Here is a 52879-nt window from a genome sequence, read left to right as displayed (position 1 = left end):
GGCGAGGCACCTGCGTAACGAAAACAGTGAAATCCGGCAAATCTGCGTAACTGCGTGAGGGTCAGCCGCACATCGACGGTCAAAGCCTGCGCAAGCCACTGCCAGCAGAGGTCTTCTGATGCAGACTGCACCGCTGAAATCCCGCGCGTTTTCCGCGAATTCCAAGCAACGAACTATTGATAAAATACTGCAAAAATGGTAAAATATCTTATTAACGACTAATGATCAAAAGGAAAGAAGAATTAATCATGAATAATGTAAAATATGACGGTGTGTATTATCCGGTGAGGGACGTTTCAGATCTCAAGGATATGATTGCGAAAAGCGCAGAACTGTTTAAAGACCGCCCTGCTTATCTGCAGAAAGATAAACCGGGCGGAACTTTTCAGCCGCTTACCTATGGGGAGTTTAAGGAGAAGTTAGACGCTCTGGGAACCAGGCTCATGGATTTGGGACTGGCTGGAAAAAAGATTGCAGTGATTGGCGAAAGCTGTTACCAATGGCTTTTGACCTATTTTGCAACAGTATGCGGTGTCGGCGTTATTGTACCGCTAGACAAGAACCTTCCGCCAGAAGAACTGAAAAACTTAGTAAAGCGATCCGGTGCCAGTGCGCTGGTTTACACAAAACGCTCGGAAAAGAGCATCAAAGGACTCTTCGAGGAGCGTTTTGATTTAGAGTATTTTATTTCTATGGGGGAAGACGAGCATACAGACGAATATCTATCCATGGATAAGTTGATAGAAGAAGGCCAGAAACTTTTGAAGGAAGGCATCCGCGATTTTGTAGATGCAGAAATAGACCCTGAACAGATGGCGACTTTGATGTACACTTCTGGTACGACCGGTCTGTCTAAAGGTGTCATGCTGTCCCACAAAAACATCGTAGCCAACGTCTACAACATGTCGAAGCTGGTTCATATCCCAGAGGGCGGCATCGTTTTGTCCATACTGCCAATCCATCACGCGTACGAGTTTACCTGCAGCATTTGCACTACTTTCTATCAGGGGCAGACTGTGGCAATCTGCGAGGGCATCAAATATATTCAGAAGAATATGATTGAATCAAAGGCCAATATCGTGTTGGGCGTGCCTCTCGTATTTGAAAAAATGTACAAGGGCATGTGGAAGCAGGCGGAGAGCAGAGGCGAGGCCGAGAAGCTGAGAAAGGCGATCGATCTCTCTAGAAAACTGAAGCTGTATAATAATCAAAAACTGATGAAGAAGCTTTTCAAAGCGATTCATCAGAACTTTGGCAACAACATCACGCTCTTCATCGCTGGCGGTGCGGCCATAGACCCGAAGGTCATCGAGGATTTCGAGGCTATGGGTCTGCCGATGATGCAAGGCTATGGAATGAGCGAGAATGCGCCGATTATTGCAGTCAATCAGGACAGGTATAGCAAAGCGGCTTCCGTCGGAAAACCGATGCCGCAGACAGAAGTGAAAATTGTCAATCCTGACGAAGACGGAATTGGAGAAGTGGCCTGCAAGGGACCATCCGTGATGATGGGCTATTACGACAATCCAGAGGCCACAGCAGAAGTGCTCAGAGATGGCTGGCTCTATACCGGCGACTTGGGTTATTTTGACGAGGATGGATTTCTCTATCTGACAGGAAGGAAGAAGACCGTCATCGTGACCAAAGGCGGCAAGAATATCTTCCCAGAAGAAGTGGAAGCTGTTTTGATGGAAAACGAGCTGATTCAGGAAGTCGTCGTCTATGGTGTTGCAGATGAGAAGGTCGGCAACGTGATGGTTACTGCGGACATTTATCCCAACTATCCGCTTCTGCAGGAACAGCAGGGCGACATGAACAGCAGTGATGTTTATCATTTTTATAAGAAAATCGTGGACGAAGCCAACGAGACGATGCCCGCATATAAGAATGTAAAGCGAATCAATATCAGAGCGACGGAATTTGACAAGACAACCACCGGCAAAATCAAGCGCTACGGAAACAAGACCGAGAATAACGCCGGGAAAGAGGAGACAATGAATTATCAGGAAATAAAAACAATGGAAATGAAACGTGCTAAGGCGTTTGCTAAAGCATTAGAAGATAGTAAAGATCCTTATGTAAGATACAAAACCAGCAGACCGATAACGGATATCAAGCATATGTTTGAGACCAGCGTAGAAGCCTATGGAGATAACGTAGCTTTCATGCAGAAGTTTGAAAAAGATCAGCCATACAGGTCGATCACGTACAGACAGGCCCTGGCCGATGTCAACGGATTGGGCACTGCGCTGATCAACAGGGGACTGAAGAACAAACGAATCGGGATCATCGGGGAGACTTGCTACCAGTGGGAATCCAGCTATCTGGCAACCCTCAACGGAACCGGAATCGTCGTGCCTTTGGACAAAGAGCTGAGCGCTAAGGAACTGGAGCACCTGATTATCGAAGCAGAGGTATCTTGCGTCATCTTCGGCAAGAAGTTCGAAAAAATATTCAAAGAGATGAAGGACAGCGAAAACACGCCGCTGAAGCTTCTCGTAAATTTTGATACAAAGGAACATCAAGATGATATTCTTTCCTGGAGTGCCTTAGTAGAAGAAGGAAAGAACCAGGTAGCGCAGGGTGACAGACAATTTCTCGATGCAGAGATCATCGCAGATGATATGAGTGTTTTGCTGTTCACTTCCGGAACGACAGGCATGGCCAAGGCTGTCATGTTATCCCACAGAAATCTGGCGGAGGATTTGATGGCCGCACCGACCATCCTCAACGTGAATACTTGGGATATCTTCTTCTCAGTGCTGCCAGTGCATCACACCTATGAGTGCACTTGTGCATTTTTGATGCCGCTGTACAAAGGCGCTGCGATCGCATATTGCCAGGGACTTAAATATATCACCAAGAACTTGGAGGAAGTACAGCCTACTATGATTCTGGGTGTGCCGGTTCTGATCGAGACGCTTTATAAGAAGATCTGGAAAAATGTCAGGGCACAGGGCAAGGAGAAACTCCTTACCAGGCTTCTGGCCATGAATAGAAAGACCAAGAAAATTGGACTGGATATCAGCAAGCCGTTTACAAAAGAGATTCTGGCAGTGTTCGGCGGCAGAATGAGAGTCATCATCTCCGGCGGCGCAGCCATTGATCCTGCAATCCTGCAGTTCTTCAACGATATTGGCATCATTGCCGTGCAGGGTTATGGTTTGACAGAGTGCTCGCCGATGGCGGCTTTGAATCCAGATGTGCCGAAGGACATGCGAAATACTTCCGTAGGACATCTGCTGCCTGGCATGGAAGTAAAAGTCATCGATAAAGATGAAAACGGCATCGGCGAAATCTGCTTTAAAGGCGGCAACGTCATGATGGGTTATTACAAGAATCCAGAGGCGACAGCAGAGGTACTGAAGGACGGCTGGTTCTATACTGGTGATCTGGGTTATGTAGATAACGAAAACTTCATATATATTACAGGAAGAAAGAAAAATGTCATTATCACCAAGAACGGCAAGAACGTATTCCCAGAGGAGCTGGAATACCTTCTGGGCAAAATCCCATACATCGCAGAGAGCATGGTATGGGGAGCAGATGGGGAAGACGGTTCTAACGATACGTCCATTGTGGCTACTGTAACCTTAGATGCAGAAGAAGTTGTAGAAACCCTTGGTGAGGATTATACGGAGGAACAGGCGAGAGACTTGATCTGGGAAGAAGTAGATAAGATCAACGAAGACCTCGCATACTATAAAAAAATCAAGAAGGTAAAGATCAGAAAAGAGGACTTCGAGAAAACCACAGGAAAGAAGATTAAACGATTTGTAGATTCCAACAAGGAGGAAAGCAAGTGATGAAGAAGCAGGGTTATCCGAGAGTTGAAATTAATTTGGAATATCTGAAACACAATGTAGAGTACGTTGTGGGCAAGTGTGCAGAAAAGGGTATCCAGGTTGCTGGCGTCATCAAAGGTACCACAGGGATACCGCAGTGTGTCAAACAGTTTGCAGACGGCGGTGTCAAATACATTGCTTCATCCCGATTGGAGCAGTTGCAGGATGCGAAGGATTTTGGCATCGAGAAACCGCTGATGCTGATCAGAATACCGATGCTCAGTGAAATAGAAGATGTCATCAGACTGACTGATCTTTCGCTGAATAGTGAATTGGAGGTGTTAGAAGCCCTAAATGCCGAGGCCGGCAAGCAGGGAAAAAAACACAAGGTTATCTTGATGGCTGACCTTGGAGACCTGCGAGAGGGCTTTTGGGATAAAGAAGAGATGGCAGCTGTAGCAGTGAGGGTTGAAAAAGAGATGGATAACCTGGAACTTGCCGGTGTTGGAACCAATGTAGGCTGCTATGGCTCCATTCTGGCGACAGAAGAAAAGCTTGATGAACTAGTTGCTATTGCCGAAAAGATTGAAGAATGTATTGGCAGACGATTGGAATTCATCTCTGGCGGCGCGACATCCAGCTTTATGAGAGTGATCGATGGTGATATCCCAGAAAGGGTCAATTTCCTTCGAATTGGCGAAGGCATTCTCCTGGCGAGAGACCTGGAACTCTTCTACGGATATGATATGAGTGAAATGCACCAGGATGTTTATACCTTGAAGGCGGAAGTCATAGAGGTTAAAGATAAGCCGTCTCATCCAGTAGGGGAGATTGCGGTGGATGCCTTTGGCCATACGCCGGAATATGTGGACAGGGGAATTCGCCGAAGGGCACTTCTGGCCATCGGTAAAGTTGACTACGGCAGCATCGACGAGATTTTCCCGCAGGATGAAGGCGTGGAAATCCTCGGCGCATCCAGCGATCATACCATATTAGATATTGAAGATGCAAAGAGAGATTTCAAAGTTGGGGATATTGTATCCTTTGGAATCAATTACGCGTCAGTGGTATATGTTACCAACTGCCGCAATGTGCAGATAGTATATAACACTCTGCCCAACAAGCAGGAGGCGAGTTGTTAGGCAGAGCTTATGCTGAAAATCCCCGAATCTGCGATTCGGCTGGATTTTGTCGTACGTGTGAACATTGACAAATGCCCATTTGTAGAGTATAATACGCGGGACGAAGGGCATTACCTGAAAGGAGATTAAGATATGTCAGAAGAAATACTTCTAACCCAGGAGGGTTACGATAAGCTGGAAGCGGAGAGAGACGAACTCGTTTCCGTCAGACGAAAGGAAGTTTCCGAAAGATTAAAGGAAGCGATTTCCTATGGAGACCTTTCTGAGAATGCGGAGTATGATGCAGCGAAAAACGAGCAGGCGGAACTGGAAGAGAGAATTCATAAACTGGAAACCATGATGAGGAATGCGAAGATCATCAACGAAGACGAAGTCTCAGGCGACCAGGTAAACGTCGGTCTTAAAGTGAGAGTAAAAGATACAGGCAGCGGTGAAGAGCAGGAGTTCGTCATCGTCGGTTCCACAGAAGCAGATCCTTTTGCAGAGCCAGCAAAGATTTCCAACGAGTCACTGGTTGGACAGAATCTTTTAGGAAAACGAATCGGAGAAGTGGTCGAGATATTAGTTCCAGACGGAGCATTACAATATAGAATAGAAGAAATCAGCAAGTAAGACAAAGGTGGTAGAGATGAGTACACAAGATAATAACGTGAATGTGAACCCGGAAGTTGAAGAACTTACGGAAGAGAAGCTAAATGAACAGAGACAGATTAGAAGAGATAAACTGAAGAAGCTGCAGGAAGCTGGCAGAAATCCTTTCCTTCAGGAAACATGGGATGTGACGGCCCACAGCATGGATATCAAAGAGAACTTTGATGCTATGGAAGATCAGGAAGTCTCTTGTGCAGGCAGAATCATGGCATTCAGAAGAATGGGAAAGATGGCCTTTATTGACATTCAGGATAAGCAGGGCAGAATTCAGGGCGTTGTTAAGAAAGATGACATCGGCACAGAAGAATACGATTGGTTCAAGACTTATGATATCGGAGATATCGTCGGTGTTGAAGGAACTGTATTTAAAACAAAGGCTGGCGAAATTTCTATTCAGGTAAAGAGACTGGTTCTTTTATCAAAGTCATTACAGGTGCTGCCTAACAAATGGCATGGGCTGAAGGACCAGGATATGAGATACAGACAGAGATATACCGACTTGATCATGAATCAGGACGTAAAGGATATGTTTGTCAAAAGATCTGTGATTATACATGAAATCAAGAGAGTTTTGGAAGAGGACTATGGGTTCCTCGAAGTCGATACTCCGATTCTGACCACCATCGCAGGCGGTGCAAACGCAAGACCATTCAACACCCACCACAACACTCTGGACATCGATATGAAGCTGCGTATTTCCAATGAGCTCTATCTGAAGAGATTGATTGTCGGCGGGCTGGATAGGGTTTATGAGATGGGAAAGATGTTCAGAAACGAAGGCATGGACAGAAATCACAACCCGGAATTTACTTCCATGGAGTGCTATATGGCATATGGAAACATGGAAAGCGTCATGGATGTAACAGAGCAGGTGGTCTACAAGTCAGCCATGGCTGTCAACGGTTCCCCGATCATCAAATACCAGGGTAAGGAGTTTGACGTGACGCCGCCTTGGAGAAGGCTGAACATGGCGGATGCCGTAAAGGAAATCACCGGTGTTGACTTCAGCAAGATTGATACCGATGAGGAAGCGAGAGCAGCGGCCATCAAATACGGCATGGATCCAGAGGATGCCAACAAGTGGACTCGCGGAAAGATTATCGCTGAGATGTTTGAAGATTACTGCGAAGACGTTCCAGGCTACTTGGATGGTCCAGTATTTATCGTAGGACATCCGGTTGAAATTTCACCGCTCTCGAAGAGAGATCCGGAAGATCCGAGAATCACCAGAAGATTCGAGGCGTATATCAACGGATGGGAAATCGCTAATGCCTTTTCCGAGCTTAACGACCCGATTGACCAGTTCGAAAGATTCACTGAGCAGCAGGCACAGCTGGATTCTGGTGAGGACGATGAAGCACATCCGATGGATATGGACTTCGTCAATGCTCTGGAAGTTGGACTTCCGCCGACAGGTGGTCTGGGCGTAGGTATCGACAGAGTCATCATGCTCATCACCGATGCGCCATCAATCAGAGACATCATTCTTTTCCCAACCATGAAGCCGTTAGAAGGTGAGGGTCCAAAGAAAGCCGCACCGCAGGCTCCACTAAAGAGAGAAGAAATCGACTTCTCAAAGGTAAAAGTCGAACCTTTATTTGAAGAGGATGTTGATTTTGATACATTCAGCAAGTCTGACTTCAGAGCCGTGAAGATCAAAGACTGTGAAGCCGTGCCAAAGAGCAAGAAGCTTTTGAAGTTTGTCCTGGACGACGGAACTGATACAGACCGCATCATCTTAAGTGGAATCCACGAGTATTACGAACCGGAAGAACTGATTGGAAGGACGGCAATCGCAATCACCAATCTACCGCCTAGAAAGATGATGGGCATCGATTCCTGTGGCATGCTGATTTCCGCAGTCCATGAGGAAGACGGAGAAGAAGGTCTGAACCTTCTGATCGTAGACGACCGCATTCCAGCAGGCGCAAAGCTGTACTAAAAGAAAAAAGTTTAGGATCCATTCCGGATGATAGTCTGGAATGGATCTTGTTTTTTTATTATGTGGGAAATATCGCCCGAAGGACGTATTTCCTATGTTTCATCTTTTGGCGTAAAGTGCAGAAGGATAAGAAAGCAAATAAGGGTCAGCTAGAACGCCTCCCTAAGATTTAATTGAATTTTCACTATCGTTTGAATTCCTTGTGATTCTAAGATATAATGTAAACGGTTGTAACTAACAAAAACTGATGAATCGATGTTATCGAACAAAGATTACAAAATGAGGGGCAATTTAATATCTGTTAAGACTTTAAATTTAGATTACGATTTCCCCATGACTAGGAAACAATTAGATAAAATAGCGATTAAAGATTAAAAAGAAGTGAGGTAACCTTATGGAAAACAGGAATAAATTGGATAACAACAAAAGTAATGAGATATTAGAACTTATGAACAATCCACCATTATGTCCTGCTCTGGAGGAATCAAAAATAGGTGTTTCAAATTACACGCAGTTGCCGTTAGGCAGATTAGCAGCTTTGGGGACGGCTTTTCATCCCCTCGCAGCAGCGGTACAGACCGCAGTTTCAGGAGCGGGTGAAAGTGGTTTGTACTATGTCAATACTGGCGGAAAGACAATGTTTCAGATGAAAGGAACCTCGAGTTACATCGGATCTTTGCAAACACCTGACGGTCTGGTCGGCGGAGGACAGGCATTACACACACCCCTTGTTTGTGATCCAACAATGCTTTTTGTAGCGGCTGCGTTAGCAAACGTTGACAAGAAACTTGACGCTATAAAAGAGATGCAGCAAGAGATGATGGATTTTCTTGTGCAGAAAGAAAAAGCGGAGCTAAAAGGAAACCTTACATTTCTGTATGACGTTTTCAATAATTATAAGTACAACTGGAATAATGAAATGTATAAGAATAGCAATCATACGATGGTTCTTGAAATAAAAAAAGAAGCTGAAGCGAAGATTGCATTTTACCGTGAACAAATAATTGGAAAAGTTAATAAAAGACACTTTGTCCACAGCGATCAGTCAGTGAATAAGCAATTACTGCGGGTTCAGGATGTGTTCAAGGATTATCAGCTTGCCTTATACATACTTGCTTTTTCGTCATTTTTGGATGTAATATTATTAGAAAACTATGATGAAGAGTATTTGTTAGGTGTATCCGCAAAGTTGGAAGATTATTCTCTACAATATCGCGAACTCTACTCCCAGTGTTACGAAGAATTGGCCGGTTATTTATCTACATCAATTCAATCGTCAGTGACAAAAGGATTGTCTAAAACGACTACCGCTGTCGGCAAACTTGTTGAAAAGATACCAGTTGTTGGAGATACGCAGACAGACGAAACCTTAATCGCAGTAGGAGATAGACTTAATAATTTTAGCGATGAAAAAGTTCACAAGCAAATGAAAGTGCTCATCGAGAGGCAGAGTAATTCTGTAAGAACGTTTATAGAAAACATAAATACGATTAATGCGTTGCACAATAAACCGGTGCAGTTGCTGGTTGATCAAAATAATCTTTACTTTGCAACGATATCATAAAAATGATCAAGAGAGGCGGCGAATATGGAAAAAGCCCCATTTAAGGATATTTGAAAGAGTCTGAGCCTGACGAGGTCAGCAAAGGCTATGCTAGAGTACGGCAATTGGGCTTCAGACAGTAGACGGACTCCAACCATGTAAATGTTTGATAGATACCGCCATTCGGAACAGCTACTTCAAGGCATATATAAACACGCTGGAGAAATCAGAAACTTTAATATTACAAAAAAGTGGGTTTTAGATGGAGCATCCGTTATTTACGGAAATGCATCAGAACTTGATGCTACCCTTGAATATGAATTTTTGCAGATAATGCATGGTATTTCAGAAATGCCCTTGTCCGCGCAAATTATACAAACTTGGAGAATGGGGTCTATGAAACAAAGGAGTATCTTGAGACGTTTCTTAGAAATCTGCTTATGAACGAAAAAAGTGCACTTCATAATCGAGATCTCCATGTAAGTAGACTTTTGACTAATACAAAAGTGGACATTGGGGAAGAAAAAGTGGATATTCGACATCGAAAAGTGGACATTGAAAGTGTACTTGTCGAAAAAGGGAAAGGTTTTTCTGCTAAAACAAACATTCATATCTGTCGACTTTTTGAGAAGTTCGGCTATGATGAAGTCTTTGGCAGAAGTGCTGTTATGGAACTTCTTGAATTGAAAAGCTCAGGTGCTTCAAAATTGCTTTTTGACCTGGTACGGGCGGAGATTATCGAAGCGATATCCGCTCACGGAAAAGGCAGGTATCGATTCAAAGAAAATTGAGGATTTGTGCTGCTAGCGACGGGTAAATTACCCAATGTCGGGCAAAATACCTTTTGTAGCCAAATTCCCCACTTGAACAATTCTAACGGGCATGGTATGATAAATTTATTAATGATTTTTCGGAATCTTCGGGCTGGTGCAGACTGGCCAAAAAAGCTATTACGAAAGAAGGTAGAAAGAATGAAAGACATACAGCTTAGAGAGCTTCACAGAAACACTACACAGTACGCTGACAAAGAAATCGTGGTCAGAGGATGGGTCAGAACCAATAGAAGCTCTAATAAGTTTGGATTTATAGAGATCAATGACGGGACCTTTTTCAAATCTGTCCAGATCGTGTACGAAGCGGACAAAATAGACAATTTTGATCAGATTGCCAAAGCGCCGATTTCATCAGCTTTGATGGTTCGTGGAACAGTCACTCTGACGCCAGAGGCAAAGCAGCCTTTCGAAATCAAAGCTGCAGAAGTCGTCGTAGAAGCCGATTCAGCCGCCGATTATCCACTGCAGAAGAAAAGACATTCCATGGAGTTTATGAGAGAGATTGCGCACTTGAGACCGAGGAGCAATACCTTCTCCGCCGTCTTCAGAGTCAGATCCCTGGTGTCTTATGCCATTCATAAGTTCTTTCAGGACAACGACTTTGTCTATGTACACACACCAGTTGTAACTGGCAGTGACTGTGAAGGCGCTGGCGAAATGTTCAGAGTGACGACCTTGGATCTGGATAACCCGCCGAGAACAGAGGACGGCAAGATCGATTACAGCGAAGACTTCTTCGGCAAGGAGACGAGCCTGACTGTAAGCGGACAGTTGGAGGCAGAGACTTTTGCTCTGGCATTTAGAAACGTCTACACCTTTGGACCGACTTTCAGAGCAGAGAACTCCTATACGGGCAGACATGCATCTGAGTTTTGGATGATTGAACCAGAAATCGCTTTTGCTGACTTGGAAGACAACATGGAACTGGCTGAGGCGATGGTGAAATATATCATCAATTATGTGATGGAACATGCACCTGAAGAGATGGAGTTTTTCAATAAGTTCATCGACAAAGGTCTCCTTGACCGGCTGAACAACATTGTAAATTCAGAATTTGGCAGAGTTACTTACACGGAAGCTGTGGAACTGCTGCAAAAGTCCGGTAAGGAATTTCAGTATCCCGTTGAGTGGGGCATCGACTTGCAGACGGAACATGAGAGATATTTGACAGAAGAAATTTTCAAGAAGCCGCTCTTTGTAACGGATTATCCAAAAGAGATCAAAGCTTTCTATATGAGACTTAACGATGACAACAAGACAGTAGCAGCCTGCGACCTGCTGGTGCCAGGCGTTGGTGAGATCATCGGCGGAAGCCAAAGAGAAGAGAGACTGGATGTTCTGACACAGAGGATGGCGGAACTTGATCTCGATGAGAAGGATTACTGGTGGTATCTGGATCTTCGCAAATACGGTGGCGTGAAACATGCTGGATATGGCTTGGGTCTGGAGAGAATCATTCTCTACATCACCGGAATGGGTAATATCAGAGACGTACTGCCGTTCCCTAGAACACCAAAGACGGCGGAGTTCTAACAAGATTAAGCATTGCAGCGAAGCATTTTGTTTCGCTGTTTTTATTTATGCCGTTGGAAGAGGGGGCCTGTTAATCGCTTTTTAACCCCTATTGACACGAAAAAAGCAGATAACGCCTAAAAAATCTGCACACTGCAAAGGGAGTGCCTGTGCTACGCCTGCTGGAACCGTTGAATCTTCGTCGCGTCTCTGTTGAAGAATACTGCTATAGCAACTTAGAAGCCGGAATCTTTAGGCGTTTTTGATCTTCTTTCGTAAAATGACGGGTAAAACATATTGCGGGGCGGAATTTGATCATTTCTAAACCAAAAGTGCCGATCCCTGGTACTCAGCCGAAAATGGGAGCAAAAAAAGTTAGAGGAGTTAGTACAGTGATTATCTCATAGTGCTGGCTTCTCTTTTGTATATTGAAAGGAGAGGCAGGCCGTAATGCACCAGAAGTTAAAGTTTTATACGCTGAATAAAAGGTAATATCATTATCTTGCACAGTTTGACAAGCGGATTATGTCAATAGATGATTCAAAATCTCACAGACCTTTTGTGAGGGTGTTACTTTCAATTAATTGAGCTGATTATTATGCACCATTGACAAGTCCAAAGCTGAAACATAAAAAAATGAGATATCAAATCGTGACTTCTTCTGCTGTAAGACTTCTGCGATTTGACATGCAGCCATGCACAACAGTGAAAGAAAGACAATATAAGGAACTGCTTGTCAATCAATATCGATGGTGTCAGAGCAACAGTGAAAGTATCATTAAGAAGGCAACGCGACTTTATGATTAATGGAGAAATCCCCAGCAAAATTACTGAAGGAACGCTGTTGTGATTTTAAATTATTAGAAGAGAAATGCAAACTTTATATTGAAATGACAGTATGAACCAGATACTTGTTTTATTACCCGTGCAAAGAATTGTACGGGCTTTTTATTAAAGCTGCTATTGACAAATTAGGGCGACTGGGCTATACTCAATATAACAATTAGGGCGATTGGGCTAATATGGAGGCGCAGATATGTCTGAGAAAGAAATAATTCAGGAAAATCCACTGGGAACGCAGCCGATTAAGAGTATGATTTGGAAATTTGCTATCCCGGGAATAATCAGTTCTCTGGTAAATGCCGCCCACAATATTGTGGACCAGATTTTCATTGGATGGGGAATTGGTGATTTGGGAATTGCGGCAACCAATATCACCTTCCCATTGATGACTATGATTACGGCGCTTTCCGCACTGCTGGGCATGGGCGGAGCCGCTAAATTCAACCTTGCCTTGGGAGGCGGCAAAAGCAAAGAAGCGCAGAGAACCTTGGGGAACAGCTTGTTTTTAATGGTTATAACGGGTTTGGTCATTGGCATCGGGGCGATTATATTTTTGGAACCGATGCTGAAGGGATTTGGCGCGACGGATTTAATCATGCCTTATGCAAAAGACTACGCCCTCATCATCAGCATGGGTCTGCCCTTTGGCATCTTTGCCACAGGAGCCTCCTATTTTATCCGCGCTGACGGTAATCCCAACTTTTCCAGTGCAGTATTGTTATCAGGAGCTGTCTTCAATATGATCTTTGACCCGATATTTCTTTTTGTCTTTGATATGGGAATCCGGGGAGTAGCCTTGGCTACACTGCTGGGTCAGGTTTTATCCAGTGCCCTAGCCCTTTACTACCTGAAGTTCAGACTGAAGAGCGTCGTTTTGACAAAAGGGGATTTTCTGCCTCAGAGTGATATCATCAAGGCGCTCTGTGCCCTGGGTGCTGCGCCATGCTTTACCCATGTCGCGGCGACGGCGGTGCAGATTGTGCAGAGTAATACACTTAGATATTACGGCGCACTGTCCAGCTACGGGAGCGAGGTTCCCTTGGCGGCAGCAGGCGCAGTGAGCAAGGTGATGATCGTTCTTATGTCTTGTGTCATCGGAATATCCCTTGGCTGTCAGCCTCTTTATGGGTATAATTATGGGCGTAAGAATTACGGCAGGGTAAAAGAAACTTATAAGCTGGCGCTGCGCTATGGAACGACTGTGGCAGTGATTGCCTTTGTGTGCATTGAACTATTCCCCAAACAGATACTGACCATTTTTGGCCTGGATAATCCAGTCTTTTATGACTTCGCCATAAAGTATATGCGCATTTACTTATTTATGACTTTTGCCAACGCACTGCAGCCCATTACGTCCACCTTTTTTACTGCGATTGGCAAAGCTAACTTGGGCTTTTGGATGGCTTTGGTCAGACAGGTGATCCTGCTGATCCCATTGCTGCTCATTCTGCCTATGGTATGGGGGATTGACGGCGTATTTTGGGCAGGACCGTTGTCCGATGGGGTTGCAGTAATCATTGTCGTTATCTTTGCGACCAGAGAAATGCGCAAGCTAACGGAGCTTGAGAAACAACAGCCAAAGAGGAATTGATATGAAGAGAAATACCAGACTAGAAATTTTGCAGACCGCAAAAGCGTTATTCAATGAAAGAGGCTTTAATGATGTATCGACAAGAGATATTTCAAACGCCTTGGGAATCAGCAAAGGAAATTTATCATATTATTTTAAACGGAAAGAAGACATTGTAGAAGCAATTTTGCAGGAGTTCCCCGGAAACCCGCCAGATACGCCAAAGACCATGGCTGATTTGAATGACTTCCTCCTCGATATGCAGGATACAGTACAGGAAAACGCCTTTTATTTCTGGCATCATGCACAGCTTTCCCAGTTGTCTCCCAAAATCAAAGAATTGCAGAGAGAAATGTATCGGTGCAATGTACAGAAACTAAGAAATGCATTTAAGCGATTTCAAGAAGAAGGGTATTTTCTGTTGGAACAAGTAGAAGGGCAATATAATCGAACGATTGACGCATTATTGCTCTCAAGCATCTACTGGCTGCCTTTCTGCACGTTAAAGCAGGAAAAACCTGTAGAAAACGACTTCCAAAAGCAGGCTTGGTCCATTCTATTTCCACTGCTGACGGAGAAGGGGCGCAAACAGTTAGACGAAATCGTAGGCTTAAGGAAGCAGTGAGTGGAGAGATGAACTAAGCCTCTGATTTGTTATACTGTGAGTGGAAGAATCTTCGTTCAGGCTTGAAGGAGGGAAAGGGAGAAAGCTGTAGCTTTAGCAAAATACCTGTGGTAGAATAAACGCAAGTGAGACTGAAAGAAAACGGAGGTATCTGATGCTGGCGACTGTCATGCCCTTTGTCTGTATGGGAATCGGACTTCTGATTGGGTTCCAAAAGCTGCCGCAGGCGGTATACAAAGCAGTGGACTGGATTACGACTATTTCCCTTATAATATTGATGATTACTATCGGCGGCAACGTAGGAACCAATGACGAGGTAATCGCTGAAATCGGTACGGTGGGACTGAACTGCCTGACCACCTGCCTCTGCGCTATCGCGGGCAGCGTTTTGTTGTGCCTGCTCATCGAGAAGACCATTCTTCCTTTAGAAAAATATAGTCAAATGCAATTAGATGATGCGGAGGGAGATGCAAGACTTTCCGCCGATGCGGAAGTGAAAAAGAAAATAGATCCGATCTTGATTCTGATCCCTGTCAGCGTCTTGGCAGGCGCCTTTGGCTGCTATTTCTTCATGCCTAAGACAGAGGTTTTTCTTCTCGATTATGCCCTTTGGACGTCACTGGTGGTTCTTTATACCAGCGTCGGTATCGGAATGGGACAGAACAAGAGTGTATTTCGGTACATCAAAATGGTAGGTTTTAAGATCATCTATCTGGTGATAGGAGTCTGGGCAGGCAGCATGGCCGGCGGTGCCGTTGCAGCGCTCCTAACCGGCATGCCGCTGAAATACGCTGTGATTTCGGCAAGCGGCGTTGGCTACTACAGTATGACGGGGGCGACGATGCTGTCTAGTTTCGGGCCTGAAGCAGGCGTCTATGGGTTTATGATTAACGTGTTCCGGGATTTTTTCACAGTGCTGCTGCTGCCAATCTTGGGGCGGGTGAGCAAAAGTGCGCCGATTGCTTCTGGAGCCGCAGGGAATATGGATTCTATGCTGGTGCCTGTGACAAAAGTGGTCGGCAGAGAGTTAGGACTGGTGGCGTTGATTGTCGGTATCGTTCTGACCTTTGGTGTGCCAGTGATTTTACCCATATTGTGCAACGTCCTAGCATAGCCTATTTATATAGAAGGAGATATTTTGAATGAAAGTATTGCTGATCAATGGACAGAACCATAAAGGTTCTACGTATCACATCGGGAGGATTTTGGCGGAGAAGCTGACACAGCCAGAGGATATTGACGAGATATTTCTGCCTAGGGACATGCCGCATTTTTGCTGCGGCTGCACCAAGTGCTTTATGGAAAGCGAAAGCCTTTGTCCTCACTATGAGGTGACAAAGCCGCTGACGGCGCAGATGGATGAGGCGGACGTGCTGATTTTCACATCGCCGGTCTATGTTTACCATGTGACGGGTTCCATGAAGGCGTTTCTTGATCACTACGGTTATCGTTGGATGGTCCACAGACCGGAGGCAAAGATGTTTGGCAAGCAGGCGGTGGTCATCTCTACTGCGGCAGGTGGTGGCATGAAACCTACCTGCAAAGACATCGCCGACAGCTGTTTTTATTGGGGGATCGCCAAAACCTATCGTTATGGGCTGGCTGTTCACGCCATCAAGTGGAGCGAGGTGTCGGCAAAGAAACGGCAGCAGATTGAAAAGAAGACCGACCAATTGGCGGCAAAAATCAAAGGCAGAGCGGGGAGTGTAAGGCCGTCGATGAAGACGAAAGGCCTCTTCAAGGTCATGAGTATCATGCAGAAACGTGGCTTCAATCCTGCGGATAAGAATTATTGGGAGGAAAAGGGCTGGTCAACGAGAGGCCGGAAGCCTTGGAAGGATAAATAAAAGGAGAAGCCAATGGTATATTTGGATGGAGGCATTCCCTGGGGAAAGGTGAATTCTGCACAATCAAAGACGTTGATGCAGTTTTGCCTGCGCAGAAGTAGATATATTGTGTTGTCGCGAGGACATACGGAGAAGATAGAAGAATCAGTAGTGGAGAAGCTGAAATATGAGGCGATTGAAGAAGTCAAACAGCGGAGTGAGAGGCAGATTCGATACATCAAAACCTTGAGCCCTCAGCAGCTGGAGAAGGACGGTTTTCTGAGTTTGAACTGGGGCATCGACAATATCACGACCAATGCAAAACAGAAAATCAAGGAACTTCAGCAAATCCGTGCCAACTTTAAGAAGGAAGATACGCTGATGGAAGACCTCGCAGAATGGGGGCTCGTGAAAAGAGAGTATGCAACATCCTCCTTTACAACTTACTGTCCGAGAATGATATGGGATCTCTGCTATTTTGATAAAGAACAGGTGGATCTAAGGGCGCAGCGAAAAAACATCTTTGCCTATCCACTGTATATGGGAGAATATGAGTTTGAGGATCCGGCCTTTGCTGACTGGGAAGGTCATGTCTGGATGTGTATCTGCTCACATGAAGGAACCTTTTCGATGGAGTTGACGGAAGCGGATTATAAAGAATTTGAGAAAATGAATATCAGACATTTTAAATGATATAAGGAATGCGGGAGACAGCTTCAGCAACGATGGAAATCGTGGCAGCAGAACCCGCATATTTTATTATGTAAGAAATATCGATGAAGTCGATATTGACGGAATATCAAAGAACGTACCTTGCGAAAAGTCCCCAAATCCCGATTTGGCAGAGTTGACTGCTTGATTCTGCCATTTCCACGTTTTTTATTGCCATTTCTTAATAATTCTTAAGAGATCAATACCTATATTGACTATATAATGCTTTGGGAATAAACTGAAATTAATATAACTGACGGAATGAAACAAGGAGGACGAATTATGGGAGATTTTATAACTTTTTTGATGTATGCCTCGACGGTGTCAGGCTTTGTATTTCCTTTGGCACTGATCGGGTCAATCAAAAATGACAGCTTTGCTGGAACTGTCCTGGCAAGCATCACCATGGGAATCATCGTGATGACGTTGGTTCTGCTGCATTCATAGCGGGGAATGATGTATAATGGCGGATAGTAAGGATTTAATTAAACTATCAGACTTACGGTTTCTTTCAATTCTTAAATATTTTTCATATTTTCAATATTTATTGACGATTGGGAAATTTGGAGTTAAACTAATGATATAGCTAGAATATGTTTTATTAAAACGATCATATAGGATTAATTACAACTTGTTTACAATAAATAGACCCTAAAACGGTAACAGTCTGGAGATGTCTGAGAAGGGTGAAATGGGTAGTGGACTTTCCCAGGCGGATGTGTATGCACTACTGCTAAGAAAGAAGGGTTCGTATGAAAACGAAAAAGTACAGTGTGATGTCGATTGCCATGCTGGTGGCCAATGTTGCGGTGGTTATTGGCGGAATTTTCTTTTTCCCTAGTCTTTATGAGGATATTCCCAGGGGAACTGTTATCATGGGAATTGTCACCGTAATCAGTGTCGTTTTGCTGGTGGTTGGTCTGCGCAGAAAAGAATTTGGCGGCGCGGCAAGGAATCTGCTCATTTTGAGTTATATCGTTGCAGGGCTGGTCGTCTTTCGCTGGCTAATCACAATCCTCCTGTTCCCTCACGGAGGGATCATCAATGGGACATGGGGGTCTTTCTTTTGAGCAAGTGGTGATGGGAGTTTCTGATTGTTTTCTATAGAAAAAATGTAAAGTCATGGCATACCGGAGACGGTATGCCATGTTCTGCTTGCGGCGAAATTCTTAATAATTCTTAATTTTGGGTCTTCTCTATTGACGAATAAGAATTTTCAGAATAAACTAATGAAAATCAATCATGAGTGTTTCTTTCAGTTTATTATTGTATGTTCAGTCTTAGAGGGGTAGCATGCTATGGAAAAGAGAAGGATTATATTCAGAGCAGGAATTATAATTTTCATTATTGCGGGAATTGTCACTTGTGGCTTTTTGTCAGTGAAGAGCAACGGTTTATTTGCAGAGAGCAAGGACGGATTGTGGAAGGCATATGTCGTGAAAGACACGAGCAGTCCTGCTGGAGGATATCAAGGTTATCTGTTTTATTACGGAAATCACCAGGGGGACATTGGAGAAATCAAAATTGAATGTCTGGCTAATGCAGACGTGGAAAGGAGCCGCCTGAAGCCGGGAAGCCATGACTTAGGTCCGATTGAGAGTCTGCTGGTCGGTGATGTCAACCGTGAGGGATATGCTTTTAGAGAGACGAAGTTTGCAAAAATGAAGGGAAGTTCCTTAGGTATCGTCTGGAACGATAGCGGTGAAGAACGATATTCTAGTTTGACATTTTAGAGGAGGTGCGTAATGTTTGAACTGCTTGGACTGATTCTATCCATTATACCGATAGTGGCATCCGTCGTTGCCGCAATCTATGCCTACAAAGCCTATGAGCTTGTAAAGCTGGAACGGGATATCCGAATTGCCAGAGAAACAGCAGAAAAGAATGAAGGCAAGGAATCGTAAAGGAAACTGCTATAGCGTGAAAATAGGCGACATATTCCCTTTTGGTCTCTTTATTGACTGTAAAGAAATTGTGCCTCAACTATAATTTACGTGCAAAAACAGCCGAGCTATTGACCCGGTTGTTTTTTATGGGTACAATGAATAGGAATACAGCAGAAAATGAGGTTAAGTGGATGAATGTGAATATGACTGCCGAAGAATTTTGCCGCTTTGTCTGGCAAAAGTATCTTGTAGAGAGACGTTATGATATAATGGATGAGGTAATTGATGGACAGATCAGTGTGATTGGAACGGGAGCCCACGAAATGTGTCCCAACATAGAATCTTTTGTGGCATCAATCACTCGTGAGAGCCAGGAATGGAACGGCGCCTTTATTATAAAAGACCAATGGTATCAGACGACAGAACTGACCGAGCAGCTTTCATTAGTCATTGGTGAGCTGGCAGTGAAAGAAGATGGCAATGATGGCATCTTGTATGATGTTCGTTTTCGTTTTACCATGATCGTACGAAAGACAGAAAGTGGATTTAAGCTGATTCATGTGCATCAGTCAGTGCCTGATGCCAATCAAGCACACGATGAATTCTTTCCACATCGCATGATAGAAGAAAATAGCAGCCAGGTGATTTATAATTTGCGTCACGATACCATGACTGGCCTTTTAAACAGGCTCTACTTGAAAGAAATCGTCAATCGTGCCATGGAAGAGGACACTGACGGCATAATGCTGATGATGGACATTGATGACTTTAAAAGCCTGAACGATCGCTATGGGCATCCCTTCGGCGATAAGGTTTTAGTTCTGTTTGCACAAAGTTTGAAGGCCGCTTTTCCGCAAGCGATGATAGGACGAATTGGCGGTGACGAGTTTGTAGTCTATCTAACGGGGAAGCCGGACAGGTTAAAAGACAGAATTGACCGCTTCCTTTTGGATTGGCAGGAAAGCCAGGCGGTTTTGGCCCTGACGCATCTTATAACTGCCAGTATCGGCATCGCCGAAGTACCTAAAGACGGAAACAATTACGATGTTGTTTGGGAAAAGGCAGACCAGGCGCTTTATCAAGCGAAGGAAAACGGCAAGGCACAGACCGCGAGTGTTAAGTGAAGCCGCTGTTGGGGAGATATAGCCAGCGGTAGGAAAATACAGCCAAATATTCGAACTATTCAAAAAGCCATTGTGTGACAAGGGCTTTTTTGTTATAATGGTTTCAACAGTCTTGACGGCTTCGCCGCAAGGAAGAAACCATTGAATTACGGCGCGCGATTCTAATTTCAAAGGAATTGCCGCAGTATAATGGTTTCGACGACTTTGACGGTGTTGCCGGAGAGAACGTAATGATTGTCTAACCGCATTGCCGCAACGTGGGGACACAAGCGGCCGCGTAATTTAAAAGTAGGAGGTCTTATTAATGAAAGGCTACACAAGCGAAACTATTAGAAACGTTGCTTTACTTGGACATGGTGGATGTGGTAAAACTACATTCTTAGAATCAGCACTGATGGCTACTGGCGTTATCAAAAAGCTAGGCAAGGTAGAAGATGGAAATACAGTTTCCGACTATGACAAAATGGAGATTGAGAAAGGATATTCAATTAATACTTCCGTCGTTCCAATCGAATGGAAGGACAGCAAGATTAATTTTATAGATACACCGGGTTACTTCGACTTTGTTGGAGAAGTAAACGCCGCACTGAGAGCCGCAGAAGCTGCAGTCATTTTGGTAGATGCAGGATCAGGTATTCAGGTTGGAACAGAAGCTGCTTGGGATGCCTGCGAAAGATACAAGACACCAAGATTTATCGTCATCAACAAGAGAGACAAGGACGAATTTGACTTCTATAAGACTTTTGACGAATTGAAAGACAAGTTCGGTGAAACGCTGATTCCATTCAGCTGGCCGTTATCAGCCGAAATCGACGAAGAACTGAAAGAAGCCATCGCCATGGCTGATGACGAACTGATGGAAAAATACTTTAACGGAGATGACTTTTCAGACGAAGAAATCAAGAATGGATTAGTAAAGGGCATTTCCGAAGGCGTGATCGTTCCGGTTTGCTCCTCGGCATTCCAGTTGGGACAGGGCATCGAAGGTCTTTTGGATTTGCTGCTTACCTATGTACCGACTCCGCTTCAGCACGGTCCTTACGCTGGTTTCAACAACAATAATGAACCAGTTGAAAGACTTTCTGTTACTGACGCGCCGATGTCAGCTTTCGTATTCAAAACCATTGTCGACCCATTTGTTGGAAAGATATCCATCATGAAGGTCGTTACAGGCAAAATCAATTCCGGAACAGAAGTCCTCAACGAAAGAACCGGCAAGCCAGAAAAATTGGGCAAATTGTTCTTCCTCAGAGGTAAAGAACAGTTAGAATTGAATTATGCTGAGGCTGGCGATATCGTTGCCGTGGCGAAATTGCAGTATACATTGTCAGGTGACACTCTTTGCGACAAGAGTGACGAAATCAGATATCTGCCGTTGGACTTCCCATCACCGACTTATTTTATCGCTATCGAAGCGGCTGATAAAGGTGACGAAGAGAAGATGGGCAGCGGTCTGTCAAGACTGAGAGAAGAAGATCCTTCCTTTGTCGTTGAGAGAAATGCCGAGACGCACCAGACCCTTCTCGGTGGACAGGGCGATATCCAGCTGGGCATCATCATGGCAAAACTAAAAGATCGCTTTGGCGTAACCGTTAACGTGGTTCCGCAGAAGATTGCATATAGAGAAACCATCAAAGGCACATCCGACGTTCAGGGTAAACACAAGAAGCAGTCGGGAGGCGCGGGCCAGTACGGTGATGTACATATCAAATTCTCACCGTCTACACAGGAATTTGAGTTCGCAGAAGAACTGTTCGGCGGATCTATTCCAAAGAACTATGTTCCAGCTGTAGAAAAAGGACTGATTGAAAGCATGCAGAAAGGTCCTCTGGCAGGATGCAAAGTAGTAAATGTCAAAGCCGTATTGTATGATGGATCGTATCACGATGTCGACTCCAACGAAGTTTCCTTTAAGATCGCTGCATCGCTAGCATTTAAGAAGGGTATCGTGGAAGCAAAACCATGCTTGTTGGAACCGATCATGCATATGGATATCTATGTGCCTGACGACTACATGGGTGATGTCATGGGCGACATGAACAAGAGAAGAGGCAAGATCCTCGGTATGGAACCGCAGACGAACGGCGGACAGAAGCTGCTGGCAGAAGCACCACAGGCAGAACTTTTCGACTATGCCCTCGGACTTCGTTCCATGACTCAGGGCAGAGGCCGCTTCGAACTGAAATTTGACAGATACGAAGAAGTTCCGAAGATGATTGCGGACAAAATTATCGCGGAACACCAGGCAGAATAAATTTATCATTAAATAGGAAGGAGTTGCTGTATTGCACAGCAGCTCCTTTTTTTCGTGCAAACTGTTCATATTATGAAATCATTGTCAATTTATGAGAATTATTAGAAAAATATTGACCTTTAAAAAATCTTGGCATATAATAGCCAAAATTCATTATAAGAACATGCTGTTCATCATATGAACAACACTATAGAGACGGAGAGGAGGTAATTGATGAAGAAAGCAAAGCGACTATGTAAAGGTGATACGATCGGTATTGTATCGCCAGCCAGTCCTTCTGAAAATAAGAGTGAGGTGACCAGAGGCATTGAAACACTGGAGGAGATGGGTTATCAAGTCAAAGTCGGCCGTAACGTCAATAAGCGAAAGGGTTTTGTGGCCGCTACCGAGGAGGAACGGGCGGAAGACATCAATGCGATGTTTAAAGACGACACCGTCGATGCCATTTTTGTGACTCAAGGCGGATATGGCTCTGCACAGCTCTTTGACAAATTGGACTTTGAAACCATTGCCGGCAATCCAAAAATTTTTACAGGTTTCAGTGATATCACATCTCTGCATCTGGCGATGAACAAAATCGCCGGACTGGTCACTTTTCACGGACCAGGCATGGCAAGGTTCAACAGCGAAGATTTGACAGCATACACGGAGAAGCAGTTTTTCAAGGCGTTGGAAAGTGCGGAACCATTAGGAGAGATTCCCTTGGCCGATGAGAAAAAGTGGCTCAACCCCATCGGAAGGGGGACGTGCCAGGGGACGTTAATCGGCGGGAATCTGACACTGATCTGCGCAAGTCTGGGTACACCTTATGAGATTGAGACGAAGGGACGGATTCTGCTCATCGAAGATGTGGATACGGAACCTTGGACCTTCGACCACATGCTGTGCCATCTGAGAAACGCAGGCAAACTGCGGGATGCGGCAGGCATTATCGTAGGAGAATGTAAGAACTGTGTCCCATTCAAATATGAGCCGGGTTTTCTTGTAGACACCAGCCTGGAAGATGTTCTGGAGTATTATCTGAGCCCTCTGGGCATCCCTGTCTTATACGGACTGCCTTTGGGACACACCGACGACATTGCCACCATCCCTCTGGGCGTTATGGCGGAATTGGACAGCGAGCAAAAGACTTTCCGCATCCTCGAAAACGGAGTTATTGAATGAAAAAAGGAGAAGAACGATGAAAAGAATTTGTAAATTAGCATTGACGCTGGTTCTCGTACTGGCAATGGCAGCAGGCTTTTCTGGCTGTGGCGGAGGAGGCGGTGACTTTGATGCGTCCACCATGACGATTGGATCCAGCACCAGCGTGGATACCCTGAATCCCCTGTCTTCCTATGAACAGCAGTCATTCGAGATTATCGCCCTGGTGTATGATCCTCTCGTAAGATATGACAAAGAACTGAACCCATCGCCAGCCCTGGCCGATGATTGGAAAATCAGCAAGGATGAGAAGACCTGGACTTTCCATTTGAACAAGAACGCAAAATGGCATGACGGCGAGCCAGTCACCTCGGAAGATGTCAAATATACATATGAACTGATGCTGGATACGGGGCTGGGCTACATGTATTCCAGCTATCTGGAAGGCATTACGGATATCACTTGTCCCGATGAACGGACTGTGGTAATAAAGACAAAGCTGCCAAAGGCAAACATGCTGATGAACACCACACCGATTATGCCGAAGCACATCTGGGAAAAGGTGCAGAAAGAAGAATTGGAAACATGGGATAATGGAGAAATGATCGGAAGTGGTCCATATAAACTGGTATCCAATGAAAATGGCATTGTAAAGGTCAGCAAGAACGAAGAATATTATGGCACGAAACCGGCAGTAGAAAATTACGTATTTGTGGAATATAAAAATACGGACTCCCTGGCACAGGCTTTGAAGGTAGGGGAGATAGACGCTGCTGTCAACCTGTCGGCAACCCAGTATTCACAGCTTGAGGACGAAGAGAATGTGACCGTTATCTCTGGCGAAGTGCAGGGATTTATGCAGGTGGGTATCAACTGTTCAGAAGATCCTGCCTCAAAAGGGAATCCGCTGCTGAAAGATGCGGAAATCAGAAAAGCCATCGAATATGCTACGGATAAACAGAATATCATCGACATGGCTTACCAAGGACACGGAACCGAAGGGACGACCATGCTCAATGCCAGCGATCCCTACCACTATGCGCCAAAAGGCGAGGAACTGAGAAGCTACAACATCGAAAAAGCTAATAAGCTGTTGGATGATGCCGGTTACAAAGACAAAAACGGAGATGGTATCAGAGAAGATGCAGACGGCAACAAGCTATCCTTTGAATTTATCAATATCGGTGATAACAGTGCAGAGGTAAAGACTGGACAGCTGATCGCCTCCACCTGTAAAGAAGCAGGAATAGAAATCGATTTAAAGACCATGGACAGCGGTGCTCTGCAGGATGCCATTACGGCAGCAGATTACGACATGTTCATGTGGGGCTGGGGCGGTGATTATGACCCGACCGTCATGATGGGCATTTTGACCACTGCGCAGATCGGCAGTAATAATGAACCACAGTGGTCCAACGCAAAGTATGACCAGCTGTACGAGAAACAGCAGACAGAGATGGACAAAGAGAAGAGAATCGCCTTGGTTCAGGAGATGGAAAAAATCGCTTACGACGAAGCGCCTTACATCATCCTCTTATATGACAACAATATCCAAGGTTATAGAAGCGACCGCTGGACAGGCGTCGAGCAGATTCCAGAAAAGGGCACTTACTACTTTAATATGACTATCGAAAACTACATCAATGCAGCGCCTGTCAAGTGAGAAAGAGGCAATATATGAAAAACAGCAGCTTACTTCGAAAGATATTTTATGCTCTGATTACCATTATGGCGGTAATCATCTTTAACTATTTTCTTTTCAGAGTTCTGCCAGGCGACCCGATCTCGATGATCATGAGAAATCCAAAAGCGTCGGAGGCTTCTATTGAAGCCATCCGCGCTTCCTATGGACTGGATCTGCCCTGGTACAGCCAATTTGTGGTGTATCTGAAGGGATTGTTTACGGGAGATTTCGGAACGTCCTTTGTCTATAAAGCGCCTGTCATGGAAGTGATTGGAGCAAAGATTCTGCCTACCGTGGTGATGCTGGGATTGGCAGAAATCGTCGCTATCATCGTCGGCATTTTTCTGGGCATCATGGCTGCCTGGAAAAGAGGATCAAGGCTGGACGTGGGTACTCTGAGCTTTTCCCTGATTACGTATTCCATGCCGACCTTTTGGCTGGGCATGATCATGGTCGTCATCTTTGCAGTCAATCTGAGATGGCTGCCCATCAGCGGCATGACGACTGCCGGCATGGTCTATTCCTCGAGCATGGCGATGATCGCAGACATGGCAGCTCATTTGATTCTTCCGGTCATCACTATGAGCATCCTTTTGATCGGCGAATATGCGCTGACCATGCGCAACACTTTGATTGACGTCTTGTCGGAAGACTACATCACGACGGCAAGAGCAAAAGGGTTTCGGGAGAAATATGTTCTGAGAAAGCACGCCATGCCCAACGCCATGCTGCCCATGGTGACCATTATCGCCATCAACCTGGGATTGGTCATCGGTGGTGCAGTGCAGATAGAGACCATATTCTCCTGGCCGGGAATCGGAAACCTCATGTACGAGGCGCTTTCTGCCAGGGACTATCCGGTGCTGCAGGGAATCTTCCTTCTCGTTACCGTCTGTGTCGTCTTAGCAAACCTGATCACGGATTTGATCTATGACAGGATTGACCCAAGAGTAAGAAATTAGGAGGAAGACCATGGGTGAGAGCAACAATTTACAGAGCAATAAAAAATCAAAAGAAATCTGGCAGTCGGTCCGGCAGAACAGAATGGCTATGGTGGGCCTGGTCACACTGGCAGTCTTTATCCTGATTGCAATTTTCGGACCAATTCTCATGCCTTTTTCAACACAGGAATTTGGCGGCATGGGAGATGTCCTCAGACCGCCCAGCGGCGACCATCTGCTGGGTACCGATGATATGGGCAGAGATGTCCTGGCGAACCTGATGGCAGGTGCGAGGATTTCCCTTTTGATCGGAGCTGTCGCTACCATTATTTCAATGGCAATCGGTACCCTGGTCGGTATTTCTGCCGGCTATTTTGGCGGGACAGTGGATAACGTACTGATGCGTCTGACTGATTTCTTTCTCGTCATACCGTGGCTGCCGCTGATGATGGTGCTGGCAGCAATCCTGGGAACAAGTATTTGGAATATCATACTGGTCATCGGTCTGACCAGCTGGGCGGGAACAGCGAGAGTCGTGAGAGCGCAGACCCTCTCTGTCAAAGAACGGCAGTTTGTGGAACGTACTCTTTCCCTGGGCGCGGGAAACTGGCATATTATGTGGAAACACATTCTGCCCAACGTCTTCCCGCTGGTCTTTGCCAATACCGTCCTTATTGCGGCGACGGCCATCACCTCAGAGACCACTTTGAGCTTTTTGGGACTGGGTGACACGACCACGGCAAGCTGGGGCATGATGCTTCACTACGCTTTCGAGTGCGGAGCCACAGGGCTGGGCGCTTATTGGTACTATCTGCCCCCTGGAATCTGTGTCATCGCAGTCGTTCTGGCATTTACACTGCTGGGTTATGCCTTTGATGAAATCCTGAATCCAAAGCTGAAAGAGAGGTAAACGAGATGAAGCTATTAGAAGTGAAAAATTTAAAGACCTATTTTGATACCTCCAAAGGTCAGCTGAAAGCGGTCGATGACGTGAGTTTCGACTTAGACTACGGAGAAGCTTTGGGTCTGGTTGGAGAATCCGGCTGCGGCAAAACCACCAGTGCCCTGTCCATCTGCAGGCTTTTGCCAAAGGAAGGAAAGGTCTACGGCGGAGAGATTCTCCTTGAGGGCAGTGATATCGCGAAACTGTCCGATGACGAAATTAGACATCATCGTTGGAAGGACATTTCTGTCATTTTTCAAGGTGCGATGAATGCCCTCAATCCGGTCATGAACATCGGCGACCAAATCGCCGAAGCCGTCATGCTTCACGATGGGCTGTCAAAGGCGGATGCACTGAAGAGGGCGGGGGATCTCCTGGAGCTGGTGGAAATCTCCAGAGGCCGTGTTGCCAACTATCCTCATGAATTCAGCGGCGGCATGAAGCAGAGAGTCATGATCGCCATGGCTTTGGCTTGTAATCCCAAGGTAGTCATCGGAGATGAACCGACGACAGCCCTGGACGTCATGGTGCAGGCACAGATTCTGAATCTGCTGGAAAAGTTGAGAAAAGAGCTGAACATGGGACTGATCCTCATTACACACGACCTTTCCATTCTGGGGGAGACCTGTGACAAGATCGCCGTCATGTATGCGGGGAAAATTGTAGAAAGTGGAACGGTCGCTGATATTTTTGAAAACGCGAAGCACCCGTATACCAAGAAGCTGATCGGCTGTTTTCCTAACGTGGAAAAAGAGAAACGGATACCAGACGGAATCAAAGGCGCGCCGGCAAATATGCTGCATCCGCCTGCAGGCTGTGCTTTTCATCCGCGATGCGAGATGGCTTCAGACCGATGCAGGGCGGAGGTTCCACAGCAGAAAAAGTCAGGCACAAGTCACCAAGTGGCCTGCCATCTGGCGGAGGTGTAAAATGACGAAAGAAAATACATATATAGTAGAAGTAAAAGATCTTCAGGTATATTTTGATATCGACAAGAGAAAGTTTGCGAAGAAAGGTCGGAAAGTGGTCAGAGCCGTGGACGGCGTCAGTTTTGGTATCAGAGAAGGAGAGATTTTGTCTCTGGTAGGCGAGAGCGGCAGCGGGAAGACGACGACGGGCAAGGCAATCTTGAACCTGGCATCAGTCACGGGCGGAGAAGTCCTCTTTGAAGGCAGACCTTTAGACAAGAGCAAAACAGGGTTAAAAGCATTTCGCAAAGAGGCACAGATGGTGTTTCAAGACCCCTATCAATCGTTGAACCCGAGAAACAGAATCATCGATTTGGTAGCGGAGCCTTTGGATGTCAATCATCTGGCCGGTTCCCCCGAGGAACGCCTGGCAAAGGTAAAGCAAGCCTTGGAACAGGCCGGTTTATCTCCGGCAGAAGAATACCTTTACCGCTACCCTTACGAACTATCCGGCGGTCAGCGGCAGCGCGTGGTCATCGCCGGGGCAATCATTATGGAACCCAAGTTCGTCGTGGCCGATGAACCAATCTCTATGCTGGATGCATCCGTGCGTACAGGGATACTGAAGCTTTTGCTGGGACTGAGAGACGAGAGGGGACTTTCGTATCTTTTTATCACCCACGATCTTTCCCTAGCCTGGCTGATTTCTGATCGAATTGCCATCATGTATCTCGGCCAGATCATGGAAATCGGCAGTGCGGATCAGATTATCAAAGGCGGGGTGCATCCCTATACCAAGGCACTGACGGCCATCATGCCTATACCAGGTGTCAACAAGAATAGAAAGAGAGACGTACTGCAGGGGGAGACGCCCAATGCCAGCATTGAAATAACGGGGTGCAAGTTTGCCAGCAGGTGTCCGGCGGCTTCGCAGGAATGCTTTGAAACACAGCCGATTCTTGAAGAAATAGAAGCGGGACATTTTGCAGCCTGCCTGAAGTGCGGGAGGCAGAGCCTATGAGGAATAAGATTGACAGCTATATCAAAGCCAGCCGCAGCGAGATGATAGAGGACATCCTGGAACTGATCAGAATCAAAAGTATCAACGGACGCGTAAAGGAGAACACGGAGGCGCTGAACCTTTTTCTGCAGAAGGCAGAAACCATGGGGTTTAAGACCATGAAAACGTCTGCGGGTGATGTGGGCATTGTCGAGCTGGGCAGCGGTGACCAGACCTTGGGGATTTTGGTGCATATGGACGTGGTCGGTATCGGCGATACGGACAAGTGGACCTATCCGCCCTTTGAGGGGCGCGTCGCCAAGGGTTTTCTATGGGGCAGAGGGGTCGTGGACGACAAAGGCCCTGCTGTCATGTGTCTCTACGCGTTAAAGGCGATCAAAGAGCTGGACATTCCGTTGAACAAAAAAGTGTGGCTCATCGTCGGTACTTCTGAAGAGGCAGAATGGACTGACATCGCCAATTTTAAAAAAGAATTTCCCGTACCTGACTTTGGCTTTTCCCCTGACGGGGATTTCCCCATTTACAACAGTGAAAAAGGCTACTGTGATGTGCAGATGCGCTTCACGGAACCTTGCATCGATATTTTGGAGAAGCTGGATTCTGGAGACAGTCCCAACACCATTCCGTCCAGAGCGGAAGTGAAAATCAGAAATCAAGAGAACCTGATTTTTCACGGGATTTCCTGCCACAGTTCCGCTCCTGCTATTGGGGCTAACGCCATTTCCAAGATGGCGACAGCGCTGGAGTATCGGACGGAGTTTAACTTTATCCGTTTTCTCAACGATTTTCTGGCAAAGGATTATAACGGCGAAAAACTAGGTATGGACAAGAATGTGGATCCTGATCTGCCGCCGACCCAGCGCAGCATCATCGTGCCAACGATTTTGAAACGGGAAGGTGATAAGGTGCTGCTCAATGTCAACGTGCGCTCCTGTACCGGTGTCAGCAAAGAAGATGTCATCGCCGCTTTTATGCGGCAAAAGGAAAAGTACGTCTTTGAGATGGAACTGTATGACTTTTTAGAACCCATGTTTGTGGATGAGAAAGAGGAGTTCTTACAGGTGATGGCAGACGTATACAGTGATTACGGGTATGAGAGCAGTTTTCAGAGCGCCCTGGGTACGTCCTACGCAAAGTCCATGGAACATTTTGTCAGCTTTGGCCCCGTGTTTCAGACAGAACCCAGCTGTGCGCATATGGAAGATGAACGGATGAGTATCACGGCGATGATTACAGCAACGCAGATTTATACGACCTATATTGCCACGATGGCAAGTCCCATCGGCGGTATCCGTAAAAATGCGGAGAAGATGACCAGCTTGGAAAAGGCGTTGTTTTTGCTGAGTCTGTTTGCAGAGCCACCATACCGTTACGACGTACCTGGGCTGGTGGAACTGACTGGCATGAATCGGACTACAGTTTATCGAAACCTGTCCACCTTGGAGAGTGCAGGACTTTTACAAAAGAATCCGACAACAAAGGCCTATTCCTTAGGTCCATTGGCTGAAAAAATGGGAGAGAAAGCAAATGACATTAGAACGTGAAAAGATGATAGATGACTTGAAGGGGCTGATCGGCATCCCCAGTATCTCCTCTGACAAGGAGGCTGTAGAGGATGCTTTGGATTATGTGTTAGAATTGGGTGAACGGATGGGCATGCGATGTGAAAAAGTCGCAGGCGGGCAGGTCGGCACCATTGAAATCGGCCAGGGCGACGAGACCTTTGGCATCCTGACCCATGTGGATGTGGTAAATCCCGGCAGAGAGGAACTTTGGAAAAGTCCGCCTTTTACCTGCGAACTGCGTGAAGGAAACCTCTATGGCCGCGGCACCCTCGATGATAAGGGACCGACAGTGGCGGTCCTGCATGCCATGGGCGCTGCCATGGAAAACGGAAAGCCTTTCTACAAGAATGTCAGGCTGATTGTCGGTACCCAGGAAGAGACTGAATGGGTCGATATGGAGTGCTACACAAAGCACTATTCTCTGCCTGATTACGGATTTACGCCGGACGGAGATTTTCCTATTGGAAACGTTGAGAAGGGATGCATGGATATCACCTTGCGCTTTCCTACCGCTTTGGTGGATGAAGCATTTCTGCAGATTGTCGGACTTGATGCAGGTACAGCGTTCAATATCGTGCCTGACTGCTGCAGGGTATTACTCTCGGATGGGAGAGAGCTCGTGACACGGGGAAAAGCAGTGCATACCTGTGCGCCGGAGAAAGGGGAGAATGCCATTTTTCTAATGGGCAGGCAGCTGAAACAGTTTCCAATGGAAAGCAACAGCTTTTCTCGAGTATTAGACATGTTGACAGAAAATTTTTCCGACTACTATGGGGAAAAGTTAGGGCTGCCAGAGAAGGAAGAATATTTTGCAGGCGAATTTATACACCGGACGGTCTTTACTCCCGTACTGATCAGAACAGTGGGGACGTGTATCGAAGTGGGCATCAACGTCCGTTTTGCATATACGACCACTGAAGATGAGCTTTTGCGTGCTTTCGGACGTTTATGCGAAGAATATGGAGGGGAGATTGCCTGCGTCACTTCGCTGCCCGCTGTCTTGGTCAGCAGAAATACGCCATTTCTGAAGATATTATCTGCGGCTTATGAGGAGACGACGGGGCTTACCTCCGACTTTGTCCTCGGTTACGGTGGCTCTTACGCAAAAGCTATGCCGGGCATTGTCAGCTTTGGGCCAATCCTGCCAGGAATGAAGGACTGCTGCCATGAGGAAAATGAATACATTCCCCTGGCTGCCCTGGAGAAAAACTGTGAGATTTATTATAGAGCGATTGAGGGAATTGCCCAGTGCATGAAATCTTTTTGCAGATAGATCATAAGGGTGCCTGACGATCAGATATGCGTAACAGGACTGCAGGAATCGTTCAGTTACCCTCTATTGTCATCAAAAAGCGAAAAAACGCCTAAAAAAACTGAAGACTGCAAAGGGAGTATCTTAGCGGTAGAGGCTGTAACCGTTGAAATTTCGTTATGGGTTTAGCCGAAGCTGATGTTGCAGCCTCTTAGAGCCTGGGATTTTTAGGTGTTTTTGGTTGTTTTTGATCAAATGACGGGTAAATCATCTCTCTGCAGTGCTCTGGAGCAATTTCTACTGTAACTTATTTGAGACAATAAAGCGCATAATTAAGATGAATTTACCACGGCAAACGCATGGAACTGATTCAGTGAGTCTGCAGAGGCAATTTTTACTGTATAGCGTTATTTTTTTACAATTGAGTATAATTTATTGGAATAAAATGTAAGCTGGGCTATGATTGGAGCGGTTTTATACTGTTTTTAACCCGTTTTGACGACCATTCATGGAATTCACTAGTATGTTTTATACTCATTTTTGCAAAACGGTCCTCTATAGTAAAATTGCTGCTATAACTGAATCTACTTTGTTTACAATCTGTTTTTCATAGTTTTGCTGTGGAAAATTTGTTTGAAACCGTTGACAAAGGTGATAAAAGAGCATATACTAGAGTAACAAGTAAAAAGAGATATTCACAAGAGCAAACCCGTCGAAAGGCGGTGACGCAAAGCTACAGGGGCTAAGCCGCAAGGTATGCCAGCCAGTTGCCGTATTATGTATGATATGTATCGATATCTAATATATAAAACAACGGTCATTTAGTGAATTCTCTGAATGATTTTTTTTAATTTAAAAGAATATTAGCAAACCTGGGGAAACCCAGCGACGCAAAGCTATAGGGTCTAAAGCGATAAGCATGACAGCCAGTTGCCATTGAGATGATCAATGTAATGCATGAGAGTGTTCTTACTAATATCTGAACCTCCTTCGGAATGTGGCTGCTTTAGACGAAGCAGTTTTTTTATTTTAAATGATTCGGAGGATAGAAATGATGTTAAAGAGAACACTGAGAGTTTTAATAACAATGATATTAACTTTAGCCCTGACGACAGGGTTGGTATTGGCTATGACAGAAGATGCAAATGCTGCAACAGTATCCATGAAGACCATTCCGGCTACTTCAGCGAAGGCAGACAGCAGAGTTGTTAACGCATTTGTCGAGTTAGGCTTTACCGTTAAATATAACAAGAACTTAGGTTATGCCGGCGTATTCAGCGTAGCAGATCATGCTATCCATCTAAAGACGAGAAACAAGACGAATACACTTCACGAGATGGGTCACTTCGTTTCTAGACTGCAGAACGGCGCAGACGAGACGAGCGAGTTTGTGAAGATTTACAAATCCGAGAAGAAAAAGTACAATGGCACACAGAAGTCATACATAACGAAGAACAGCAAAGAATACTTTGCACAGTCCTTTGCAGAGTATACGCAAAATCCAAGCAAGCTGAAAAAGAGCAGACCTAAGACTTATAAGTATGTGAAAGCACAGGTTGACACGATTGAACAGCAGGACGTTGATAATATGTACAGTGCTTACGGATGGGCTTGGTAAATAATTTGAAAATTAGTAGACGGAGAAACCCTGTGGACAAATCCACAGGGTTTTGTTATTATGTAGGAAATATCGATGAAGTCGGTATGGACGGAATACCAATACTCAAGTTATCAATCGGGGAACAAGTATTTGTGAAAGGGGAAAATAGAGCAATTATGGCGAAGAAGAACAAGACCGTATTTGTCTGTCAAGAGTGCGGTTACGAGAGTCCAAAATGGATGGGGCAATGCATCTGTGGCGCATGGAATTCCATGGTGGAAGAAAAAGTAGTGGATACGCCAGAAAATGATACCAGGAGGCGTACCTCGGCAGAAGCAAAACCATCAAAATTAAAAGAAGTCGGCTCGGGCGATTACATCCGCATTGATACAGGGATTGGAGAACTGAACCGAGTCCTAGGTGGAGGACTCGTCCGCGGATCGCTGACTTTGATTTCTGGTGAACCGGGAATCGGAAAATCCACCATGATTATACAAGCCGCCGCTAATCTGGCCAAATCGCAGGGAACCGTCCTCTATGTATCTGGAGAGGAATCAGAAGAACAGATCAAAATGAGAGCGGATCGTGTCTGCCCTGACCTGAGCGAAGATTTATATATTTTGGCAGAAACTAATATTGAGAATATCACAGCAGTGTGTGAGAATCTAAAGCCTAAATTCCTGGTCATCGACTCTATCCAGACGATGTACACGCAGACCCTGGATTCTGTCCCTGGCAGCGTATCACAGGTCAGAGATATTGGCAACCAATTGATGAAGCTAGGCAAGACCAATGATATCCCCATTTTTATCGTAGCCCATGTGACGAAAAACGGAGAACTGGCAGGACCGAAAATTGTTGAGCATCTAGTAGACTGCGTGCTCAACTTTACAGGGGAGAGAGACCATGATTTGAGGATATTGAGAGCATATAAAAATAGGTTTGGCACGACCAGCGAGATTGGAGCCTTCCAGATGGAAGGAGGCGGTCTGATTGAAATCGAGAATCTGTCAGGGACTTTTCTCGAGAGCACAGAGACGCAGGCAGAAGGCTCTATTATTACAGCAGTTTACGAGGGAAGCAGGCCGGTTTTGTTTGAGATTCAGGCGCTGACGGCACCTGCTAATGTGGGATTTGCCAGAAGAACTTCTGTCGGCGTAGACTATCAGAGGTTGAACATGATTCTCGCTGTCCTAGAAAAGAAAGTCGGCATGACCATGATTAACCAAGACGTCTACGTCAACGTGGTAGGCGGCATGAAGCCGGACAGCACTTCTGTCGACCTGGGAGTAGCTTTGGCAGTCTATTCTTCAATCAGAGACGTGACCTGCCAAAAGAGGACGATTGCGATTGGGGAAGTCGGTCTGACGGGAGATCTCAGATCTGTACAAAATGCAGATAAGATCGTCGTGGAGGCCGGCAGAATGGGGTATGAACAGATCATCATGCCCAAAAAGAACGCGGATAAGCTGGATGGTAAAGTTAGAAAGGGGCAGTGCCAGATTGTCGGCGCGAAGAATATCTACGATGCAATCAACGCATTTAAAGGAGAATGAGATGATAAAAAAAGCGGAACCTGTATTGATACATGGCTCCGCTTTTTGCTATATCGGTTATTTCTTTAATTTTACAGTATCCATCTCGAACCAGAAAGTGCTGCCCTTTCCCAGTTTGCTGTTGACCCCATAATTTGCTCTGTGGAGGGTCAATATCTCTTTGACGATGGATAAGCCCAGGCCGCTGCCGTCCGTAGGTCTGACGTGATGGGTGCTGGATTTGTAATATCGCTCCCATACGTGATTGATTTCGTCAGGCGCGATGCCAGGACCGTGATCGATGATTTCGCAGCGGACTTTACGGCTGGATTTTTTGATATTGACGATGATTTCTTTATCTTCTCCACCGTATTTGACCGCATTATTGATCAAATTGGACAATACCTGTTTTATTTTCGTTTCATCTCCGTTGACAATTACGGAAGACGAACAGTTGAATTTAAAATGATAACCTTCTTGCTCCGCTAAAATCTCGAAAGATGCCAGGATGGTTTCAGCAGTCTTCTTGAGATCAAAGTTGGAACGTTCAAGTTCAATGCTTCTAGACTGCATCTTGGACATATTGAGCATGTCGTTGACCAGCGTATTCAAGCGGTCCGCTTCATCAATGATGACTCCCAGATGAGCTTCTCGCTTTGGCGGGTTATTCCCCGAAAGGTCGCGAATCATCTCGGCATAAGATTTGATCATGGTTAATGGCGTCCTCAGATCATGGGAGACGTTGGCAATCAGATCTTTTTGATACATATCTGTCTTCTCCAGCTCCCGTGAGGCGTTAGTCAGGGTGTCGGCCAGTTCCGTAATCTCAGAATAGTGACCACCCTTGAATTTGACACCGTAATGGCCTTTTCCCATTTCGGCTGCCGAATTGGTGATTTCTTTGATCGGTTTTGATATTCTGCTGGCCAGATATAGCGCCAAGGTCAAAGCTAACAGTGCAGCGATGATCGTAATATACACCAACTGGGAACGCAGTATCGCTATCGTAGACTTGACCGGATAAAGCGGCGATACGATATAGAGGATATAGCTTCTGGCCTTATTCTCATCTTCGTTAAAACTGTCAGTAGCTTTGCTCAGGTAACGTGCATAAGAAAAAATCCGCGTGCCGCTTCCTTCCTTTTTGGAAAGAATCGAAGCCTTTCCAAGTGGACTGAGCTCAAGAAGCGTCCGAAGTTCCTGAATCTGCGTACTGTATCGATATAACTGTATGTGCTCGCCGTAAGTCGACGGTATGGAAATTTGTCCCAACCCATTTTCTACACGAATATAGAGATCGTTTTCATTAGAAAGCGACAAAGCATCAATCTTCTGCATCAGTGTTGTCAGATCTTGGTTTTCATCATTGTAATACTGTACCAGCTCATCTGCTAGATTGGTGGTTTCACGGATTTTCATGTCTTGATAGAAGTTGTTAAGAAAGAAAATCTGCAGGAACCAGATCAGGCCGATGAGTACGATGGCAAAGCCGATGAAATAAACCCATAATTTAAATCGAATGCTTCTAAAATCGAATTTACTCTTCAAATTCAAATTTATACCCTACCCCTCTGAGTGTGACGATATAGTCACGATATGGTCCTAAATTGTTTCTAAGATTTTTGATATGTGTATCAATTGTTCTGTCGTCCCCAAAGAAGTCGTATCCCCAGATATCTGATAGCAGCTTGTCTCTTGATAGAGCGATGTTTTTGTTCTCTATCAAATAGAAAAGCAGCTCGTATTCTTTTGGTGTCAGCTCCACCCGTTCTCCATCTACAGTAACGGTCCTGGCAGCTACATTGATTTCCAGACCGTTGAACTTCACCACGTCGGCCTTGCTCTGTGCAGAAGAGTTTCTGCGGGCGAGAACTACGTTGATTCTTGCCATCAGCTCCTTGGGGCTGAAGGGCTTGACGATATAGTCGTCGATGCCCAGCTCAAAACCGAAGAGCTTATCATATTCTTCGCCCCTGGCGGATAGCATGATAATAGGTACATCCTGAATTTTTTTAATCTCTTTACATGCTGAAAATCCGTCCAGCTTTGGCATCATGATATCTAAAATGACCAGGTCGTACTCATTCAGCTTACAGAGTCCTACGGCGCTCATTCCATCAGCCGCTTCTGTGACCTCATAGCCATTAAATTCTGCATATTCCCTTATTACTTCACGAATTTTGGGTTCATCATCAACTACCAAAAGTTTATACATGGTAATCCTCCTTCGTTATTTGCTTGTAGTATAGTCATCTTTATACTACAATCTATCTGTGTAGGTTTCATGAAATTTATATATATAATTCTAACATAATTTATTTTATATTAAAAGAAAAAAGAAACGTTTCTAGTTGACAGAAAAAATTGTCTGTGATAAGATATTGTATTTTCTGAAGGCTTGACATTATCTTATGAATTGCTCTATACTGTATCTATATAGATAAAAGCGGGGTTCAATCATATGTTTACAATTGGTGACAAAATACTATACCCCATGCACGGCGCAGGAGTGATTCAGGAGATCGAAAACAGAGATATCTTGGGTGAAACGAGGCAATACTATATTATGAAATTGCCATTTGACGATATGAGCGTCATGATTCCCGTCGATAACAGCGTGGATATTGGAATCAGACCGGTGATATCTGCCAGTGAGGTGGATGCGGTCTTCATTGTTTTGCGGTCGGAGACGTCGCAGATGTCAGGCAATTGGAATAAACGGCAGAGAGAAAACCTGGAGAAGCTGAAGAGCGGCAATATTATGGAAGTAGCGGAGGTGGTCAGAAATCTGATCCGCGCAGGCCGCATAAAGAGACTGTCTACAGGAGAGAAAAAGATGCTGACCAACGCCAAGCAGATTTTGGAAAGTGAATTGATTCTCGCTGCTGGAATAGACCCACAGAAGATAGACCATTTAGTAGAGGATGCAGTTTGATTTTTCCCCTCAAAAGATGGAATGCTATCTATATCTATGACCAAAAAGGAGGAAAGGAGGAGAGACTATGCTAAAGAAAATGCTCAGAATTGTTGTGACTATTTTAGGTGCAATCCTAGGATACGGTGTATTTCAACTGATCGGTTACTGGCTCACCAAAAGTGGCGTTGATATCAATGCGACCTTTACCGAAGCGCAGCTGATAGGCATCGGTATCGTTTTCGCAATTATCTTCGGAATTATATTTTTCAGATTGACACCGGCGATCAGCAGACAGAGTGCAAAAGTTGCTGATAATATAGAAGACGATCTCAGGGGCGTTTCAGCTAATGATTTGTTCGTCGGCGTCATCGGCCTGATTACAGGCCTTTTGATTGCACTGCTGATTACGCAGATCTATGTCAGCATCAGCAACAGATATCTCTATACTGTGATTACCATCATCACTTATCTCGTACTGGGGTATCTTGGGGTCGTCATTGCCACCAAAAAAGGCAAAGAGATGATCAGCATGATTGTGGCAAACAAGAAACAGAACGTACCACAAGAACCGATTTTTTCCCGAACAAAGAAAAAAGCGGAAGGCGTGCCCAAGATCTTTGATACCAGTGTCATCATCGATGGCAGAATTGCCGAAATTATGAAGACGGGCTTCTTAGAAGGCCCTATTGTCATCCCCGAATTTGTTCTGGTGGAATTGCGTCATATTGCGGACTCTTCAGACTCCCTCAAGAGAACGAGGGGCAGAAGGGGCCTTGACATCCTGAACAAAATTCAAAGTGATTACGGCATCGAGATTTATAATACAGATAACGAAAAATCACTGAGAGAAATTCCGGAAGTTGACGTCAAGCTTCTGAAATTAGCACAGCTGATGAACGGCAAAGTTGTTACCAACGATTTTAACCTCAATAAGGTTGCAGCGATTAACGGCGTCAGCGTCCTCAATATTAATGAACTGGCCAACACCCTGAAACCGGTGGTGCTGCCAGGAGAGCAGATGACTGTCAGTCTGGTAAAACAGGGAAAAGACAACAGCCAAGCTATCGCCTATCTGGATGACGGAACCATGATCGTCGTGGAAGACGGAAGGAAGATGATCGGCAAGACCACCAACATCAACGTTACCAGTGTGCTGCAGACATCGGCAGGAAGGATGATCTTCGGAAGACTGAAGAATAACTAAGATATGCTTCATGATAAAAGAGTATATGTAATTATTGGAGCTGCAGGGTCCGGCAAACGGATGGCAGCTCCATTGCCGAAACAATTTCTAAAAATCGGCGATAAGACAATTCTAGAGACTACAGTAGAAAAATTTGCGAGTCTATCTATCATAGATCAGATTGTTATCGTGACAGCAGAGGAATACCAAACGTTCTGCTGCCAATTTTTTCATGAACAGATTGCAGCGGGCAGATTTCATGTTATCTGCGGAGGACAGGAGCGACAGGACTCCATCTACCGGGCGGTGGGTTATCTGGAGTCCATAGGGGCAGAGCACGATTCGCTGGTGTTAATCCACGATGGTGTGCGGCCTTATGTCAGCGGCGATTTGATTAAAGAAGTGACGGAACGTGCGGCTGCAGAGGGTGCGGCCATTGCAGCGATACCGCCAAAGGACACCATCAGACATATGGATGAAGGGACTTTGGACAGAAGCCGTCTTTGGTGTGTGCAGACGCCCCAGGGATTCAGATTTTCTATACTGAAAGAAGCTTACGAACAAGCCTTTCATGATGGATTTTATGGCACTGATGATGCAGGCTTGGTTGAGCGCATCGGCAGAGCAATCAGCATTGTAGCAGGTGAAAACACCAACATTAAAATTACAACGCCGGAGGATTTGACCGTGGAACAGCGAATTGGAACGGGTTTTGACGTTCACAGATTGACTGAAAATCGAAAACTGATATTAGGCGGGGTGGAGATTCCTTTTGAGAAAGGCCTTCTGGGTCATTCAGACGCGGACGTATTGCTCCACGCTTTGATGGATGCCATGCTAGGTGCAGCGGCCCTCGGTGATATCGGAAAGCTGTTTCCGGACAGCGACGACAGCTATAAGGATATATCCAGCTTGAAGCTGCTTGAAAAGACGGGACAAGCGGTGGCTGCGGCGGGATATTCCCTGGGAAATGCTGACGTCACGCTCATCTGTCAGCGACCCAGGCTCGCTGGCTATATCGATGAGATGCGCGGCAATATTGCACAGGTTTTGAACGTATCCGTAGATAAAGTCAGCATTAAAGCGACGACTACAGAGAAGCTGGGGTTTACCGGCAGAGGCGAAGGGATAGCGGCAGAGGCAGTCTGTCTGCTAACACGATGATTCGTTATACGACACCATAAGGAGTTCCCCTCAATTTGTGCTACAAATCGGGACACTCCGTTAGAGAGGAAAAAAGATAAATGAGACTAACAAAGATGCATATTAAAACCCTTAGGGAGGTTCCAAATGAAGCGGAAATCCCAAGTCACATCCTGTTACTTAGAACGGGAATGATCAGAAAACTGGTATCTGGCGTATATGGTTTCATGCCGTTAGGCTGGAGATCCGTAAGAAAAATTGAAGAGATTGTCAGACAGGAGATGGACGCTACTGGCGCCCAGGAAATTCATATGTCTGCCGTTCAGCCGGCAGAACTGTGGGAAGAGTCAGGCAGATGGTATGCCTATGGTCCTGAACTTTGGAGATTGAAGGACAGAAATGGCAGAGATTTTTGTCTGGGGCCGACTCACGAAGAGATTTTTACTGATATTGTCAGAAATGACATTTCGTCATATAGGCAGCTGCCGATGAATCTATATCAGATTCAGACAAAATACAGAGATGAAGCCAGACCGAGATTCGGACTCATGAGAAGCAGAGAGTTTATCATGAAAGACGCCTATTCTTTTGACAAGGACAACGCAGGTCTCGACCAAAGCTATCAGGAGATGTACGAGGCGTATGACCGGATTTTTAAGAGATGCGGTCTTGTATGCAGACCAGTAGAAGCTGATTCGGGCGCTATCGGCGGCAGCAATTCTCACGAATTTACAGCCATTTCCGAAGTCGGTGAGAGTGAGATTGCCTACTGTGAAAAGTGCTCCATGGCGGCTACAACTGAAAGAGCAGAATGTGTCGATGCGCCGCCGCAGGCAGACGTATGCGAACTTGCAATGGAGGAGGTTCTCACGCCTGGAACGAAGACCATAGAAGATGTCGCGAATTTCTTAAATCTGGATAAAAAACAGACCATCAAAGCACTGCTCTTTGTCATTTATGACGAAGAGGGCAATGAAAACGGATACGTAGCCGCTTTTGTAAGGGGCGACAGAGAGCTGAACATGACCAAGTTGATCAATGCCCTGGATATTCCAGAACATGCCATCGAATTTGCTGATGAGGAGAAGATGGCTGCTGCTACAGGATGCGTAGGAGGCTTTACTGGACCGTGCGGCCTTCATGACTGCACTATTGTAGTGGACAGCGAACTGACGGGACTGAAGAATCTGTGCGCAGGCGCATGTAAAGAAGACCACCATCTGATTAACGTCAATTACGGAAGAGATTATAAAGCAGATATTATCACGGACTTAAAGGTACTGCAGGAGGGAGACCCATGCCCGGTCTGCGGTGCACCTGTCAAACACGCCAGGGGCATCGAAGTGGGACAGGTCTTCAAATTGGGAACAAAGTATTCCGAATCCATGGGAGCGATGTATGTCGATGAGAACCAGAAAGAGCAGCCTATCGTCATGGGATGTTACGGTATCGGTGTGACAAGAACCCTGGCGGCAGTCGTAGAGCAGCATCACGACGATAACGGAATCATCTGGCCGATGTCAGTGGCACCTTATCATGTGATTATCACCTTGGTGAAACCGGACGATGAGGCACAGGCTGCTGCTGCGGAAAAGATTTACAAGGCGCTTGCCGATGCCAGAGTGGAAGTTCTTCTCGATGACAGAAAAGAGAGACCTGGCGTCAAGTTCAAAGACGCTGACCTTCTGGGCATTCCTGTGAGAATTACAGTTGGAAAGCTGGCAGGAGAAGGCAAGGTAGAATATAAGCTGAGAAGAGATGCGGATAAAGAAGAAATCACCATTGAAGAGGCAATTTCCAGAGCCATTGAGATTGTCAATCGTGAGAAATAGTCCATTTACAGGAGGAAAACGTGGATTTTATAACTGTAATGGAATGGATTGGAACTGTCGCCTTTGCTGTGTCAGGGGCGGTGGTTGCCATCGAAAGGGAGCTTGACTACTATGGTATTTGTTTTCTGGCAATCATTACCGCTATCGGAGGAGGCATTATCAGGGATGTTCTGATCAATCAAAGCCTGCCGGCATCTCTGGCTAATCCTATGTATGCTATCGTCAGTTTACTGACGGCAGCGGCGGTCATCTTCTTTTATAAAAAGATTGACAAAATATCTCATCTGGTATCAGTGGCTGACGGCTTTGGTCTGGCGGCATTTACTGCCATCGGATCGCAGGTTGCTGTCCGCAGCGGCCATGGAGATATTTATGTCATCATCGCATTGGCGGTGCTGACAGGAACCTTTGGCGGCGTTCTGAGAGACGTCTTTGTACAAGAAATTCCCCGCTGCTTTAGACGAGAAGTCTATGCAGTAGCGTCGATTGTAGGAGCAATTGCCTTTGCTGTAACATATAAATATATTGGCACTGGTTTGGCTATGTACGTCTGCTTTGGCGTTACTCTGGTCATAAGACTGGTAGCAATATTTAAAAATTTGCATTTAGGAAAAGTGAAGCTGGATTAGAATGAGTAAATTAGAAAAAGTAAAAAACAATCTGTATTTACAGCTGTTTTGGACCTTCTTTAAGTTAGGACTGTTTACAATCGGAGGAGGGATGGCTATGATCCCTCTGATACAAGATATCGTCGTGGATAAAAAGAAGTGGATGACTGAGGAAGAAGCTGTGGACTGCATTGCAGTCAGCCAGGGTTTACCTGGCGTCATTGCCATCAATATGGCGACCTACATCGGCCAGACAAAGAAAGGCATATTGGGAGCCATCGTCGCTACTGTCGGTGTCATCCTGCCCAGCTTTATCATCATTATTTTGGTCATCAAAGTTCTCGCCGGTATCGGCGAGAACCGATATGTAAACGGCGCTTTGGCAGGCATCAAGGCTGCGGCGACAGGACTGATCGCCTACTCTGCATATAAAGTTGGCAGGCAGGTACTAAAAGGACCCTTTCAATGGATACTTGCCTTGCTGTCTTTCGCCGCGATTGCGGTATTCAGTGTCAATGCCGTATGGGCCATTGTCGCAGGAATTTTTGCAGGTTTGATCTATACTGCAGTCAAAGAAAAGAAGAAGGGAAACGGGGGTGAATCGCAGTGATTTACCTGAAACTATTTCTCGTGTTTGCCAAGATCGGAGTTTTCGGATTCGGAGGGGGCATGGCAATGCTTCCGATGATCTATCAGGGGGCGCAGTCCTTTGGACTGATGTCTGCCGATGAGTTCTCCAATCTTGTTGCCATATCCCAGGTGACACCGGGGCCGATGGCTGTCAATGCGGCAACTTATGTAGGATTTAACTGCGCGAGTTATGCCGGTGCCTTTGCTGCCACCCTCGGCGTTGCGATGCCCTCCTTTATCTTAGTTACCTTAGCGTGCTACTTTATCGGCAAGTTCAAGGAGAGTAGGGCTATTGAAGGAGCATTTGCCGGCATCAGACCGGTGACGGTAGGTCTCATCGGTGCGGCGGTCATCTTCATGGGACAGAGTGCTTTTGAAACGATCAGCCTGGTACCGTGTTTGATCACTTTGGGAACCGTCATCCTTGTAGGAAAATTTAAAGTAAGTCCGATTGCAATTGTCATTGCTGCGGGCGTGATAGGAGCAATGTTATGTGGGTAGGTGGCGTAAGAGTCGTATTGCAGAACGAAGAAGGTAAAATTTTGATGGTGAAGCAGCATCACGAAGATCGCGATATCTGGATGGTGCCTGGCGGCGGTATTGAAGAAGGAGAAAACTCCATCGAGGCTGCGGTGAGAGAAGCGAAAGAAGAAACCGGTCTGGATGTGGAAATTCATGGAGTTGCATGGCATATCGAAGAAGTATCCCCAGAGCGGGGACAGCGGTTTGTCAACTATATGATTGGAAAAATTGTGGGCGGAGAGCTTGCCTTGGGCAGCGATCCGGAGCTTGACGCAGATAAACAGGTATTACGAGAGGTCAAATTCATGTCCAGAGAAGAGATTGGACAGCTCCCACATGTATATCCGAAGTTTTTTAATGATGAAATCTGGGGTATACTTGAAGAGGAACACAATGGAATGACCTACTATAAATTGAGATACAAAGGAGAAGAGTAAAATGAAAAAAGTAATTATTGAAATGGAAAACGGCGGCGTTATGAAGGGTGAACTCTATGAGGACATCGCGCCGATCACAGTAGAGAATTTTGAAAAATTGGCGAAAGACGGTTTTTATGACGGATTGACTTTTCACAGAGTGATTCCGGGATTCATGATCCAGGGAGGATGCCCAAAGGGTAATGGCACAGGCGGTCCGGGATACACGATCAAAGGAGAGTTCAACTCCAATGGCGTGAAGAATGATCTGAAACATACCACTGGTGTTTTATCTATGGCAAGAACGATGGTTCCTGATTCAGCTGGCTCTCAGTTCTTCGTCATGGTAGCGGACGCTCCGCATCTTGATGGAGAATATGCTGCGTTTGGTAAAATTACAGAGGGCGTAGACGTGGCTCTGGACATTGCCAATGTACCAAGAGGAAGAATGGATGACCCCATTAAACCGGTCGTCATTAAAACTGTTACAGTCGAATAATTTGTTTGCGTAAAGCGGGAAATTTTGGGTATAAATACAAAATTAATTCTTAATATGAAAGGATGAATCAAAATGGCATTCTTTAGGGACGTTCATGAAGATATTCAGACAGTACTCAAAAAAGACCCGGCAGCGAGAAACAGTATAGAGGTTTTGCTGTGTTATCCGGGCGTTTGGGCGTTGATTTTTCATAAGCCGGCTCATTCCCTGTATAAACACAAATTGAAACTATTGGCGAGAATCATTTCACAGTTTGCCAGGTGGCTGACAGGCGTAGAAATTCATCCGGGAGCTACGATTGGGCGCAGATGTTTTATCGACCACGGCATGGCAGTCGTTATCGGTGAAACTACTGAAATTGGCGATGATGTGACGCTATATCAGGGTGTCACTTTAGGCGGCACAGGAAAAGATACAGGAAAGCGTCATCCCACCATTGGCAACAGAGTCATCGTCAGTTCTGGTGCCAGGGTTCTGGGGCCTTTCAAGGTGGGCGACGATGTGAAAATCGGCGCAGGTTCCATCGTGCTCAATGAGATTCCTCCGGGATGTACCGTTGTGGGGATTCCGGGCAAAATCGTCAAGAGATATGGGGAAAGCACAGAAGATCTCAACCAGGTCAATCTGCCGGACCCTGTAGCTACAGAGTTAGAATGCCTGCGCAGAAGAATTGTAATGCTGGAGAATAAGCTCAACCAGATCAATAAGCAAAATCAGAAAGGGAATGAAGATGAAAATATATAACACACTGACTAGAAAAAAGGAAGAGTTCGTACCGATTAAAAAAGGGGAAGTTTCTATCTATGTCTGTGGCCCTACCGTATATAATTTCTTTCATATAGGTAACGCGAGACCCTTTGTCGTATTTGACACTTTGAGAAAGTATATGGAATACAGAGGCAATCGGGTAAAATTTGTGCAGAATTTTACTGATGTTGACGACAAGATTATCAATAAGGCGAAGGAAGAGGGGATCACTGCTCCCGAAGTATCGGAAAAGTATATTGAGGAATATTACAAAGATGCTGCGGCACTTAACGTGAGGAAAGCTGACGTGCATCCGAAGGTATCAGAACACATTCAGGATATCGTTCGATTTGTTGAGACTTTGGTGGAAAAAGGGTATGCCTATGAAGCCGATGGTGATGTTTATTTTTCCACGAGAAAGTTTCCGGAATACGGCAAACTTTCTAAGCAGAACATCGACGACTTAGAGTCGGGTGCAAGAATCGCCGTGGGCGAGGTAAAGCAGGATCCGCTGGATTTTGCCCTCTGGAAAGCGAGAAAGACCGACGACGAAATCGCCTGGGAATCACCATGGGGAATGGGGAGACCGGGTTGGCATATTGAATGCTCGGCGATGTCGAAAAAACACTTAGGCGAAACGATTGACATCCACGCCGGCGGCCAGGATTTGCAATTCCCGCATCATGAAAATGAAATTGCGCAGTCAGAATGCTGCAACGGCGCGCCTTTTGCTCACTACTGGATGCACAACGGCTATATTACGATTGATAATGAGAAAATGTCAAAATCCAAGGGCAACTTCTTTACTGTAAGAGATATTCTCAAAGAATACGACGGAGAAGTCATTCGTTTTTTCCTGCTGTCAGGGCATTATAGAAATCCGATCAATTTCAGCGACGCTTTGATGGAGCAGGCCAAGAACGGTCTTGGCAGAATGGAGAACTGCAAAGAGAACCTGATTTACCTGACGAAAGCAGGAGCTGAGGGACCGATGACTTCTGCGGAAGAAGAGCAGCTGGCTGCGTATGATAAATATCGGCAGGAATTTATCAAAGTGATGGACGACGATCTCAATACCGCTGACGCTATCAGCGCTGTATTTGAGTTGGTAACGGTGGCGAATACTGCAGTGAAAGACGGTGCTACGAAGGAATTTGCGCAGAAGTCTCTGGAGACTCTGATGGAATTTGCCGACGTTTTGGGCCTGCTGCAGGGCAAAGCTGATGAGGCGATCGATCCGGAGATTCAGAAGCTGGTTGACGAGAGACAAGAAGCGAGGAAGGCGAAGAATTTTGCCAGAGCTGACGAAATCAGAGATTTATTGAAAGAAAAGGGGATTACCCTGAAGGATACACCACAGGGTGTACAGATAATAAAAGAATAGTATGAAACAATTGAATCCAAGAGAAATAAATACAACGGCATTGGCTTTTTTAGGCGATGCCGTTTATGAAATATATGCGAGAAAATATGTAATGGACAGCGGGCAGAAAAATGCGGACAGGCTGCACAAGGAAGCCATCAAGTACGTGTGTGCTGACGGACAGGCAAAGGCGGTCAAATCCTTACTGAAGGACTTTTTGTCAGAAGAAGAAGTCAGCTTGGTAAAACGGGCCAGGAATCGGAAAACGGCGTCAAAGGCGAGAAGTGCAGACGCTGTAACCTACAAACTAGCTACGGCCTTCGAAGCATTGATGGGCTTTCTCTATCTGGACGGTCAGACACAGCGCCTGGAAGAAGTGGCGCTGGAGGCGTTGAAAAGAATTGAGGAGTGATAGTGATGAGTAAAGCGGATGGATTATTTGTAAATATGTGCCGTGAGATTTTGAATCACGGTTTTTCTACCGAGGGGCAGGAGGTCAGAGCGCGATGGGAAGACGGATCGCCTGCTTACACGATAAAAACCTTTGGCGTGGTCAATCGGTATGACTTACAGGATGAGTTTCCGGCCTTGACCCTGCGGCCGACAGCCATTAAATCGGCGGTGGATGAGATGCTCTGGATTTGGCAGAAGAAATCCAACAATATCAACGATTTGAAGAGCCATATATGGGACGAATGGGCTGACGAAGACGGTTCCATTGGCAAGGCTTATGGCTATCAGCTAGGTGTCAAATACAGGTTCAAGCAGGGTGAAATGGACCAAGTGGATAATGTTATCTGGCAGCTTAAAAATACGCCGCAGTCGAGACGTATCATGACCAACATCTACAACTTTGCAGATTTGATGGAAATGGGTCTGGAACCCTGCGCTTACAGCATGACCTTTAACGTGACGGGGAACAAGCTCAATGCGATTTTGAATCAGCGTTCTCAGGATATTCTTGCCGCTAATAACTGGAATGTGGTGCAATATTCTGTTTTGGTGTACATGTTGGCCCAGGTGTGCGGCTTTGAACCGGGGGAATTGGTTCACATCATCGCTGACGCCCATATCTATGATAAACATATTCCGATTATCGAAGAACTGATCCAGCGGCCGCAGTATCCGGCACCAAAGTTCAGCCTCAACCCGGATGTGAAGGACTTCTACGACTTTACTACCGATGACTTGATCATCGAGGATTATCAGAAAAACCCTCAGGTCAAGAATATACCAATCGCGGTATAATGGGCTCGCCACAGTTTCTGAAAGAAACTGATGGGAGGCCTTATGCTTTAACGCCCCGCAAGCGGAGCGCGCGGCAAGGCGTTAGTCGTATAATGGGGCTGGGAGACCTAGCCCGATTTTGTCACGAAAATCGTTGGCAGGTCCCCTGTCAGGAGTGCAGGAGCTATGCTCCGTGGCACGCTACGGCCGCCACAGTTTCTGCAAGAAACGGCAAAAGTTTAACTTTGAAAGGAACAGATAAATGAAACTCATACTTGCAACAGATGAAAACTGGGCCATTGGGAAGGACGGAGGTCTGCTCTGCCACATCCCTGGCGATTTAAAGTATTTTAAAGAGCGAACCCGCGGAAAGACAGTGGTGATGGGGCGGCCTACGCTGGAAAGCCTGCCTGGCGGCAAACCTTTGCCCCATCGGGACAACATTGTTCTGACCACGCGGGAAGACTACGCTCCCGAAGGCGTTTTGATTGTCCATTCTGCAGATGAGCTTGACGACGTGCTGACAAAATATGACAGCGAAGATGTTTTTATTATCGGAGGCGGCAAGGTCTACAGGGAGTTCCTTCCCAAATGTGATACTTGCTACATTACGAAAATTTATCAGAAATTTGAGGCCGATACTTGGTTTGTGAATTTAGACGAGATGGACGAGTTTGAAATCGTCTGGCAAAGTGAGATGCAGGAAGAGAAGGGTATCCGCTATCAGTTTTTTGAATATAGGAGAAAATAAGCCATGGCAGAAAAGAAAAAAAATAAGAGAAATTGGGAAGAAATCAACGGACGGAAGGGCAAGCGTTATGTTCCGAGGGCGGAAGGAAAAGGGCAGAGACCTGCAAGGCCTGTGAAAGCCGTAAAAGCTGATGCCTACGAGGTGTATGAAGAACAGACCTCCGAAAATGTCATTATCGGCAGGAATCCAGTGATTGAGGCATTGAAAAACGACAGAGAAATAGAAAAAATTTTAATAGGAAAAGGCGCTGAAGGTTCCATCGCTAAAATCATCGGCATGGCCAAAGACAAGCAGATTCCTATTTATCAGAGCGATAAGATCACTTTAGACAGAATTGCAGCAGGAGGCTCCCATCAAGGTGTCATCGCCTATGCATCTGCTTATAGTTACGCTGAGATAGAGGACATCTATGCCCTGGCAGAAAAGAGGGGAGAAGACCCATTTATCATTATTTTAGACAATCTGGAGGACCCTCATAACCTGGGGGCTATCATGAGAACGGCTGAATGCGCAGGAGCGCACGGTGTCATCATACCAAAACGCCGCGCTTGCGGCTTGACTGAAGCGGCGGTCAAAGCTTCTGCAGGAGCCGTAGAATATGTGCCATGCGTGAAAGTTGCCAACATCGGGCAGACCATTGACCGGCTGAAAGAAAACGGTATCTGGATTGCGGCCTGTGATATGGGCGGTGTAAATTATTACAATCAGGACTTGACAGGGAAAATCGCTCTGGTCATCGGCAGTGAAGGCACCGGCATCAGCCAGTTGGTTAGAAAAAAGTGCGATTATATCGTTTCCATGCCTATGGTTGGAAAGATTACATCATTGAACGCATCCAATGCGGCAGCGATTTTGATGTATGAGGTAAGAAAACAGAGAGATGGAAAATAAGGAACTAAATCTGCTGTCGGATGAGTCCATCGTAAAGATGGCCCAGGAAGGCAGCAGCACAGCTTATGAATATCTGATTAACAAATATAAAGAACTGGCCAAGGTTAAATCGAAAACTTATTTTATCGCCGGAGCAGATAACGAAGATGTCATTCAAGAAGGAATGATCGGCATTTTCAAAGCAATTCGTGATTTCGATGAGAATGGAGACGCTTCTTTTCGTACCTTTGCAGAGTTGTGTGTCAACCGGCAGATCATCACAGCGATTAAGCATGCCAATCGGCAAAAGCATCAAATTCTGAACGAATCTGTCTCGCTCAGCGCAGGAGAAGATACGGACGGTGATGAAGCGCAGTCGCTCTCTGAAAAATTAGCTGCAACAAGCCCGGAGACGGACCCGGTCAGCATGATGTTGATGAAAGAAGTCGTCGACTATCTCAAAGCCAATGAGCAGGATATATTCAGCCCTTTTGAAAACAAAGTTTGGAATGAGATGCTGAAGGGAAAGAACTATAGAGAAATCGCGTTTAAACTGCGCAGGCCGACTAAAACAGTGGATAACGCCATGCAGAGAATTAAGAAAAAAATACAGAGCTACCTTGAGATTTCGTGACTTTGGTTGGGTCAATTGCTGCAGCAATGGCTGGATACAGATGGCTCCGGTTGTGATACAATGTTCATACCTGCTGACTGGCAGGTGGTAAGCGGACAGAGTTTCGTGCATATGGCAAATTGTCATATGGGAGAGGTGTATATATGAAAGACATTGTAACAAAGAGATTGATCATTACAGAGGCGGGAGAAGAACATCTCGATACTATTATCGCCCTGGAATCCCATCCCGAAAATCGGGATTATCTGTGGATTGGCACTTATGAGGAACATGCAGCGGAAATTGATGACCCGAATCACTTGCTTTTGATTTTTAAGAAGAAAAAAGATGGTGTGATTGTTGGGTATGCTTTGATTAGGTTGGATTTTAAATCAAATGTCTTTGAACTTCGGCGAATCGCAATTTCGGAAAAAGCGGCTGGGTTCGGCAGAGAAGCCATGGCGGCTTTACTGAGATTTTCCTTTGAAGAGATGGAGACGAATCGATTCTGGTTGGACGTATATCCTGACAATTTGGTTGGTATTAAACTTTATGAGAGCCTGGGTATGCATCGGGATGGGGTGTTGCGGCAGAACTATAAAGCCGAAAGAGGTTATCTCGATCAGATTATTTACTCCATGTTACGCAGCGAATATGAGGCGTTTTTTTGATAAATACGGCATGAGCCGTATTTTTTCATAAAAATATCACAAAATATCTACGGATTGATGACTTCAAATTGTTGACAATCCGTGAAAAATATAGTACGATTACTTAAGATGTGACAGGCTGTTGTAGCTCAGTTGGTAGAGCACTTCCTTGGTAAGGAAGAGGTTCGGCAGTTCGAGTCTGCTCAACAGCTCCAAAAAATTTAATTTGTTATTTATTTAAAGGAGAAACGTAAAAATGGCAAAGCAAAAATTCGAGAGAAACAAACCGCATATCAATATCGGAACAATCGGTCACGTAGACCACGGAAAGACCACTCTGACAGCAGCGATCACAACGACACTGTACCAGAGATATGAACTGGGAGAGAAGGTGGCCTTCGACCAGATCGACAAGGCGCCAGAAGAAAAAGAAAGAGGAATCACGATCTCAACAGCACACGTTGAGTATGAGACACCGAACAGACACTATGCCCACGTAGACTGCCCGGGCCATGCCGACTATGTAAAGAACATGATCACAGGAGCAGCACAGATGGACGGAGCGATCCTGGTAGTGGCAGCAACAGACGGACCGATGCCGCAGACAAGGGAGCACATCCTGCTGTCAAGACAGGTAGGCGTGCCATACATCGTGGTATTCCTGAACAAGTGCGACATGGTGGATGACGAGGAACTGCTGGACCTGGTAGAGATGGAAGTAAGGGAGCTGCTTTCCGAGTATGAATTCCCTGGAGACGACACACCGATCATCAGAGGATCCGCGCTGAAGGCACTGGAAGATCCTGCAGGAGAATGGGGAGACAAGATCGTGGAGCTGTTCGAGGAGATCGACGCATACATCCCTGAACCTGAGAGAGCAAACGACAAGCCATTCCTGATGCCGGTAGAGGACGTATTCTCCATCACAGGAAGAGGAACCGTAGCGACAGGAAGAGTCGAGAGAGGCGTGCTGAAGGTAGGAGAGGAAGTAGAGATCATCGGACTTTCAGAAGAGAAGAGAAGCGTAGTCGTAACAGGACTGGAGATGTTCAGAAAGCTGTTAGACGAAGCAGAGACAGGAGACAACATCGGAGCACTGCTGAGAGGCGTGCAGAGGGATGAGATCGAAAGAGGACAGGTACTGGCAAAACCAGGAACCATCCATCCGCATACGAAGTTCAAGGGACAGGTATACGTGCTGAAGAAGGAAGAAGGCGGAAGACATACGCCGTTCTTCAACGGATACAGACCGCAGTTCTACTTCAGAACGACAGACGTAACAGGGGACCTGCAGTTACCGGAAGGCACAGAGATGTGCATGCCTGGAGACAACGTAGTGATGGAGATCGCGCTGATCACACCGATCGCTATCGAGGAAGGGCTGAGATTCGCCATCAGAGAAGGCGGAAGGACAGTCGGATCCGGCGTAGTAACTGAGATCATCGAATAGAATACTTGCTAAATCAGCCCGTGGCGTTGTTGCTGCGGGCTTTTCGTTTCCTTGAAGCCCTAGCCCGATTTGCGGGCGCAAATCGATGGCAGGCCTCATGCGAGAAACTCCCAAATCTTTGATTTGGTGAATTTTACCGCCACGTACCCCGTGTACGCTCCGGGACTCAAAGCCCTTGCGCCTATCCACGGACTGATTTCTCTGCGTATTTCCGGTAATTGAAGGTAATTGAATAACAATAGGAAACCCGCGGACAACCGCGGGTTTTGTTGTGGGCGGAACCAGGGGGGGTGCAGCAGGCAGGGCTGCCCTAGGAGTACAGCGATATGGTTTTACCCGTCATTTTATAAAAAAGGGCCGAAAGCACCTAAAAAATGCCGCCGGCTGCAAAGGGGGTGGCCTGCGTCAATGGCTCTAACTGTTGAAACTCCGTCATGGCTTCCCTCCAGCCACCCCTGTCAGCCTCCAGATTATCGGAATTTTTAGGTGCTTTTGCATTTTTTTGTGTCAATAGGGGTTAAAAGTGCGCTGCCAGGGGCGCTTGGCAGGGGAGCAGGACGTAACGGTGTGTGAGCAGTTACGCAATAGGGCTTCCGCACGGGGAGCCTGCTTAACGGAA

Annotated in this window: 49 protein-coding genes, 1 tRNA gene and 2 riboswitches; of the genes, 48 read left to right on the top strand and 2 right to left on the bottom strand. The window is 45.8% G+C overall.

Annotated features, from left to right (window positions below; translation table 11 throughout):
- The first annotated feature begins 248 nt into the window (after nucleotides 1-248).
- From ACMQ5W_RS18980 to radA, 29 genes are all read left to right on the top strand, one after another.
- Complete coding sequence (locus tag ACMQ5W_RS18980) at nucleotides 249-3806, top strand: AMP-dependent synthetase/ligase (protein WP_419026562.1); 3558 nt, start codon at nucleotides 249-251, stop codon at nucleotides 3804-3806.
- Nucleotides 3806-4927, top strand: coding sequence for an alanine/ornithine racemase family PLP-dependent enzyme (locus tag ACMQ5W_RS18975; RefSeq protein ID WP_419026564.1), 1122 nt, complete (start codon nucleotides 3806-3808; stop codon nucleotides 4925-4927). The genes ACMQ5W_RS18980 and ACMQ5W_RS18975 overlap by 1 nt, the downstream gene beginning before the upstream one ends.
- A 132-nt stretch (nucleotides 4928-5059) precedes the next feature.
- The gene (gene greA, locus ACMQ5W_RS18970; RefSeq protein ID WP_148493958.1) at nucleotides 5060-5539 is read left to right on the top strand and encodes a transcription elongation factor GreA; all 480 of its coding nucleotides are present in this window, start codon (nucleotides 5060-5062) and stop codon (nucleotides 5537-5539) included.
- Nucleotides 5540-5555: 16 nt separating this feature from the next.
- Entirely contained in the window at nucleotides 5556-7520 is a 1965-nt protein-coding gene (gene lysS, locus ACMQ5W_RS18965; protein ID WP_148493959.1) for a lysine--tRNA ligase, read from the top strand.
- A gap of 394 nt (nucleotides 7521-7914) precedes the next feature.
- Complete coding sequence (locus ACMQ5W_RS18960) at nucleotides 7915-9084, top strand: hypothetical protein (RefSeq protein ID WP_419026560.1); 1170 nt, start codon at nucleotides 7915-7917, stop codon at nucleotides 9082-9084.
- Nucleotides 9085-9503: 419 nt separating this feature from the next.
- Complete coding sequence (locus ACMQ5W_RS18955; RefSeq protein WP_419026558.1) at nucleotides 9504-9854, top strand: hypothetical protein; 351 nt, start codon at nucleotides 9504-9506, stop codon at nucleotides 9852-9854.
- A 180-nt stretch (nucleotides 9855-10034) separates the two neighbouring features.
- Entirely contained in the window at nucleotides 10035-11429 is a 1395-nt protein-coding gene (gene asnS, locus ACMQ5W_RS18950; RefSeq protein ID WP_148493961.1) for an asparagine--tRNA ligase, read from the top strand.
- A gap of 615 nt (nucleotides 11430-12044) precedes the next feature.
- Nucleotides 12045-12215 carry a type III toxin-antitoxin system ToxN/AbiQ family toxin gene (locus ACMQ5W_RS18945; RefSeq protein ID WP_419026556.1) on the top strand — a complete coding sequence of 57 codons (171 nt, stop codon included), beginning with the start codon at nucleotides 12045-12047 and terminating at the stop codon, nucleotides 12213-12215.
- A 229-nt stretch (nucleotides 12216-12444) separates the two neighbouring features.
- Nucleotides 12445-13842 carry an MATE family efflux transporter gene (locus ACMQ5W_RS18940; protein ID WP_419026554.1) on the top strand — a complete coding sequence of 466 codons (1398 nt, stop codon included), beginning with the start codon at nucleotides 12445-12447 and terminating at the stop codon, nucleotides 13840-13842.
- Between the two features lies 1 nt (nucleotide 13843).
- Nucleotides 13844-14446, top strand: coding sequence for a TetR/AcrR family transcriptional regulator (locus ACMQ5W_RS18935; protein ID WP_419026552.1), 603 nt, complete (start codon nucleotides 13844-13846; stop codon nucleotides 14444-14446).
- 154 nt (nucleotides 14447-14600) lie between these two features.
- A complete protein-coding gene (locus tag ACMQ5W_RS18930) occupies nucleotides 14601-15560 on the top strand; it encodes a lysine exporter LysO family protein (protein ID WP_419026550.1) in 960 nt (319 codons plus the stop codon).
- Nucleotides 15561-15588: 28 nt separating this feature from the next.
- Complete coding sequence (locus ACMQ5W_RS18925) at nucleotides 15589-16293, top strand: flavodoxin family protein (RefSeq protein ID WP_419026548.1); 705 nt, start codon at nucleotides 15589-15591, stop codon at nucleotides 16291-16293.
- A gap of 12 nt (nucleotides 16294-16305) precedes the next feature.
- Nucleotides 16306-16965: a hypothetical protein gene (locus ACMQ5W_RS18920; protein ID WP_419026546.1), complete on the top strand. Its 660-nt coding sequence runs from the start codon at nucleotides 16306-16308 to the stop codon at nucleotides 16963-16965.
- Nucleotides 16966-17265: 300 nt separating this feature from the next.
- Nucleotides 17266-17430 carry a hypothetical protein gene (locus tag ACMQ5W_RS18915; RefSeq protein ID WP_419026544.1) on the top strand — a complete coding sequence of 55 codons (165 nt, stop codon included), beginning with the start codon at nucleotides 17266-17268 and terminating at the stop codon, nucleotides 17428-17430.
- Between the two features lie 305 nt (nucleotides 17431-17735).
- Nucleotides 17736-18053, top strand: a complete 318-nt coding sequence (locus ACMQ5W_RS18910; protein WP_419026543.1) for a hypothetical protein — start codon at nucleotides 17736-17738, stop codon at nucleotides 18051-18053.
- A 228-nt stretch (nucleotides 18054-18281) separates the two neighbouring features.
- Nucleotides 18282-18716, top strand: a complete 435-nt coding sequence (locus ACMQ5W_RS18905; protein ID WP_419026541.1) for a hypothetical protein — start codon at nucleotides 18282-18284, stop codon at nucleotides 18714-18716.
- Between the two features lie 12 nt (nucleotides 18717-18728).
- Nucleotides 18729-18887 (top strand): hypothetical protein, encoded by a 159-nt coding sequence (locus ACMQ5W_RS18900; RefSeq protein ID WP_419026540.1) that lies wholly within the window; start codon nucleotides 18729-18731, stop codon nucleotides 18885-18887.
- Nucleotides 18888-19060: 173 nt separating this feature from the next.
- Complete coding sequence (locus ACMQ5W_RS18895; protein WP_419026539.1) at nucleotides 19061-19993, top strand: diguanylate cyclase domain-containing protein; 933 nt, start codon at nucleotides 19061-19063, stop codon at nucleotides 19991-19993.
- A 304-nt stretch (nucleotides 19994-20297) separates the two neighbouring features.
- Nucleotides 20298-22247, top strand: a complete 1950-nt coding sequence (locus ACMQ5W_RS18890) for an elongation factor G (RefSeq protein ID WP_419026537.1) — start codon at nucleotides 20298-20300, stop codon at nucleotides 22245-22247.
- Nucleotides 22248-22460: 213 nt separating this feature from the next.
- Nucleotides 22461-23411, top strand: a complete 951-nt coding sequence (locus tag ACMQ5W_RS18885) for a S66 peptidase family protein (protein ID WP_419026535.1) — start codon at nucleotides 22461-22463, stop codon at nucleotides 23409-23411.
- A 16-nt stretch (nucleotides 23412-23427) separates the two neighbouring features.
- Nucleotides 23428-25053, top strand: a complete 1626-nt coding sequence (locus ACMQ5W_RS18880; RefSeq protein WP_419026534.1) for an ABC transporter substrate-binding protein — start codon at nucleotides 23428-23430, stop codon at nucleotides 25051-25053.
- Between the two features lie 14 nt (nucleotides 25054-25067).
- Entirely contained in the window at nucleotides 25068-26036 is a 969-nt protein-coding gene (locus tag ACMQ5W_RS18875) for an ABC transporter permease (RefSeq protein WP_419026533.1), read from the top strand.
- 10 nt (nucleotides 26037-26046) lie between these two features.
- Complete coding sequence (locus tag ACMQ5W_RS18870; RefSeq protein ID WP_419026531.1) at nucleotides 26047-26925, top strand: ABC transporter permease; 879 nt, start codon at nucleotides 26047-26049, stop codon at nucleotides 26923-26925.
- 5 nt (nucleotides 26926-26930) lie between these two features.
- Nucleotides 26931-27887 (top strand): ABC transporter ATP-binding protein, encoded by a 957-nt coding sequence (locus tag ACMQ5W_RS18865; RefSeq protein ID WP_148493982.1) that lies wholly within the window; start codon nucleotides 26931-26933, stop codon nucleotides 27885-27887.
- Between the two features lies 1 nt (nucleotide 27888).
- Nucleotides 27889-28887, top strand: a complete 999-nt coding sequence (locus ACMQ5W_RS18860) for an oligopeptide/dipeptide ABC transporter ATP-binding protein (RefSeq protein ID WP_419026530.1) — start codon at nucleotides 27889-27891, stop codon at nucleotides 28885-28887.
- Nucleotides 28884-30431 (top strand): M20/M25/M40 family metallo-hydrolase, encoded by a 1548-nt coding sequence (locus ACMQ5W_RS18855; protein WP_148493984.1) that lies wholly within the window; start codon nucleotides 28884-28886, stop codon nucleotides 30429-30431. The genes ACMQ5W_RS18860 and ACMQ5W_RS18855 overlap by 4 nt, the downstream gene beginning before the upstream one ends.
- On the top strand, nucleotides 30415-31725 hold the full coding sequence (locus ACMQ5W_RS18850; RefSeq protein WP_419026528.1) for a M20/M25/M40 family metallo-hydrolase: 1311 nt from the start codon (nucleotides 30415-30417) through the stop codon (nucleotides 31723-31725). The genes ACMQ5W_RS18855 and ACMQ5W_RS18850 overlap by 17 nt, the downstream gene beginning before the upstream one ends.
- Nucleotides 31726-32396: 671 nt before the next feature.
- Nucleotides 32397-32479, top strand: a riboswitch (cyclic di-GMP riboswitch).
- Nucleotides 32480-32559: 80 nt separating this feature from the next.
- Nucleotides 32560-32642: riboswitch (cyclic di-GMP riboswitch) on the top strand.
- 113 nt (nucleotides 32643-32755) lie between these two features.
- A complete protein-coding gene (locus ACMQ5W_RS18845; RefSeq protein ID WP_419026526.1) occupies nucleotides 32756-33322 on the top strand; it encodes an anthrax toxin lethal factor-related metalloendopeptidase in 567 nt (188 codons plus the stop codon).
- Between the two features lie 32 nt (nucleotides 33323-33354).
- Complete coding sequence (gene radA, locus ACMQ5W_RS18840; protein WP_419026524.1) at nucleotides 33355-34860, top strand: DNA repair protein RadA; 1506 nt, start codon at nucleotides 33355-33357, stop codon at nucleotides 34858-34860.
- Between the two features lie 57 nt (nucleotides 34861-34917).
- Here radA and ACMQ5W_RS18835 read toward each other — a convergent pair whose 3' ends face one another.
- Together ACMQ5W_RS18835 and ACMQ5W_RS18830 are read right to left on the bottom strand one after the other, a co-directional pair.
- Nucleotides 34918-36393 (bottom strand): sensor histidine kinase, encoded by a 1476-nt coding sequence (locus ACMQ5W_RS18835; protein WP_419026522.1) that lies wholly within the window; start codon nucleotides 36391-36393, stop codon nucleotides 34918-34920.
- On the bottom strand, nucleotides 36377-37054 hold the full coding sequence (locus ACMQ5W_RS18830; RefSeq protein ID WP_148493987.1) for a response regulator transcription factor: 678 nt from the start codon (nucleotides 37052-37054) through the stop codon (nucleotides 36377-36379). The genes ACMQ5W_RS18835 and ACMQ5W_RS18830 overlap by 17 nt, the downstream gene beginning before the upstream one ends.
- A 246-nt stretch (nucleotides 37055-37300) precedes the next feature.
- On the opposite strand from ACMQ5W_RS18830, the gene ACMQ5W_RS18825 reads away from it, so the two are divergent.
- The 19 genes from ACMQ5W_RS18825 to tuf all read left to right on the top strand — a co-directional run bounded on the left by ACMQ5W_RS18825 (nucleotide 37301) and on the right by tuf (nucleotide 52260).
- Nucleotides 37301-37774 (top strand): CarD family transcriptional regulator, encoded by a 474-nt coding sequence (locus ACMQ5W_RS18825; RefSeq protein WP_419026520.1) that lies wholly within the window; start codon nucleotides 37301-37303, stop codon nucleotides 37772-37774.
- A 67-nt stretch (nucleotides 37775-37841) separates the two neighbouring features.
- Nucleotides 37842-38960: a PIN/TRAM domain-containing protein gene (locus ACMQ5W_RS18820; protein WP_148493989.1), complete on the top strand. Its 1119-nt coding sequence runs from the start codon at nucleotides 37842-37844 to the stop codon at nucleotides 38958-38960.
- 3 nt (nucleotides 38961-38963) lie between these two features.
- Complete coding sequence (gene ispF, locus ACMQ5W_RS18815; protein WP_419026518.1) at nucleotides 38964-40103, top strand: 2-C-methyl-D-erythritol 2,4-cyclodiphosphate synthase; 1140 nt, start codon at nucleotides 38964-38966, stop codon at nucleotides 40101-40103.
- An 80-nt stretch (nucleotides 40104-40183) separates the two neighbouring features.
- Nucleotides 40184-41914: a proline--tRNA ligase gene (locus tag ACMQ5W_RS18810; protein ID WP_419026516.1), complete on the top strand. Its 1731-nt coding sequence runs from the start codon at nucleotides 40184-40186 to the stop codon at nucleotides 41912-41914.
- A gap of 20 nt (nucleotides 41915-41934) precedes the next feature.
- Entirely contained in the window at nucleotides 41935-42543 is a 609-nt protein-coding gene (locus ACMQ5W_RS18805) for a trimeric intracellular cation channel family protein (protein WP_148493992.1), read from the top strand.
- A gap of 1 nt (nucleotide 42544) precedes the next feature.
- Entirely contained in the window at nucleotides 42545-43132 is a 588-nt protein-coding gene (locus ACMQ5W_RS18800) for a chromate transporter (RefSeq protein WP_419026513.1), read from the top strand.
- Nucleotides 43129-43653: a chromate transporter gene (locus ACMQ5W_RS18795; RefSeq protein ID WP_148493994.1), complete on the top strand. Its 525-nt coding sequence runs from the start codon at nucleotides 43129-43131 to the stop codon at nucleotides 43651-43653. Before ACMQ5W_RS18800 ends, ACMQ5W_RS18795 begins: the two co-directional genes overlap by 4 nt.
- On the top strand, nucleotides 43644-44111 hold the full coding sequence (locus tag ACMQ5W_RS18790) for an NUDIX domain-containing protein (protein ID WP_148493995.1): 468 nt from the start codon (nucleotides 43644-43646) through the stop codon (nucleotides 44109-44111). The genes ACMQ5W_RS18795 and ACMQ5W_RS18790 overlap by 10 nt, the downstream gene beginning before the upstream one ends.
- A gap of 1 nt (nucleotide 44112) precedes the next feature.
- A complete protein-coding gene (locus tag ACMQ5W_RS18785; protein WP_419026511.1) occupies nucleotides 44113-44589 on the top strand; it encodes a peptidylprolyl isomerase in 477 nt (158 codons plus the stop codon).
- Nucleotides 44590-44661: 72 nt separating this feature from the next.
- Nucleotides 44662-45333, top strand: a complete 672-nt coding sequence (gene cysE / locus ACMQ5W_RS18780) for a serine O-acetyltransferase (RefSeq protein WP_148493997.1) — start codon at nucleotides 44662-44664, stop codon at nucleotides 45331-45333.
- Entirely contained in the window at nucleotides 45320-46720 is a 1401-nt protein-coding gene (gene cysS / locus ACMQ5W_RS18775) for a cysteine--tRNA ligase (RefSeq protein ID WP_419026509.1), read from the top strand. Before cysE ends, cysS begins: the two co-directional genes overlap by 14 nt.
- Nucleotide 46721: 1 nt before the next feature.
- Nucleotides 46722-47111, top strand: coding sequence for a Mini-ribonuclease 3 (locus ACMQ5W_RS18770; RefSeq protein ID WP_419026507.1), 390 nt, complete (start codon nucleotides 46722-46724; stop codon nucleotides 47109-47111).
- Nucleotides 47112-47116: 5 nt separating this feature from the next.
- Complete coding sequence (gene thyA, locus ACMQ5W_RS18765) at nucleotides 47117-47947, top strand: thymidylate synthase (protein WP_419026505.1); 831 nt, start codon at nucleotides 47117-47119, stop codon at nucleotides 47945-47947.
- A 241-nt stretch (nucleotides 47948-48188) separates the two neighbouring features.
- The gene (locus ACMQ5W_RS18760) at nucleotides 48189-48677 is read left to right on the top strand and encodes a dihydrofolate reductase (protein WP_419026504.1); all 489 of its coding nucleotides are present in this window, start codon (nucleotides 48189-48191) and stop codon (nucleotides 48675-48677) included.
- 3 nt (nucleotides 48678-48680) lie between these two features.
- Nucleotides 48681-49568, top strand: a complete 888-nt coding sequence (gene rlmB / locus ACMQ5W_RS18755) for a 23S rRNA (guanosine(2251)-2'-O)-methyltransferase RlmB (protein WP_419026502.1) — start codon at nucleotides 48681-48683, stop codon at nucleotides 49566-49568.
- Nucleotides 49558-50181 carry an RNA polymerase sporulation sigma factor SigH gene (gene sigH, locus ACMQ5W_RS18750; protein ID WP_148494003.1) on the top strand — a complete coding sequence of 208 codons (624 nt, stop codon included), beginning with the start codon at nucleotides 49558-49560 and terminating at the stop codon, nucleotides 50179-50181. Before rlmB ends, sigH begins: the two co-directional genes overlap by 11 nt.
- Nucleotides 50182-50324: 143 nt before the next feature.
- Nucleotides 50325-50831, top strand: a complete 507-nt coding sequence (locus ACMQ5W_RS18745) for a GNAT family N-acetyltransferase (protein ID WP_419026501.1) — start codon at nucleotides 50325-50327, stop codon at nucleotides 50829-50831.
- A 117-nt stretch (nucleotides 50832-50948) separates the two neighbouring features.
- Nucleotides 50949-51025: transfer RNA gene (locus ACMQ5W_RS18740), tRNA-Thr, on the top strand.
- A 41-nt stretch (nucleotides 51026-51066) separates the two neighbouring features.
- Nucleotides 51067-52260, top strand: a complete 1194-nt coding sequence (tuf, locus tag ACMQ5W_RS18735; RefSeq protein WP_067532960.1) for an elongation factor Tu — start codon at nucleotides 51067-51069, stop codon at nucleotides 52258-52260.
- Nucleotides 52261-52879 lie beyond the last annotated feature (619 nt).

Source organism: Emergencia sp. (genome assembly GCF_048465375.1).
Lineage (GTDB): Bacteria > Bacillota > Clostridia > Peptostreptococcales > Anaerovoracaceae > Senimuribacter.
This window is presented reverse-complemented; position numbering and strand designations above follow the sequence as displayed.

Bases quoted from the DNA above. Each gene is read 5' to 3' on its own strand.
- ACMQ5W_RS18980 (WP_419026562.1), top strand. From the start codon at position 249: ATGAATAATGTAAAATATGACGGTGTGTATTATCCGGTGAGGGACGTT.
- ACMQ5W_RS18975 (WP_419026564.1), top strand. From the start codon at position 3,806: ATGAAGAAGCAGGGTTATCCGAGAGTTGAAATTAATTTGGAATATCTG.
- greA (WP_148493958.1), top strand. From the start codon at position 5,060: ATGTCAGAAGAAATACTTCTAACCCAGGAGGGTTACGATAAGCTGGAA.
- lysS (WP_148493959.1), top strand. From the start codon at position 5,556: ATGAGTACACAAGATAATAACGTGAATGTGAACCCGGAAGTTGAAGAA.
- ACMQ5W_RS18960 (WP_419026560.1), top strand. From the start codon at position 7,915: ATGGAAAACAGGAATAAATTGGATAACAACAAAAGTAATGAGATATTA.
- ACMQ5W_RS18955 (WP_419026558.1), top strand. From the start codon at position 9,504: ATGAACGAAAAAAGTGCACTTCATAATCGAGATCTCCATGTAAGTAGA.
- asnS (WP_148493961.1), top strand. From the start codon at position 10,035: ATGAAAGACATACAGCTTAGAGAGCTTCACAGAAACACTACACAGTAC.
- ACMQ5W_RS18945 (WP_419026556.1), top strand. From the start codon at position 12,045: ATGAGATATCAAATCGTGACTTCTTCTGCTGTAAGACTTCTGCGATTT.
- ACMQ5W_RS18940 (WP_419026554.1), top strand. From the start codon at position 12,445: ATGTCTGAGAAAGAAATAATTCAGGAAAATCCACTGGGAACGCAGCCG.
- ACMQ5W_RS18935 (WP_419026552.1), top strand. From the start codon at position 13,844: ATGAAGAGAAATACCAGACTAGAAATTTTGCAGACCGCAAAAGCGTTA.
- ACMQ5W_RS18930 (WP_419026550.1), top strand. From the start codon at position 14,601: ATGCTGGCGACTGTCATGCCCTTTGTCTGTATGGGAATCGGACTTCTG.
- ACMQ5W_RS18925 (WP_419026548.1), top strand. From the start codon at position 15,589: ATGAAAGTATTGCTGATCAATGGACAGAACCATAAAGGTTCTACGTAT.
- ACMQ5W_RS18920 (WP_419026546.1), top strand. From the start codon at position 16,306: ATGGTATATTTGGATGGAGGCATTCCCTGGGGAAAGGTGAATTCTGCA.
- ACMQ5W_RS18915 (WP_419026544.1), top strand. From the start codon at position 17,266: ATGGGAGATTTTATAACTTTTTTGATGTATGCCTCGACGGTGTCAGGC.
- ACMQ5W_RS18910 (WP_419026543.1), top strand. From the start codon at position 17,736: ATGAAAACGAAAAAGTACAGTGTGATGTCGATTGCCATGCTGGTGGCC.
- ACMQ5W_RS18905 (WP_419026541.1), top strand. From the start codon at position 18,282: ATGGAAAAGAGAAGGATTATATTCAGAGCAGGAATTATAATTTTCATT.
- ACMQ5W_RS18900 (WP_419026540.1), top strand. From the start codon at position 18,729: ATGTTTGAACTGCTTGGACTGATTCTATCCATTATACCGATAGTGGCA.
- ACMQ5W_RS18895 (WP_419026539.1), top strand. From the start codon at position 19,061: ATGAATGTGAATATGACTGCCGAAGAATTTTGCCGCTTTGTCTGGCAA.
- ACMQ5W_RS18890 (WP_419026537.1), top strand. From the start codon at position 20,298: ATGAAAGGCTACACAAGCGAAACTATTAGAAACGTTGCTTTACTTGGA.
- ACMQ5W_RS18885 (WP_419026535.1), top strand. From the start codon at position 22,461: ATGAAGAAAGCAAAGCGACTATGTAAAGGTGATACGATCGGTATTGTA.
- ACMQ5W_RS18880 (WP_419026534.1), top strand. From the start codon at position 23,428: ATGAAAAGAATTTGTAAATTAGCATTGACGCTGGTTCTCGTACTGGCA.
- ACMQ5W_RS18875 (WP_419026533.1), top strand. From the start codon at position 25,068: ATGAAAAACAGCAGCTTACTTCGAAAGATATTTTATGCTCTGATTACC.
- ACMQ5W_RS18870 (WP_419026531.1), top strand. From the start codon at position 26,047: ATGGGTGAGAGCAACAATTTACAGAGCAATAAAAAATCAAAAGAAATC.
- ACMQ5W_RS18865 (WP_148493982.1), top strand. From the start codon at position 26,931: ATGAAGCTATTAGAAGTGAAAAATTTAAAGACCTATTTTGATACCTCC.
- ACMQ5W_RS18860 (WP_419026530.1), top strand. From the start codon at position 27,889: ATGACGAAAGAAAATACATATATAGTAGAAGTAAAAGATCTTCAGGTA.
- ACMQ5W_RS18855 (WP_148493984.1), top strand. From the start codon at position 28,884: ATGAGGAATAAGATTGACAGCTATATCAAAGCCAGCCGCAGCGAGATG.
- ACMQ5W_RS18850 (WP_419026528.1), top strand. From the start codon at position 30,415: ATGACATTAGAACGTGAAAAGATGATAGATGACTTGAAGGGGCTGATC.
- ACMQ5W_RS18845 (WP_419026526.1), top strand. From the start codon at position 32,756: ATGATGTTAAAGAGAACACTGAGAGTTTTAATAACAATGATATTAACT.
- ACMQ5W_RS18830 (WP_148493987.1), bottom strand. From the start codon at position 37,054: ATGTATAAACTTTTGGTAGTTGATGATGAACCCAAAATTCGTGAAGTA.
- ACMQ5W_RS18825 (WP_419026520.1), top strand. From the start codon at position 37,301: ATGTTTACAATTGGTGACAAAATACTATACCCCATGCACGGCGCAGGA.
- ACMQ5W_RS18820 (WP_148493989.1), top strand. From the start codon at position 37,842: ATGCTAAAGAAAATGCTCAGAATTGTTGTGACTATTTTAGGTGCAATC.
- ispF (WP_419026518.1), top strand. From the start codon at position 38,964: ATGCTTCATGATAAAAGAGTATATGTAATTATTGGAGCTGCAGGGTCC.
- ACMQ5W_RS18810 (WP_419026516.1), top strand. From the start codon at position 40,184: ATGAGACTAACAAAGATGCATATTAAAACCCTTAGGGAGGTTCCAAAT.
- ACMQ5W_RS18800 (WP_419026513.1), top strand. From the start codon at position 42,545: ATGAGTAAATTAGAAAAAGTAAAAAACAATCTGTATTTACAGCTGTTT.
- ACMQ5W_RS18790 (WP_148493995.1), top strand. From the start codon at position 43,644: ATGTGGGTAGGTGGCGTAAGAGTCGTATTGCAGAACGAAGAAGGTAAA.
- ACMQ5W_RS18785 (WP_419026511.1), top strand. From the start codon at position 44,113: ATGAAAAAAGTAATTATTGAAATGGAAAACGGCGGCGTTATGAAGGGT.
- cysE (WP_148493997.1), top strand. From the start codon at position 44,662: ATGGCATTCTTTAGGGACGTTCATGAAGATATTCAGACAGTACTCAAA.
- cysS (WP_419026509.1), top strand. From the start codon at position 45,320: ATGAAAATATATAACACACTGACTAGAAAAAAGGAAGAGTTCGTACCG.
- ACMQ5W_RS18770 (WP_419026507.1), top strand. From the start codon at position 46,722: ATGAAACAATTGAATCCAAGAGAAATAAATACAACGGCATTGGCTTTT.
- thyA (WP_419026505.1), top strand. From the start codon at position 47,117: ATGAGTAAAGCGGATGGATTATTTGTAAATATGTGCCGTGAGATTTTG.
- ACMQ5W_RS18760 (WP_419026504.1), top strand. From the start codon at position 48,189: ATGAAACTCATACTTGCAACAGATGAAAACTGGGCCATTGGGAAGGAC.
- rlmB (WP_419026502.1), top strand. From the start codon at position 48,681: ATGGCAGAAAAGAAAAAAAATAAGAGAAATTGGGAAGAAATCAACGGA.
- sigH (WP_148494003.1), top strand. From the start codon at position 49,558: ATGGAAAATAAGGAACTAAATCTGCTGTCGGATGAGTCCATCGTAAAG.
- ACMQ5W_RS18745 (WP_419026501.1), top strand. From the start codon at position 50,325: ATGAAAGACATTGTAACAAAGAGATTGATCATTACAGAGGCGGGAGAA.
- tuf (WP_067532960.1), top strand. From the start codon at position 51,067: ATGGCAAAGCAAAAATTCGAGAGAAACAAACCGCATATCAATATCGGA.